General features: G+C 28.3%; 29 protein-coding genes, 2 tRNA genes and 4 pseudogenes (1 of these 35 cut by a window edge). 18 read left to right on the top strand and 17 right to left on the bottom strand.

All coding sequences use genetic code 11. The features are described 5' to 3' along the window. Nucleotides 1–1,050: 1,050 nt before the first annotated feature. The 8 genes from folA to A35E_RS03205 form a co-directional block, all read right to left on the bottom strand. A complete protein-coding gene (folA, locus tag A35E_RS01165) occupies nucleotides 1,051–1,539 on the bottom strand; it encodes a type 3 dihydrofolate reductase (protein ID WP_014888849.1) in 489 nt (162 codons plus the stop codon). 1,218 nt (nucleotides 1,540–2,757) lie between these two features. Further along, complete coding sequence (gene rplS / locus A35E_RS01160; protein WP_014888848.1) at nucleotides 2,758–3,105, bottom strand: 50S ribosomal protein L19; 348 nt, start codon at nucleotides 3,103–3,105, stop codon at nucleotides 2,758–2,760. Between the two features lie 75 nt (nucleotides 3,106–3,180). Further along, entirely contained in the window at nucleotides 3,181–3,924 is a 744-nt protein-coding gene (gene trmD, locus A35E_RS01155; RefSeq protein WP_014888847.1) for a tRNA (guanosine(37)-N1)-methyltransferase TrmD, read from the bottom strand. Nucleotides 3,925–3,956: 32 nt separating this feature from the next. Continuing rightward, nucleotides 3,957–4,505 carry a ribosome maturation factor RimM gene (gene rimM / locus A35E_RS01150; RefSeq protein WP_014888846.1) on the bottom strand — a complete coding sequence of 183 codons (549 nt, stop codon included), beginning with the start codon at nucleotides 4,503–4,505 and terminating at the stop codon, nucleotides 3,957–3,959. A gap of 19 nt (nucleotides 4,506–4,524) precedes the next feature. Continuing rightward, nucleotides 4,525–4,773: a 30S ribosomal protein S16 gene (rpsP, locus tag A35E_RS01145; protein WP_014888845.1), complete on the bottom strand. Its 249-nt coding sequence runs from the start codon at nucleotides 4,771–4,773 to the stop codon at nucleotides 4,525–4,527. A 113-nt stretch (nucleotides 4,774–4,886) separates the two neighbouring features. Beyond that, nucleotides 4,887–6,233, bottom strand: a complete 1,347-nt coding sequence (ffh, locus tag A35E_RS01140) for a signal recognition particle protein (protein WP_014888844.1) — start codon at nucleotides 6,231–6,233, stop codon at nucleotides 4,887–4,889. Nucleotides 6,234–7,793: 1,560 nt separating this feature from the next. Next, nucleotides 7,794–8,516, bottom strand: coding sequence for an NAD(P)H-flavin reductase (fre, locus tag A35E_RS01135; RefSeq protein ID WP_014888843.1), 723 nt, complete (start codon nucleotides 8,514–8,516; stop codon nucleotides 7,794–7,796). A 900-nt stretch (nucleotides 8,517–9,416) separates the two neighbouring features. After that, on the bottom strand, nucleotides 9,417–9,590 hold the full coding sequence (locus A35E_RS03205; protein ID WP_014888842.1) for a hypothetical protein: 174 nt from the start codon (nucleotides 9,588–9,590) through the stop codon (nucleotides 9,417–9,419). 2,150 nt (nucleotides 9,591–11,740) lie between these two features. Here A35E_RS03205 and lapB point away from each other — a divergent pair. After that, a pseudogene (gene lapB, locus A35E_RS01130) lies at nucleotides 11,741–12,884 on the top strand (lipopolysaccharide assembly protein LapB). A gap of 543 nt (nucleotides 12,885–13,427) precedes the next feature. Here the strand turns inward: lapB and A35E_RS01125 are convergent. Further along, nucleotides 13,428–13,500, bottom strand: a tRNA-Lys gene (locus A35E_RS01125). 1,984 nt (nucleotides 13,501–15,484) lie between these two features. On the opposite strand from A35E_RS01125, the gene tsaE reads away from it, so the two are divergent. The 12 genes and pseudogenes from tsaE (at nucleotide 15,485) to nadE (ending at nucleotide 34,500) form a co-directional block, all read left to right on the top strand. Further along, nucleotides 15,485–15,973 (top strand): tRNA (adenosine(37)-N6)-threonylcarbamoyltransferase complex ATPase subunit type 1 TsaE, encoded by a 489-nt coding sequence (gene tsaE / locus A35E_RS01120; RefSeq protein ID WP_014888838.1) that lies wholly within the window; start codon nucleotides 15,485–15,487, stop codon nucleotides 15,971–15,973. Next, nucleotides 15,970–17,538, top strand: coding sequence for an N-acetylmuramoyl-L-alanine amidase (locus A35E_RS01115; protein WP_014888837.1), 1,569 nt, complete (start codon nucleotides 15,970–15,972; stop codon nucleotides 17,536–17,538). The genes tsaE and A35E_RS01115 overlap by 4 nt, the downstream gene beginning before the upstream one ends. Nucleotides 17,539–17,673: 135 nt before the next feature. After that, a complete protein-coding gene (gene mutL, locus A35E_RS02990; protein WP_014888836.1) occupies nucleotides 17,674–19,944 on the top strand; it encodes a DNA mismatch repair endonuclease MutL in 2,271 nt (756 codons plus the stop codon). Further along, the gene (gene miaA, locus A35E_RS01105; RefSeq protein ID WP_014888835.1) at nucleotides 19,937–20,881 is read left to right on the top strand and encodes a tRNA (adenosine(37)-N6)-dimethylallyltransferase MiaA; all 945 of its coding nucleotides are present in this window, start codon (nucleotides 19,937–19,939) and stop codon (nucleotides 20,879–20,881) included. The genes mutL and miaA overlap by 8 nt, the downstream gene beginning before the upstream one ends. 115 nt (nucleotides 20,882–20,996) lie before the next feature. Next, nucleotides 20,997–21,302: an RNA chaperone Hfq gene (gene hfq / locus A35E_RS01100; protein WP_014888834.1), complete on the top strand. Its 306-nt coding sequence runs from the start codon at nucleotides 20,997–20,999 to the stop codon at nucleotides 21,300–21,302. A gap of 1,639 nt (nucleotides 21,303–22,941) precedes the next feature. Next, a pseudogene (locus A35E_RS03330) lies at nucleotides 22,942–23,052 on the top strand (hypothetical protein); the annotation flags it as partial. A 123-nt stretch (nucleotides 23,053–23,175) separates the two neighbouring features. Next, nucleotides 23,176–23,977, top strand: a pseudogene (gene hflK, locus A35E_RS03325) (FtsH protease activity modulator HflK); the annotation flags it as partial. A 214-nt stretch (nucleotides 23,978–24,191) separates the two neighbouring features. Beyond that, a complete protein-coding gene (gene hflC / locus A35E_RS01090; protein WP_014888832.1) occupies nucleotides 24,192–25,211 on the top strand; it encodes a protease modulator HflC in 1,020 nt (339 codons plus the stop codon). 1,672 nt (nucleotides 25,212–26,883) lie between these two features. After that, nucleotides 26,884–28,182, top strand: coding sequence for an adenylosuccinate synthase (locus tag A35E_RS01085; protein WP_044105100.1), 1,299 nt, complete (start codon nucleotides 26,884–26,886; stop codon nucleotides 28,180–28,182). A 1,311-nt stretch (nucleotides 28,183–29,493) separates the two neighbouring features. Beyond that, nucleotides 29,494–31,809: a ribonuclease R gene (rnr, locus tag A35E_RS01080; RefSeq protein ID WP_014888830.1), complete on the top strand. Its 2,316-nt coding sequence runs from the start codon at nucleotides 29,494–29,496 to the stop codon at nucleotides 31,807–31,809. A gap of 1,044 nt (nucleotides 31,810–32,853) precedes the next feature. Continuing rightward, on the top strand, nucleotides 32,854–33,603 hold the full coding sequence (gene rlmB / locus A35E_RS01075; RefSeq protein ID WP_014888829.1) for a 23S rRNA (guanosine(2251)-2'-O)-methyltransferase RlmB: 750 nt from the start codon (nucleotides 32,854–32,856) through the stop codon (nucleotides 33,601–33,603). A gap of 72 nt (nucleotides 33,604–33,675) precedes the next feature. Next, nucleotides 33,676–34,500: an ammonia-dependent NAD(+) synthetase gene (gene nadE, locus A35E_RS01070; RefSeq protein ID WP_014888828.1), complete on the top strand. Its 825-nt coding sequence runs from the start codon at nucleotides 33,676–33,678 to the stop codon at nucleotides 34,498–34,500. Between the two features lie 2,207 nt (nucleotides 34,501–36,707). Here nadE and A35E_RS03200 read toward each other — a convergent pair. Continuing rightward, the gene (locus tag A35E_RS03200) at nucleotides 36,708–36,851 is read right to left on the bottom strand and encodes a hypothetical protein (RefSeq protein ID WP_160142533.1); all 144 of its coding nucleotides are present in this window, start codon (nucleotides 36,849–36,851) and stop codon (nucleotides 36,708–36,710) included. A gap of 116 nt (nucleotides 36,852–36,967) precedes the next feature. Here A35E_RS03200 and A35E_RS03045 point away from each other — a divergent pair. After that, nucleotides 36,968–37,314 (top strand): annotated as a pseudogene (locus tag A35E_RS03045) (DUF413 domain-containing protein). A 1,704-nt stretch (nucleotides 37,315–39,018) separates the two neighbouring features. On the opposite strand, the gene cls reads toward A35E_RS03045, so the two are convergent. The 7 genes from cls to lptF all read right to left on the bottom strand — a co-directional run bounded on the left by cls (nucleotide 39,019) and on the right by lptF (nucleotide 51,826). Further along, a complete protein-coding gene (gene cls / locus A35E_RS01065; protein ID WP_014888827.1) occupies nucleotides 39,019–40,479 on the bottom strand; it encodes a cardiolipin synthase in 1,461 nt (486 codons plus the stop codon). Between the two features lie 1,523 nt (nucleotides 40,480–42,002). Then, nucleotides 42,003–42,866, bottom strand: coding sequence for a YicC/YloC family endoribonuclease (locus A35E_RS01060; protein WP_044105097.1), 864 nt, complete (start codon nucleotides 42,864–42,866; stop codon nucleotides 42,003–42,005). A 2,222-nt stretch (nucleotides 42,867–45,088) separates the two neighbouring features. Beyond that, a complete protein-coding gene (ptsI, locus tag A35E_RS01055; protein ID WP_014888825.1) occupies nucleotides 45,089–46,816 on the bottom strand; it encodes a phosphoenolpyruvate-protein phosphotransferase PtsI in 1,728 nt (575 codons plus the stop codon). Between the two features lie 54 nt (nucleotides 46,817–46,870). Continuing rightward, on the bottom strand, nucleotides 46,871–47,128 hold the full coding sequence (gene ptsH / locus A35E_RS01050; RefSeq protein WP_014888824.1) for a phosphocarrier protein Hpr: 258 nt from the start codon (nucleotides 47,126–47,128) through the stop codon (nucleotides 46,871–46,873). 1,644 nt (nucleotides 47,129–48,772) lie between these two features. Further along, nucleotides 48,773–48,845: transfer RNA gene (locus tag A35E_RS01045), tRNA-Phe, on the bottom strand. Nucleotides 48,846–49,651: 806 nt separating this feature from the next. Further along, nucleotides 49,652–50,725: an LPS export ABC transporter permease LptG gene (gene lptG / locus A35E_RS01040; protein WP_014888823.1), complete on the bottom strand. Its 1,074-nt coding sequence runs from the start codon at nucleotides 50,723–50,725 to the stop codon at nucleotides 49,652–49,654. 18 nt (nucleotides 50,726–50,743) lie between these two features. Further along, nucleotides 50,744–51,826, bottom strand: coding sequence for an LPS export ABC transporter permease LptF (gene lptF / locus A35E_RS01035; RefSeq protein WP_014888822.1), 1,083 nt, complete (start codon nucleotides 51,824–51,826; stop codon nucleotides 50,744–50,746). A 2,314-nt stretch (nucleotides 51,827–54,140) separates the two neighbouring features. Here lptF and sufA point away from each other — a divergent pair. The 4 genes from sufA to sufD all read left to right on the top strand — a co-directional run. Beyond that, a complete protein-coding gene (gene sufA / locus A35E_RS01030) occupies nucleotides 54,141–54,515 on the top strand; it encodes a Fe-S cluster assembly scaffold SufA (protein ID WP_014888821.1) in 375 nt (124 codons plus the stop codon). Nucleotides 54,516–54,528: 13 nt separating this feature from the next. Next, nucleotides 54,529–56,037 carry a Fe-S cluster assembly protein SufB gene (sufB, locus tag A35E_RS01025; protein WP_014888820.1) on the top strand — a complete coding sequence of 503 codons (1,509 nt, stop codon included), beginning with the start codon at nucleotides 54,529–54,531 and terminating at the stop codon, nucleotides 56,035–56,037. A gap of 63 nt (nucleotides 56,038–56,100) precedes the next feature. Beyond that, complete coding sequence (sufC, locus tag A35E_RS01020) at nucleotides 56,101–56,841, top strand: Fe-S cluster assembly ATPase SufC (protein ID WP_014888819.1); 741 nt, start codon at nucleotides 56,101–56,103, stop codon at nucleotides 56,839–56,841. Then, on the top strand, nucleotides 56,822–57,671 hold the 5' portion of the coding sequence (sufD, locus tag A35E_RS01015) for a Fe-S cluster assembly protein SufD (RefSeq protein ID WP_014888818.1). 437 nt of this gene lie beyond the right edge of the window; 850 of the gene's 1,287 nt are visible here — the first part of the coding sequence; it begins with the start codon at nucleotides 56,822–56,824; its stop codon lies beyond the right edge, outside the window. Before sufC ends, sufD begins: the two co-directional genes overlap by 20 nt.

Genomic DNA, 57,671 nt, shown 5'->3' with positions numbered 1-57,671 from the left:
AAATTTAAAAATATCTAAACAAGGAAAATAGAAGTTATTTATAAAAAAATCTATCGATTTTCAAATAAAATTACCTCAAAATATACAGAGCCAAATATATATTTCATCTAAAATTTATCGGATATGAATATTGATAATTATGATTTTTTTCTACTTAAATCGCCTGAAAACCCATTTTTAAAATAGCCACCATAAAAATAAATATTTTTTTGATTATATCACATTAAATCAATTTAAAATATTTTGTAATTTAACATGGAAATATTAATTTCTCATTACTATTACTTATAAAATACTTTATGTTAAATAGATTGGATATTAATTGTATTAATAAATTGAATTTATAAAAAAATAACTATATCTTTTTTAAAAAACATAGATCAAAAAAAGTTATATAGACCTATCAAACATATTACATGAATACAAAATAAGCGCATCCTGATAGAAAAAACTTCTACATCTACCCTTATTTATTTAAATAAATTCATTTAGCATTAAGCGAGAAGTAAAGATCTCAATAGATGTAAGGTAGAATATCCGCATCTTACACTTCTTATTTTTACAGTTTTAATAATACGTACATCTAAATATCAAAATTAACAACATGCTTATTAGAACTTTTTATTATTAGTTAAATTATTATATAGAAATACAGTTGTTAAAGAGCACATATATTTATTTTTTTATAAAATTAGATATTAATCTCTTAAATTACTTTTACTATATCGTAATCACGATTACATATCATATTATATATGAATACTTTTTACAAAACTGTTACATCTTGTTTGAATTATTTTTTTTATAATTATAATAAACATTTCTAAATCTATAGTTGTTTAAAACAAGGAATTATTAAAATTTAACATTTACTTTAAATAAAAAATTTATAATTTTATTATATTTTACAAGTATTAACAATGTTTTAGAATAAAACTGCTATCTACTCAATAAAAAATTATGCTCTTTTTTAAAATTAAAATAACAAAATTATCTGTTTAAGATTTTTACCTATTTTAATATAAAAATAACGGTAGAACACAGTTATGATTAAAGATCTCGCTCTAAAATTTCAAAACAATAATTATAAATGTTTTTAGAATCTTTTTTATGGTATGAAATAAAAGTAGAAAACCATGAACCATGAATTTCATAATCAGGAAACCAAGTATCACCCTCTAAAGAAGCATCTATATAAGTCAAATAAAGACGAGTAGCCCAATTAAGAAACGTTTCATAAACCTTACCCCCACCGATCACCATCACTGCATCAACCTTACCTGCTTCTAACAATGCTTGTTCTGGAAAAGAAGCCCAAGTTACCGAACTATTATTATCTGGTTGATCACTTAAGACTATATTTTTTCTTTCTGGAAGAACGCTCCCAATAGATTCAAAAGTTTTTCTCCCCATAATCACCGGCTTATTAAGCGTTCTACATCTAAACCAAGCTAAATCCGCTGAAAGATTAAAAGGTATAGTATTTTTTACTCCAATAACACGATCTCGTGCTAGCGCAGCAATCAAACCAACAATCATTAAATACCTCATATCAAACTATAATATCCATTATACTCAAAACATTCCTTAAAAGCGCGCTCTCTGTTATTGCGACATAAAAATACTAAAAAAACAAATTTAAAATAATATCAATATTTAACTAAAATAAGTTAACAACAAAATACATTAATAAATTCAAACAAATCTTGAAACAGATTCGAGTAACTCCAGTCAGGATCTTAATTAAGATCAGTATTTTTTTATAAAATAAAAGAGACCCTTATTATCGATTTTTATAAAAAAATAATAAAGTTTTATGTAGACTTCAATCGAACCTATGCAATAATATTAGTATTAGAAACTAATTAATAAATAAACGAGTTTAACAATCTAAAAAATTTATTGAATAAAAATAAATCTCGAATCATATATAAATAAATATAAAGTATTTTATCCAAAAAAAAAATAAAAAGTATAATGTAATTATTAATAAACGACGGAAAATAATATAAAAATGTATGCCATCAGCATTATAAAAGATAAGTCTATATTGTCTAATTAACTTTAACTAATCATGTGAACGCCAGGCTCCTATTTAATTTAACAAATTATTTTCATCAATATTTAGACAAGATTATTAGTAACATTAAAGGCAATCTTGATTTGTCTTGTTTATAATCCAGTAAAAAGAAAAGGATTTCCTACTCTTTATTAATGAGAGCGTAATATTAATTAGATATTAATCGTTTAATTATAAAAAAAATCTATCACAACATACATACTCTATCTAAATTAAGTACAATTTATTCAGAGTGACATATTGCTTTACAAAAAAAAGTTAAGCATATTGAATTAAATTTATATTTAACAGGAATTTACCCATTAAGATAAGAACATTATACTAATTTTTTTTAAAACTACTCTATTTATAAAATATAACTTCACATAAATTAAAATCTATTGATGACACCACATTATTATAAAGATCATCTCCAAAAAAAAGATGACCTTTATTCGAAAATAAAACCTTACCACTTAAAAGATAATTGAATTTAATTTCGCAATTTTTCTAAAGATCAGTATATAAAAACCCTATTGCTATAACGCTTACTAACAATAAATAATATATTATGTCAAGTTGTTAATATAAAAAAATGATTAAATAACTTGTTTAAAAATAGGGTTAAGAAAACAAGCCTAACCCTTTTAAAGGAGTGTGGATTAAGAAATGGTTATTATAAAAAATGTCTAAAACTCTTAATTAAGACGCTCTTTAATGCGTGCCGCTTTTCCAGTACGTTCACGTAGGTAGTACAATTTCGCCTGACGAACCGCACCACAACGTTTTATCTTAATACTCTCAACGAGCGGAGAGTGTGTCTGAAACACCCGCTCTACACCTTCACCGTTAGACATCTTACGAAGAGTAAATGCAGAATTTAATCCACGATTACGAATAGCGATAACTACCCCCTCAAATGCCTGAAGACGTTTTTTGTTACCTTCAACAACCCATACCTTAACTTCTACAGAATCACCTGGGCGAAAACCCGGGATGTTTATTTTCATCTGCTCTTTCTCAATCTGTTGAATTATTCTACTCATAATTTTATTTATTATCCGAGGTAAACTATCAGTTCAAGTTAACATTTATTAACTAATTCTATTTAATCACTATAATTATTCATTCTGATACTCCCCCTGAAACTCAGTTAATAAGGTTATTTGCTCTTTCGTTAATATTAGACTTTTAAGCAATTCTGGCCTTCTTAACCAAGTACGCCCTAAAGATTGTTTCATACGCCAAAAACGAATCTTTTTATGATCGCCGGATAGAAGAATTCTAGGAACCTCAATGTTGGAAAAAACACCGGGTCGAGTATAGTGTGGACAATCTAATAATCCTTTACTAAACGAATCTTCCGATGAAGAATCGTTATTACCTAATACTCCTGAAATTAGTCGAGATATTGAATCAATTAAAACCATTGCTGCCAACTCACCACCACTAAGAATATAATCACCAATCGACCATTCTTCGTTAATCTCTGTAGTAATTAAACGCTCATCAATACCTTTATAACGTCCGCAAACCAAAATCATTTTCGAATTAGAAGCTAACTTAGCTACACCTTCCTGGTCGAGTTTACGTCCTTGAGGAGACAAATAAATTACCTTTATTCCTTTCCCTGCTATATTTTTTGCTTCATGAATCGCATCTCGTAATGGCTGAAACATCATAATCATACCAGAACCACCCCCATAAGGGTGATCATCTACCACACGATACTTATTTAGAGCAAAATCCCGTGGATTCCAAAACTCTAAAACTAACAAACTATTTTTTACTGCGCGACCAGTTATTCCGTAATCGGTAATAGCACGGAACATCTCAGGGAACAAACTGATAATCCCAATCCACATTCTAACCCTCCTATGTCTATAACATTTATAGATTAAACATTAAAATTCCATTCAACATTAATAATTTTCTTGTTAAGATCAATACTCTTAATTACCTTATTAGGTAGGAATGGAATTAATTGCTTCTGCATACTAAAAACATCTTTTAAGTTATCTTGTACTACTAAAACATCATTCGATCCTGTTTCTATGATAGAAACCACCTTACCTAATTGATTTCCGAGTAAATTTATAACTTGACAACCAAGAAGATCATTCCAGTAATATTCACCTTTATCTAAAACAGGTAGATTCGAAGAATCAATGATAATTTTATAGTTAGTTAACATTCTAGCCGCATCTCTATCATCAATGTTTTTAACTTTAACTATAAAGCCTTGATTATGATGTTTCCAGTTTTCTAAATTCATCACGTGACAAAAATTTGATTTTTGAAGAATCCAAGGTTGATAATCAAAGATACTTATGTCTTTTTCGGTAAAAGAAAAGACTCGAATCCACCCATTAATTCCATAAGCTGACCCTGTTTTTCCTATGGTGACTTGCTTAGGTGGGGACGATACATAAAGTTTCTTACTCATTTATTCCCACCAACAAAAATTACACTCTTTTCTTTGACTCTTTAATTAAAGTTGCAACACGTTTAGAAATATTTGCACCTTGCATAAGCCAATACTGAAGTCGATTAAGCTTAAAACTTATACCTGGAGCTTGACCCATTGCGATTGGGTTAAAAAAACCAATACGTTCAATAAAACGACCATCGCGTGCATTACGACTATCGGTTACAACTATTTGATAAAATGGCCGTTTTTTTGCTCCACCGCGCGCTAAACGAATTTTTACCATAAAACCCTCATTAGTTCATAAAAAACCGGACCCTATCAGGGATGATGGGGCCCGGTTGCCGCATAAAAGGGATAAAATTTCTACTTATCTCTTCATAAATAATCAATGGAAAATTAAGGCAATCTAACACCAGATGTTATCATCTCCTTGAGATTATAAATCATTTTTTCTATACCATTTTTATTTATTCTTTTCATTATTTTCTGCATTTCATTAAAATGTTTTAATAATCGGTTAATGTCTTGAACCTGCATACCAGAACCACCAGCAATACGACGTTTACGAGACCCTTTAATAATCTCTGGACTTAAACGTTCTTTAGCTGTCATCGAATTGATAATGGCTTCCATCCTATTCAATAATTTATCATCTATCTGTAAATTAAGATTAGCCGGAAGCTTGCTCCGCATACCGTCTATACCACCTATATTTCGCATTTTTTGAAGGTATCTTAAAAAATCATTGATTTCAAAAACACCTTCTTTTATTATTTTTTTTGCACTTCTTTTTTCTTGAGAAAAATCAATTTTTTTACTTATATCATCAATTAAAGACAATACATCTCCCATACCAAGTATTCGTCCAGCTATACGATCCGGGTAAAATGGTTCCAATGCATCAATTTGCTCGCCAACACCAATGAATTTAATTGATTTACCGGTAAGATAACGAATAGAAAGCGCAGCCCCTCCTCTTGTATCACTATCTAATTTAGTAAGGATGATACCAGTTAAAGGAAGAAATTGATTAAAGGTTCTAGCAACATTAGCCGCATCCTGCCCTGTCATTGCATCAAGGACAAAGAGAGTTTCTATGGGAGAAACAGCAGAATGAATTGCAATAATTTCTGACATCATTACTTTATCTGTATGCATAAAACCAGCTGTATCTATAAGCAACACATCATAAAACTTGCGCTTTGCATGATTCAGTGCTTCCCGTACAATATTGAGGGGAATCTCATTAACAGCAGTGGATGAAAAAACAGAAATACCTACATTTGAAGCAAGAGTCTCTAGTTGTTTAATTGCAGCAGGGCGATAAACATCAGCAGATACCATCAGCACCTTCTTTTTTTTCTGATTATAAAGATACCTACCAAGCTTACCAACACTTGTTGTTTTTCCGGAACCCTGTAACCCAACTATAAGAACGACAGCCGGTGGTTGCACTGCAAGATTAAGTGAGCTATTTTGATCACCCATAGCTTTTATTAACTCAGCATGAATAATTTTTATAAATTCTTGTCCCGGAGTAAAACTTTTATTAATTTCTTTTCCTATGGAATTCTCTTTTACCCGACTAATAAAATTTTTTACAATTGGTAGTGCTACGTCTGCTTCTAAAAGCGCTTTTTGGACTTCACGTAAACTATTTTTAATATTATCTTCAGTCAAACGACCTCTACCACTGATTTTACGTAATGTTAACGATAATCGTTCCGATAAATTTTCAAACATTTTTTTTACTCAAAGTGCGTCTAAAATTAATTTTTTAAAATTCTACTCGGAAGTAGAAGATGAAAATCCAAACACAATCTATTTATAATAAATAGCAACATTATACATTAAAATATAATTTATTACCTTTTTTATTAAAAAAATAATATAGATATATATTTGTTTCTATCACTGATGACAGTATGTCTATTAAGATAGACACTGTTATTAAATGATAGATCTTAGTTAAATTTTCTGATGAATCACAATTTTCTAATGCTTTAAAAATATGCTAATGTAGAGGTTAAACTAATAAAAAGTCTATTACAGTATTTTACTATCAAAAAAATAACATCAAATCATCTATTTGATAAGTATATAAGCAAAATACTTTTATTATGCTAGTACAATATTTAGTACTAATAATAATATTATTTTCTTCTATTCTTGTGTGTGATTAAATAATATTAATTACTTAAACGTAGTATTTACATACGATATACAAGAGATAATATATTTAAGTTAATAACATAACTATGTTAGTTGAATATTTGTTTTACATTCAACAGGCTAACCTTATAACATCTTCTTTATTTCAAAAAAAACGAAATTAAAACTTTAACTGATTTAAAAAAAAGAGAAATAAATTGTGTGCGTATTAAATTTTGTAAGGGTCATAATATTCTATTTACGCAGCATAAGACCAATAAATTTTTTTTGAAAAGAATAATTTACTAAAAAATTAAACATTAAAGTCAATTAAGTATAGAAATTTAGAATTTTCTATTCTAAACAATCTAGATCATTTAAAAAAATTATTAATCCTCTTCAAAAAAAATATAATATTTACTTAACACTAAACAATTGCAGCATCTTTTCATTACTAATCGAGACAACATCTAACTTAAAAAAGTTAGCTTTTTAATCATATTAAATATTAAACTATTAATATAAGATAGCTCATTAAGAAAACAAATTAAGATATATAAAAACTGACACCAATATATTAATATCAATAAAAACGTATAATCAATAAAGCCATATAAGAAAACTATATTACCATCAAACTAATTGACTTTAAAACTAACCTCATTAGTTAAAATTAACTTAATATATTAAACATATTAAATAAAATTATTAAAAATATGGAATTATAATAAGGGTCTAATAAGAAAGAGAAAAACATAAATATCCATATTTAAATAAAAGTTTATTTATTTAATAAATATTGTAAATATAAAATTTAATTATTAAACTAATAATGTAGTCAAAATTTTTCAAAAAAAAACAAAAAAAACAATAATTATAAAATATCTCAAAAAAAAAGTAAAAAATACTTAATTAAACAATCCTATATAAGAGATTTCAACAAAAAAATAATAACTTCTACAAATTAACTAAAGTATGATATACTAATAAAATATAAAATATTAAAATAAAAATAACTTTCTATGAAAGAAATTTGAGTTGCGCGTATAAAATTTATAATATAGAACAATAATCTTATGAAGCAATTTAGATGCAATCAAAGTTACTATTCTCTAAATAACTTCTTTTTCGTGAAAAAAAACAAATGGAGTCTTAATTAAAATAAAAGTTTCTCTCTAAACTAAAAGCATCACTGAAAATACGCTCAACTACAGCCCTACACTCACTGCATAACAGTGTTTGCGCAACTCTTGCCATATTAAAATTTCCTCCAATATAAATATCGTAAGGTTTTAAATAGTTATAATCTTGTATTACTGCCATTATAACAGTACCATAACGCCCTTTCCATTGCTTATCATCACATTGTTCTACTACTGGTACCACTGATAACTTAGAATACTGTAAAGCAAGCACTTCTAGTTCATCTAACTTATAAAGATGTTCTCGCTTTTTTCCTCCCCAATATATCATTACTTTACGTGTAGGCTGCAGCGAAAGCACGGTTAGTAAAATAGAGCGTATGTAAGAAAAACCGGTACCTCCAGCAATTAATAAAATTGGTCGCTCGGTATCGTCACGTAAAAAAGCGCTCCCTCTAGGCCTCTCTATGGTGATCTCTTGTGTTTTAATAACAGCTTCCACAAGCTTACGTGCATAAAGATTTAAAGAAGAGGCATCGATATGGAGCTCGATAAAAGTCTGTTCTAGTGGTGTCGACGCCATAGAAAATGGTCTTATATCATTATGATCCATAACTACCATTAAATACTGACCGGCACGAAAATTATAAGTCGGTGCCCTAACCAACCGTATACGATAAACGGTTTTAGTAATTGCATCTACGGATAAGACCTTACAAGTCAATCTTATCATGTATTCCTCTGTTTGTTTTTTTTACATATACTCTAACGGAGACTCATATAATCATAATTAACCATCTACATCGCACTCTCTGCTATTCAGTCTATTTATTAAAGTGGTTTTTCCAATTCTCAACTTATCTTTTTTTTCAATTTTGTTTATTTTTTCTATATCTACTTTTAAGTCTGCCTGTAAAAATAGTGATGAAAACCTTCATAATCTATAGAGGTATTTTTATAAATATAATATCTCATTTAAAATACATTTTATTAATAATGGTCTAAATTAGATATTTTTAACTGAACTGCTTAATTTTATCAAAAAATAATAAATTTATTATGTAAATTAACCCAGGAAGCTCAAATCTTGATTGTCACATTCTTAAAATCGCCTATATATTGTTTATAGCATTTTCGAAACAAAACAATGAGAGTATTTTATTGCAGGTAAATAAAATTTACAATTTCCTAAAACTCTCTTTAATAAGGTTGAAAACTTCTTGCAAGTCACTTATTATTATTTTTTAGCATCTAGAACATTAATATATATATTGAGTAGAAAATGCATCCAATTATTTCCTAGCGTAGGAAATATAAAAAACTTGTCGATTTCATTTTATATATTCGATATAACTGCCATACGATCTCTTTATCGCTTTTCCTTCGGGTGCGGGATAAGACTTTTAAGATAATTTCTTTGCTGTCTAAAACAGTTTAAATAGAAGAAGATAATTGATTATCTCAACTTTATTAATAAAAGTAGCCTTGAAAAATACGTCGCCAAAAATCCCTGTAGTATTGAATCTTATAGAAGATAAAATACTTTCTATATTAGTACTAAATCTCACCGCAATTAAAAATCTTTGCTAAACTTGCTCTAGATTTACTTCTATAAATCTAACCTTTCATTTTTTTATGCAACCAAGTCGTACAATTTTATCTGATTGTATTTAAAATCTTTCTTTACTAGATAATAATCTTTTTCACATTTCATATTTTGGTTCCAGACATTTATAAAATACCAAGCACCCCACGCCACCATATCACCAAACCAATAACGCATAATAACAGAAATTGATTTTTTCATTTACTGAAAGGATCCCTCTAAAAAAAAAGAAAAAAATTTAACTTTGAGCATAAGATTGTTAGTAATTAGTGCTATAGTAATCATATTGATCATTTAGAGTACAATTAGAGATTTATTTTAACAACTCTAGAAAATACCTAAGTAAATTTATAGATTTTATTTACAACAAAGAATTTTCTTATATCGGAGAAAGCATGTTTCTCTTTTTTTTCATTCACAACTAATACGACTTGTTAAAAAATTAAAAAAAAAGAATTACATAAAAACCAACATAGTGTACAGTTTTTTATAAAAAAAACGTGCTAATGCTCTCTTAAAAGTTCTATCGATAATTATTATCATCGTAAAATTAGATTTAATAAGTAATCAATACGTTTTAACTTTCCTCTATAATTCTAAATAAAAACTCATTAAATTTATATTATAAATACGTTCAGAACTATTTTTTAATATGAACATTTTTTAGATTTGATGACTTTTTAATCATATTAGATATAAAAAAAACAACTAACATATTTTTACTAGTTACCAACTATAGTAACTATATATTTTTTGAAATATCAACTCTAGATTATTCTCTTATTTTCTACCATTACAACACTTTTAATTATTTTCACATTGCAGGTGAACAGATAGGGATTCTTTGATTCTCCCCTACCCAAACAAAATTTTAAAGAAAATATAAATACTTTATCTGTATTAAAAGGAATACTAAAACAACATTTATTTTATTTTAGACTTATTTCTTATTAACAATCAACTAATATTCAATGCTTTAGTTCAAGATGATAATGTCATTCGATATATTCAACCTCATCATTATTCTATATCCTTGCAAAAAATATTTTTTTATTTACTACACTACTTAAGTGATAAAATTTTTATGTTAAGAATCTTAATGTAAATTTACTTAACCTTCTTATATTATCCATTGAACCTATTACATAAAAATTATTAACAAATTTACATTAGTTATATGATAGGAATTAATTAACATAAATAACCTGATATATTTATCTAATATTTTCTATATCTCGCTAATCTCTTCTTTTAATATAAGCATACAAATTCTTATTATATAGACGCTTTCTTAGAAAAGAATTTAGTTTTTCGCAGACAAAATATATGCAATATCTTTTAAACTTAAAGCAGTATATATATCGGTTAAAACCATAATTTTAATAAAAATTAATTAATATGCTATATAATTTGATAAAAAAATAACTAGAATAATTTTAAAAAATATAAATTAATTGTAGAAAAGTAATAATAATTGTATTTAAGCGGACAAGGAACTAATTTTTCGCTGAAGCAATATTGCCTTTTTAAATGTATAATGTTTATTGCATCACCGCCTCTTTTTAAGAGCCTAATACTCTTAACCAACATCTTAAAAACAACATAAATATTTATTTATAAAATTCTTTCTTAAGAAGCAACTAAAAAAATATCCAAAATGAGAAAAATATCTTCAAATAGAATAACCTAAAATGTCATTTATAAGAAAATATTAAAGATTAATAATACTTAGTGATCTACCGAGAAAAGGTAAGTAAAAATATCTGAGAAAATTAATTTAACCATTGTTAATATTAAGTTACTACAAAAGCAATCTTTTAGATCATTTCGACTTAACCAAAATGAAAAACATAAATCCGCATGACCGTGATTTATAAATAGATAATTAGGTAATAACGATTAAAAAAATAAATAAAATAATATTGTTACTAACGCAAAACATATCTAGATTACATAAAAATGTTAACTACAAAACTAACTAGTTACTTTAATTAAAGTAAAATCCACAGTGCCATTTTAAATAATTAAAAAATTATATTTTGTTAATCATCTCTAATGCGTTTCTTATTCAAGTGATTTTTATGTCAATAATAATAGTTGTCAATTCTTAAAACCTCTCCTGAGTCAGATTAAGTTCATTTATACTTGTATCTAAATTGCCGATTACAACCCGCTTAATTATCAAAAATTTTTCTTTTGTGCATCACTTTAGTTAATTATACATGTATATAGCTCTAATCTAAAGTTGCAGGTAAAATAAAATGTTTAAAACAGCAACTTAGATCTCTCAGAAATAGCGCAATCTGGTTATTAACTTAAACATCTGTTATTACATTTAAGGAGTCGTCACTATGTTAGAATTACTGTTTCTCTTGCCACCCATAGCTGCGACTTATGGGTGGTATATGAGACGCAAGTGCATACAGCAGAGACCTAACCGCCTCTCCCGAGGAGGGCATATTGCAGAAATAAGTTTTTTTATTATCTAGCCAACAAAATAAGGCAGTAGACCTATTTTTATACATGTTAAAAAACAGCAATACTTTTGAAGCTCATCTAATGCTAGTTAATTTATTCCGGTCCAGAAGCGAAGTTGACCAGCTTTACGCATTCACAAAAAGTTAATTAAAAGCACTTCATTAAGTTTTTCACAACGTTTATTAGCTATCCAACAACTAGGGCGTAATTATATGGCAACAGGTTTTTATGATTGTACTGAAAATGTATTTAATCAGTTAATAAACGAACATGACTTTCGAATCAGTACATTAAGTCTACTTTTGAAAATATATCAAGCAACTAGCGAATGGTTAAAAGAAATAGAAACCGCTGAAAAATTAGTTAAACTTGGAAAAAAAAACAATACCGGGTAGAAATTGCGCATTTTTACTGTAAACTAGCACTCAGAGTTCTGGATAATAATAACATCAATTTTGCCCTATTTTTATTAAAAAAAAGGGAGCAGGTGCAAATGAAAATAGTGCAATGGTATCTATCATGCGCGCTAGAATCTATATAGAACAACAAGATTATACAAATGTAATTGATGAATTAACTAAAGTATTAGAACAGGATCGTGAAATGATTAGTAAAAAATTATTAATTGAGAACATTTCTTAAGCGCTGTATAGAAGAAAACGTTGGCTCAGCAGCGGAACTAATACTCACAGATATCATTAAAAGAAAACAAGGACCTGAAGTAGATCACGGTTACATTAATCAACAATTAAAACAACATCCAACAATGCATCTATTTCACCGACTAATGAAATTTTATCTGAGCGAAACAAAAAAAATAGTCGTGCGAAAGAAAGTTCGCAAAAACTGCGGAATATTGTGGAAGAACAAATTCATACTAAACCTCGATATCATTGCCAAAAATGCGATTTTAACCCTCAAAGCATTTATTGGCGTTGCCCATCTTGTAAATCATCGGCTTCTATTAAACCTATTCGAAGGTTAGACGATCAACAATATATCTATATACCATCGTAACCTATATGTTAATTTAACTTCACAGAACATTAATTTTTTTCAAAGTATCTATAAGTTAGATGGTTAGATAAAAAAACTAGAATTTAATCTAGGTTGATTTAATTTTATCAATAAACTCCTAACATAAAAAATAAATCTATATAAAAAATTATAATTGATAATTAATGACTATCTAAATTATCATAAAATACATATTAAAACCTTCAATGAAAAATAAATATTAAAAAATCCTGATTTTTTATAAAAATAAAAAATAATTTCAATATAATGTTTACAACATTCCCTGATGATCAAAGTCACAATGAGTTTTTATACAGTAAAATTGATTAAGATTATAGTAAAAATTACTAATTGTAATTAATAAAGATCGAGAGAAAATACTGTAAATAAAAAATTTTAATACAATTCAATTACTTGCAAAATCTTAACTTTGAATAAGATTTACATCGTTTTCTTATTGTTTATTTATATCTTATTGTTTATTTAAAAAGATAAAACTTTTATTTTATATAGTATAAAAATATTAAATTAATAATGAAATGATGGGTCGTGCAGGATTCGAACCTGCGACCAATTGATTAAAAGTCAACTGCTCTACCGACTGAGCTAACAACCCAATTACATCAATATAAAAAAAATAATTTACTATGATTTAAATATTAGATTTTGTATGTTTTAAAAATTATAACAAAACGGTATTCTAAGTCAACGAATTTCCTTATAAATTTACGCATTAATATTAAATTATTTACGAATTTGTATTGTTTCTTTTAAGGAGATTGTAAATCTTTAGATTTCTATTTTTATATCTACTCATCTAATTGATTTAAAAACACCTTAATTCTTTTTATCATATTGATTATAATCAATATTACTTTCTTGAAAAAAAATAACGACATCTTGTAGAGAACAATGCCTCGCCCTATTAACTGATAGAAATATCATAATTTACCATTGAATTCAAATGATGCATTTTCCAGGAGATTTGCGCTACTTAGACCTATTAAAATATCAAATTAATTAACATCATACAGTAGATCATAAGTTAACATAATCCTGTTTTTAGTATGAAACTAATTGACTCATATTCCATAATATTTAGTTGTAGTATTACCTTATACCTAACTTGTGTTTTTAACCTTACCTATAATTAAAAATATTGAGTTTATTTAAAAATGTATTTAAATAGCTCAGATTTAAGAGCTGTAATTTTCTTATTTCGCTTATCTAAGCGTGTACTGATTGCAAAATAATCTAACAATTATTAATTGTACCGAGATCTAAAAAATTAACAAATGTTATTAAAGGAAACCTTGATAACTTTTTATCACACCAGTTATAAAGTTTTTTGAAGTGTAAAAAATCGACTAATTAAAGTTTGCTTCTAACTGCTTGCTTAGATATTTTAAGATATTAATAACTAACTAATAAAAATATATTATCAATGAGATCACCGAAAAAAACTTAACTATAATAATCAAGATATTGATTTTTATTTACAATCTATTCTGTTGTTATCTGTAGTTTTTTAAATCTAAACTTTATAAAATTCAATTATATAAAATATGTATGCAATCTTTTTATCTCGAACTTAAAAAGACCTAAATAATGTTAAAAAATTTTATAGAATTCTGCTTAATAAAATAAATGTTTATTGCTCTTTTTGACACGCAAACACTTTTCAATTACCTATCTAAATAAAGGTTTAAACTTCATAAGTCCTCTTCAATAATATACACGTGTTCTTAATTATTTAACCTACTTCCCCAAATTGCAAATACGAAGAAAAACAGTGAAAATCAATCTAATAATACAGCGAGGTTAATTCGTTGTTAAGAAATGTAAAAAATAAAAATCATCCACAAGAACAAACAAAAAAAACCACTAACATTGTACTATGCAATTATAGATTATGACGTAATATACAAATACCGCAATATAGAAACATTTGATAAAATCATTAATATTTAGATTACTCCAACAATTTAACTTAGATAAAAGCTTATATCAGAAAAATACAATAAACGCCTATATAAAATATGCGGATAATAAATCCTCAAACGACCTTTTAACTGTCGTACCTACAATTGTTAGTGAATAAATAAATTACAAAAAAAATGACTATTCTTACCCAAGAAGCACAAATGAAATATTTTTGAATAATCGATATTATTAATACAATAACACCATTTTAAATAAACACCTAGATTACCTAATTAAACAATAAAAAAATACAGTTAGTCTTAGTTGTTTAGCTATGAAATCTATATTTTTGAGATATAATTTTTCTTTATACATATAAGGTCGTAATTTATATTAATTTACATATATGCAAGTCATGCGGAATGATTTTCGTTATGAAAATTAAATAAAAATAATCTTACTAATAGCATCAAATAGAACGGCGTCTAATAAAGACAATAAGTTTCCTTATTTTAAATCGCGCTATTTTTTAGTCTAAAAGAAACCTTTAATACTGTTAATTTTAATCTTTAAAAAAAATGTAATACCTACGGTATTATTTTTTTATTAATAATATTTTAATATAAATAAACTATTTTTTACTACTCCTTGTTACCAAAATTTATAGAAAGCATAGTATGATAAAGTATATCATATCCCTGTCAAATGAAAAGACAACTATGAGATTAGGATCTGCAGTCGCTTATTCCTGTCAAACAACCTGTTCTGGATGCGTAATTTATCTTTATGGTGATCTCGGCTCTGGAAAAACTACATTTTGTCGCGGTTTTCTTCGTGCATTAGGACATGTCGGCAATGTAAAAAGTCCAACATATACCTTAATTGAGCCGTATACTTTATTGCATTGGACAGTATACCATTGTGATTTATATCGCCTCACAACACCAGAAGAACTTGATTTTTTGGGAATACGTGATTATTTCAATCATACCGCTCTTTGGTTAATAGAGTGGCCACAACGCGGCAATAATAACTTACCAATGGCCGATATTTCGATAACACTTCAATATTATAAAAATGAACGACAAGCAGAAACTAACGCTTTAACTTCTATCGGCATGCAAATCCTAACACGTTTAGGACCCTTAAAGGAAACACTTGCATGATCTTTCAGTTTTGGAAAATGACACTTGTACTAGTTAGCTTATGTGCAGGAAAATCAATAAAAGCAGCGATGCTATCTGATATCGATATTAAAAACTGCACTAATACAGCAAAAATAACATTTACGTTTAACCAAGTACCAAGATATAATTTTACATTACTACACAATCCCGAAGCAGTGATATTAGACATCTATGCAAGTGATGCAGCACAAGACAGATTTCCTATTGAATTGAGCTGTGAGAACATTGTTAAATCTGTATACCTTAACACACCAATCAGTAAACAAAACGTCCGCTTAACCTTCGCGTTAAATCACACATCTAAAGTAAAATCTACCCATAATTATTCTAGTGGTCGTTTTGTTCTTCCTTTAAATTTAACTAAAAAACTTCCTACGACTTTACACGCTAAATCGACCCATGATAACAAAGTAATTTTTAGTCAATCTTGGCAATCAAAACCATCAAACAAGCTATTTATCAACGAAACAAACCTCGTAAGCCGATCTAATCCAAATTCCACTCCACAAATTCAACAACAAACACGGCATTGTCATTTATCAGTAGATAAAAAAGTGATAGTTGTTGCTATTGACGCCGGTCATGGAGGACAAGATCCTGGGGCAATAGGACCGAACGGCCTGCGCGAAAAAAATATAACCATGGCTATTGCTAAAAAACTAAATATACTACTTGAAAAAGACGCAATGTTTAAACCAGTATTAACACGTGATAGTGATTATTTTGTTTCTGTAAAAGGGCGCTCTGATTTTGCACGTAAAAAGGGAGCTAGTGTTCTCATATCGATTCATGCCGATGCTGCACCCAATCATAGAGCTAGCGGTGCATCAGTGTGGGTTCTCTCTACAAGACGAGCCAATAGCGAAATGGCAGCTTGGTTAGAACGGAATGAAAAACAGTCAGAGCTCCTCGGAGGCACTGGAGATTTGCTTTCTAGAACGCATCCAGATCCCTACTTAAGTCATGCTTTACTAGATCTACAATTCGGTTACTCACAACGAGTAGGATACGATATCGCGCTACAAATTTTAGCTCAACTACAACAAATAGGCCCCTTGCATAAAAAACTACCAGAACATGCCAGTCTAGGAGTTCTCCGCTCACCAGATATTCCGTCATTACTAGTAGAAACTAGCTTTATTACTAATACTCGAGAAGCACAACTACTTGGTAATAGTGCGTATCAACATAAGATTGCTAATGCTTTATATCTAGGACTACGATCGTATTTTTTAGCGCATCCGATTCAAACTTTCCCTAAAGTAAATCAGTCTTTCCAAAAATTTAGCTCTGAGAATAACGTAAAATATCATATTGTTAAAATTAATGAAACCCTGTTTTCTATTGCTCGTCACTATAAAGTGAGCATCAATTCTATCCGAAAGATTAATAAAATTAAAGAAGATACTATCTGGATAGGACAACAATTACGTATTCCAAAAAATAACATCGTTTCAGGTGCTTCATTAACTAGCATTGAAACAGATACATCTACTCTCTCAGTACAATGGGATTCTTTAATATTTGATAGGACTATAAATTGACTCTACTTGCTGTGCATTACTATATTTTCTTCTATGTAAAATATAAAATTTAACGAATAATATGATATTTTATTATTTTATTTCGAATCGGAAATTTATTCCAAGAATCGGCGAGGTTAAAAAGGTCACACTCTTATGTCAATACAGGTATTACCCCTACAACTTTCTAGCCAAATCGCTGCTGGTGAAATAGTTGAACATCCTGGGTCGGTAGTGAAGGAGCTTATTGAAAACAATCTAAACGCTGAAGCAACTCAAATTGAAATCAACATTAAAGGTGGAAGTATCAATCGGACCAACATTCGAGATAATGGAACAGGAATTAATGAAGAAAAACTCTTATTAACACTAGCTAGTGATATAACTAGCAAGATCAGTTGTTTTAAAGACCTGATCACTATTAATACTCTAGGTTTTTGCGGAAAAGCACTAGCTAGTAGCATTCGCGCCGTCTCAGGTCTAACGTTAACATCACGCACTTCTATACAAAACGGAGCATGGCAAGTATACACTAAAGATCGGGATTTAAGTATTATACCAAAACCTATTGCTCACCCAATAGGAACAACGGTAAAGGTACTAGATTCCTTTTACAACACACCTGCCAGAAAAAAATTTCTTCGTTCTGAAAAAAGCGAATTTATTCAAATTGATGAAGTTATACATTACATTGCGTTAGAACGATCTAAAGTAACTTTTATTTTGAATCATAACGGAACAACAGTTCTACAATATCGTGCTATTAACCAACCAACTCAACAACGTCGGAAACTTATTGCGCTATGCGGTTCAATATTTGTAAATCAATATATTAATGTTTTTTGGAAACATAGTTGTTTAAGTATTCACAGTTTAGCGGGTAATCCATCAGCTAGCAAACTGCCTGAAATACAGTATAGTTGTATTAATATACGTGTTATTCATAACAAATTAATCAAACTCGCCGTCCGACGAGAATATAAACATCACCTACAAGGAAAACAAAAACCAGCTTTTATATCATTTATTCAGACGGATCCTCAAAAATTAAATATTAACATCCATCCAGATAAGAAAGATGTAGGTTGTTACGAAGGAAGATTAATTTACGATGTTATCTATCAAGCAGTTAGGACTACATTTGACGCTAATATGACCCGTGAACGAATGAAAGTAATTGATCAGCGAGAATCTCCTCTGCAATACAACCTAACATCAGCAGTAAGTTTTTCCACAATCACTATCGATCAGAATCCACTTTTTTGGATAACAAAAAAAAGTATTGTTACAATAACACCAGTCTTATCGTTAGATCTCACCACCTCAAGACAACTTCTTTCTTTAAATTACAAAAATTCAAAAAGCCAATATGAAAGAAATTACACACAAATAATAAAAGATAATAACAAAGATGAAGAGTACAACGAGGATATTGTTTCAATATATCAGCATAATCAATATAGTAACTACCATTTGAAATACAATGACGAGTATTTTTTTAAGATAATTTTATCGAATCAAACAAAATTTATATATCGCAATATAATCCCGTTGTCAACTTTTATAGAAATAAAAAAACAAGAAGAACGTAATATCTCTAATCAACATAAATTAAAATATACTTTTTCTGTTAGTAAAAAAATATTTTTTTCTCATCACCTTAACCATGCTAGTAATAGTTATACTCACAATAAATTAAAGATGCAATTGGTGCTAATTAGTCATCATGCTTATCTAATAGATAAGCACTCGCTTGAAACAAATAAAAATCTAGATTTTATAAAGACCAATAAAACCAATATACATCCTATTTATAGTAATAAAAAAGTTAATACCTACGTAAAAATTAAAGAAAATATTATAAGAAATCTATCTACGTATGGTCTATTTTTAACTGTGATACCAGCTTTCTATACACTACTTAAATCCGACGAGATTTTAACGTTATTTTCTTTGAAAGTTGCAAGAAGATTCCTTGTTGAGAATCAATTGAAAACTACAAATAAAACACTACAGACTCAATCACTATTAATTCCTCTACATATAATATTATGTAAACAAGAAATCGCAACATTCATGCGAAACCAACAACCACTAATAAATTTAGGTATTACATTTCAAACAGATAATGTAAATTATATAATATTGCGTTCAGAATCCCCTCTTTTACAGCAACAAAATTTATATAAATTAATTTCTGAATTTTTTAATTATCTTAAAACTAAGATATCAATAACATATCACCAAGCCACCGTGTGGCTTGCTTATTTTATAGAAAAACAATCATTTAACTGGGATCATGTAAAAGCAATACAATTGATTTCCGAAACAGAGCAACTGTATCCCCACTTACTTAAATACCTACCACGCAATCTTTTTATAAGATTAAACTTCGAAACTGCTATTAAAGCTCTACATCATGACTAAAACTAAATTTGCTCACTGCTGGCCTAAAGCAATTTTTTTTATGGGACCAACTGCTTCAGAAAAAACTGCACTAGCGATAAAATTACGTCAGTATTTTCCGGTAGAAATTATTAGTGTTGATTCTGGACTAATCTATCGCGGGATGAATATCGGAACAACAAAACCTAGTCTTTCTGAATTGATTCAAGCTCCACATCACTTAATAGATATTCGAGATCCTAAAGAAGTTTATTCGGCGGCCGACTTTCGACATGATGCTCTTAAAGCAATGCAAGAAATCACTAAAACTGGATGTATACCATTGCTTGTCGGTGGAACTATGCTTTATTTTAAAGCCTTGCTAGAGGGGTTATCTCCTTTACCATGTGCTAATTCCGAAATACGCAAACATATTACATCCGAAGCCAAAATTGTTGGCTGGAGAACATTATATCGAAAATTACAAGATATTGATCCGATTTCCGCTAATCGTATTCATGCTAATGACCTACAGAGATTATCTCGAGCACTAGAAGTTTTTCTTATAACAGGTAAAACCTTAACAGAACTAAGAAAAAAATCTGGTCAATCATTAAAGTATCAGGTTTATCAATTCGCTATAGCATCCTCTGACCGGATTGTGCAATATCAGAAAATAAAAAAGCGCTTTTATAAAATATTATCCGATGGATTCGAAAATGAAGTAAAGACACTTTTTTCTCGTGGTGATCTTAATAAAGAAATGCCATCTATTCGTTGCGTTGGTTATCGCCAGATGTGGTCTTATTTAGCTAATGAAATCAATTATGAAGAGATGGTTTATCAAGGAATTTACGCTACGAAACAACTTTCTAAACGCCAAATGACCTGGCTACGTAGATGGAAAGACGTTCATTGGATAAATAGCGATAATTTAACTATTGCTCTTAAAAAGATATTACAAATTATTAGTAATTAAAATAAAATTTATCTGTATAATTGTTTATACTACATCTACTTTTTATAAAAACTGGTTTGTTTACGACATAAATCGTTTATTTTATAGAAAAACAAGTAAATTAAGGAAAAACATAATGGGTAAGGGGAAATCTTTACAAGATCCGTTCTTAAATGCATTACGTCGAGAACGTGTTTCAGTTTCTATTTATTTGGTTAATGGAATTAAACTACAAGGACAAATTGAATCTTTTGATCAATTTGTTATTTTGTTGAAAAATAATATCAGCCAAATGGTTTATAAACATGCTATCTCTACTGTCGTACCGTCACGTCCTATATCTCATCATCATACTAATTCGACTGACAGTGCAATCGATTATAAAAATACTCACATCCTTTCTATACAACCACCGAAACTGGCAAGCAATCAAAAAGAATAAGCTTCACATTTTATTAGAGTTTATAGTTAAAAGTTATATTATTTTTCTAGAAAAACACTTATAGTTTTTGTATATTAGATAGAATATATTTCTCGTTTAAACACTTAGTAAGATAGTAAATCACTATAAATAGTATATTTTAAAAATAGAGTTTATATCAAAAAGTCTCCATGCAGAGAAAAACTCCTCGCCCCCCTTGCGTAAAATACGAAGTAGATTTTAAAGGAAAGAGAAACTGCAATGCTACTTAAGTTAGATTATTAGCAAGGGAGGGTAAAAAATAATAAATATTCTAAAAATTAAGTAATACGCTTTACTATGACTATACCTTTTTATAAAAAACTATTTTCTTAAATATTTCGTAAAAAATTATAAACAATCAATCTACTTTCGTTGATCATTCTGTATTAACCACTAATTAAAAATTATGATACCTAGCTCAGAAATAAAAAAAATATATAGTTGTGATACTATTGTTATTCTAAACTTTGATACCTCAAAAACGTTTTAAAATAATAAATTAATCTAGCTTGATCAAAACAAAACCAAACTAAACATTTTAGTAAATGAGACTAAGATATTAAAATAAAAATTTTTTTATAGAAAGTTAAAAATAGAACTAAATAACTTACTTTTTTTTACATTAATATTAAAGATAATCATTACTCTGTTTGACAGTAATTAAAAGTAAAGACACTATTTAATCTACATATCTAAATTTTAAATCTATTTATTGGTTTCTATAATTTAGACTAAATAATATTTTTTAATACAACACTTAACCTTTTAGATGATCTAGAACACAACGAAAGTACTTACAATTAACATAAAAACACCTTCGGTGATTAAATCAGATATTTAATAATTTTCTTCATATTCAGTAAAAATGTTCAAAAAAATGGAAATTTTACCACGCAATAAACAATTATTGTCTAAACTAAATTTAAGGGAAAATACAGATATCATGCATATATTATCTTCCTAAAATTATCTCTCTATACTACTTAACGGTGTTAAGACCTTACTTAACCTAATAAATAATAGCTAACAAGATCCAAAAAAACACATTTTATAAGACCCGGTAAAATAGTTTAAACAAATAAAATCATAGATTTACAAATAAAAATAAGAACTTCTAATTTCTATTAAAAAAATACAACACACCTCTTAATAACATTGATTACTTAAGATCAGCTTGCATTGAAAATGATACTATGATGGGAGCTAAACATATACAGAAGAAAGTTATCCATTATCAATGCTTAACAAATCAAGAATCATGTTCTATTTCATAAAGTGTTGGTTAAAAACCCTCAGTCTACATAATTACTATCCAGTCAAATAGATAAAGGTTTTATTATTTTAAATCAATTCATAGAATAATCCTTCTAAGACACCTAAAAAAACTTCTGGATCTTATAAAAAGACTAATCTGATTAATGGATGCTACGCTATAAAAATAACCTTTCTATCAAAAAAGTAACTTGATAAAATTTCAATATCAATCTGGTTATAAAATTGCTCATTATTGACTAGTATCGATTATATAAAAAGTATTAGTAACATTTTCATCTGAAGTGTCCTATGAGGCATTACTATTAAACAAGGTTAATTAAAGTTAAAAAAATGGAGCTAAACAATGCCGTGGAATCAGCCTGGGAACAACGGAGATAACCGAGACCCATGGGGAAGTAGCAGTAATAATGGCGACAACTCTGCGGGAAATAAAAAAAAAGGGAGAGATATAAAACGACCTCTCTCTCTAGGAGATATCTTCGTTCAATTTATTAACAAATTATCATCAATAAGAAAAAAAAGAATAGATTCCAACCTACCAGGTAGGCACAGTTTTTATCTCAGCATGATCATCATTGCTATTATCGTTATCTGGTCAGGAAGTGGCTTTTATACAATAAAAGAAGCTGAAAGAGGAGTAGTTTTGCGTTTTGGAAAATTTAGTTATATAGTTCAACCTGGTTTAAATTGGAGACCTACTTTTGTAGACAAAGTAATCGCAGTAAACGTAGAGTCAGTACGTGAATTAGCAGCCTCTGGTGTCATGTTAACCTCTGACGAAAACGTCGTACGCGTCGAAATGAATGTTCAATATCAAGTGATTGACCCTGAACGCTACTTGTTTAGTGTTATTTATCCTGATGATAGCTTACGTCAGGCAACTGATAGTGCTTTACGCGGAGTGATCGGTAAATACACCATGGATAGAATCCTAACAGAAGGTCGCACTGTAGTGCGAAGTGATACCCAACGTGTTCTCGAAGAAACTATCCAACCTTATAATATGGGCATGACTCTATTAGATGTTAACTTTCAAGCTGCCCGCCCACCAGAAGAAGTAAAGATGGCTTTTGATGATGCTATCGCAGCCCGAGAAAATGAACAGCAATATATCCGCGAAGCGGAAGCATACTCTAATGAAGTACAGCCACGCGCTAATGGTCAAGCACAACGTATATTAGAAGAAGGTAAAGCTTATAAAGCTCGGACTATACTAGAGGCAGAAGGTGAAGTGCAGAGATTTACAAAAGTGTTACCTGAATATAAAGCAGCACCAGAAATTACTCGTGAGCGTTTATATATTGATTCTATGGAGCGCATTTTAAAGAAAAATCGAAAAGTTCTTATCAACGATAAAAACAACAAGAATCTTCTAATTTTTCCAATCGAAGACGTCGCTCGCGATAAGTCAATTAGCAATCAGAAAGATAAATCAGCAGTAAGCGATACTATGCATCTATTTCAATTAGCTGATAATAATATGAAAATAAAAAACCCCACCTCTCGAGAGGGAAACCCTAACATATCAGTTATTGATCAACGTCAAGCTAACACGCAACGTAACAATACGACACGCGAAGGGAGAGGGTAAAAATGCGTAATTGTTTATTGCTTATTATAATCATAGTATTATTCAGTCTTTTTGGATCATTATTTCTTGTAGAGGAAGGAGAGCGCGGTATTGTTTTAAGATTTTCAAAAGTCTTACGTGATAAATCTAATAATCCTGTGATATACAAACCAGGTTTACATATTAAAATACCTTTTATTGAAACTGTTAAAAATCTTGACACCCGAATTCAAACGATGGAAAATCAAGCTGATCGCTTTGTTTCATTAGAAAAGAAAGATCTAATCGTTGACTCTTATATAAAATGGCGGATTAGCGACTTCAGTCGTTATTATCTTTCTACTGGAGGTGGTGATATTTCGCAAGCAGAAATCTTGCTAAAACGGAAGTTTTCAGATCGTCTTCGTTCAGAGCTTGGAAAATTAGATGTCAAAGGAATTGTTACCGATTCTCGCAATCGTCTCATGACTGATGTTAGAAACGCGCTAAATAACGGAACTTCTGGGGAAGATGAAGACATACAAGTAATAACAGCTGATAACACAATCGCTTCTGATTCGGATAGAGTAGAGAACGACTTTCATAACTCTCAAGCGTCGATAAACTCGAACAGTATGAATGCGTTAGGAATCCAAGTTGTTGACGTACGTATAAAGCAAATCAACTTACCTACGGAAGTATCAGATGCTATATATCAACGTATGCGTGCTGAGCGTGAAGCTGTGGCGCGGCGTCATCGTTCCCAAGGTCTAGAAGCAGCGGAAAAGCTACGTGCTACAGCAGATTACCAGGTGACTCGTACATTAGCTGAAGCCAAGCGTCAAGCTTTAATTATTCGGGGTGAAGCAGATGCGGCGACTGCTAAATTATACGCCGATGCATTCAACGAAGATCCAGAATTCTATGCTTTTATAAGAAGTTTAGTAGCATATGAAAATAGTTTTTCTAATAAAAATGATATAATGGTATTAAGTACCGAAAGCGATTTCTTTCGATTTATACAATCTTCAAAAAATACCTTGGTTAACAGTTCTCAACCCTAATTCTGCCTTCTCTCTTCCAATAATGTTGATCAGGCCCGCTCTGTCGGGCTTCTTGTATTAAAATAAATACTTCTCTTTTTTTTAAACGTAAATTATCTTCAATAAAACTACATCTACTACGCAACAGGTGTTTTATATCTATAAATGTTTTATAAATTGTTATATTGTAGACTACCTTAATTATATAAATAAATTTTTTTAATTAAAAATTATATTTTTATTTAATAGAATTAAAAAATTTATTTAATTTATTATATAATATTTAAATTTTTAGTAAACAACTAAAATATATCATTAATTAAAACATTACTGAACTAACCTTTAAAAAATAAAAAAAATAACTATATAATTAAGATAACGTCTCTGATCACAAAAAACATAATATTTGTTAGATACACAAAAAAATTTAATTATGATAAATTACACCATAAAAAATACTCATTAATTTCATTAAAAAATTTGATTATAGTGTATTTTATAGCCTATAAGCGATAGCTAATGACTTTATCTTTTTATGGTGACTTATTGTCATTAACGTAGCTATTTCCATTACACACATCAAAACTTTTATCTATATATAGTCAACTATTTTTTCTGAAAATTGCTAATATAATTAATATACTTTAAAATAAAAAAATATTAAATAATATATACATTTTACTTCTAATATATATAAGAAAATACTTATTTTTTTATCTTTTACCTTTTGATGGTAATAAAACAGCAATTAACAATACATATCTAATTCATGAAAGAAAAAAAATTGCATAGAAAAATGAATTTTATTGTTCTATTCACAATAATATGCAATTTATAATTAAATTATTTTTAGTAACTAATGTCTTTCTAAAAAAATCTCTATTTAGCATATCTACAATCCTCATCTTTATATTATTACCTTATAAAAAAAATTTATTGATAGTGAAAATACAGTATTTTTTTAACCGAAACTATTTTAGTTATCAATTAAATAAGCAATTAATTGCAAAATTTTAGTTAATAACTAAATGAAAATAAACTCAACTAATCCCCTTCAATATAAAATAAAATAAGATAGAAAATTTATTTGTTCAAAAACAATCATTTCTAATAGATATAGATGATAATAAAATAGTAATTTAGGATTATAATCATATATATACTAGTTATATTAATTATCATAAAATAGTTATGTACAATAATATATTAAATAATTGTTAATTTTAATTACCATTCACTAAGTTGAACGCTATTCAATATTTTTTTTAAACCTTCTATATCTATTATGGATAAGATTATCATAAAAAAATTATAATATTATTCTTCCATATAACAAATTTATCTAAAACACTATTAAGATATAGAAAAATCTAATTTGAAGAATGCTTCATTAGTGATTATCATGAAAGAAATAAAGATATCCTCTAAACTCAATTGTTTATATAATTTTCTTATCTTTATTATCACAATAAAATTTATAATATTTTCATGAAAATAAAATAGTTAGTGTTACTTCGATGCTACTAGCAGATTGTTTATTTTTATCTATAACGTTATGATTGTAATCATTTATCTTTATTATGTTGATCTTTTCTATAAAAACTTTTATTTGATCTACAAATATAGTAACACCATTAAAGTCATATATTTAAATTATATTCATTCGCTCTTAAATCATTTGGTAAAATTCATAATGGGTAAAAATATTGTTGTTCTTGGCACTCAATGGGGTGATGAAGGTAAAGGGAAAATCGTCGATCTCTTAACAGAAAGAGCTAAATATGTTGTTCGTTATCAAGGAGGGCACAATGCTGGACATACTTTAGTGATCAATGGAAAAAAAATAGTTCTTCATATAATCCCTTCAGGAATTCTACATAAAAACGTTATAAACGTTATCGCTTCTGGCGTCGTGTTATCACCAGAAGCATTCATAAAAGAAATATATGAACTAGAATCAAAAAATATTCCAGCACGTTCGCGCATGGTAATTTCTGAATCCTGTCCGCTTATTCTTGCTCATCATGTTGCCATAGATATAGCTCGTGAAAAAGCTCTTCTTGATAAAGCTATTGGTACAACTGGTCGTGGGATCGGGCCCGCTTATGAAGATAAAATAGCTCGTCGAGCACTCCGCGTGGGTGATATTTTTAATAAAAAAAAATTTGCTGATAAGCTTAAAGAAGCTGTACACTATTATAATTTTCAATTAGTACATTATTACAATTCTAAACCAGTAAATTTTCAAAAAATTTTAAAAGATATATTAGAAGTAGCTGACATACTAACTACTATGGTTGTAGATGTTTCTGAGCTCCTAGACAGAGCTCGTAAACGTGGTGACGTAATAATGTTTGAAGGTGCACAGGGAATGTTATTAGACATCGACCATGGCACTTATCCATATGTTACTTCATCAAATACCACTGCTGGTGGAGTGGCTACTGGTTCCGGTTTTGGTCCACGTTATCTAGACTATATTTTAGGTATCTTAAAAGCCTATTCAACTCGCGTTGGCTCAGGTCCATTTCCTACTGAATTAGTGGATGATATAGGAGATTTTCTTTGTGCTAAAGGAAATGAGTTTGGAACAACCACTGGTCGCCGACGACGAGTAGGCTGGTTAGATACAGTAACGATTCGTCGCGCAATACAAATAAATTCACTATCTAGCTTATGCCTTACAAAACTTGATGTACTAGACGGTCTGGAGAAAATCAAAATATGCACTTCCTACCGCCTACCTAATGGACGTATAACAGAACATACCCCTTTATCAATAGATAATTGGAAAAATATTGAGCCAATTTATGAAACGATGCCGGGCTGGGAAAAAAATACCGTTAACCAACAGTCATTTAATAAGCTACCAGCAGAAGCGCGGTACTACATTAAACGCATCGAAGAAATTGCCGGCATACCTATAGATATAATTTCAACAGGACCTGATCGTAGCGCAACAATAACCTTACGCGATCCATTTCACGATTGATTTATGTCATGATATAGAAATTAGGATTTTCATCCTTCAATATGATATATCAATAATATATATATGTATTTTATATAAAATATATATATTTAAACTTTTTTATATTAAAAAGATAATTTTAATATAAAATGCTATTTTATATAAATAATTTTTTCAAAATTTATATACATAAAAATCAAAAAAAATTTCAAACAATTCAAACATGATATAATTTTAGATATTTTTAATAGCTAACAGTTAGTTTGTAAGAAAAATCATTATTAAATTTTCATATTATTACCATTTTAAATACATACTACTTTTATTGCTCTCCATTTAACGTTAATTAATTTTAAATTCTTATAAACTTAAATTTATATCTTATAAATATCTTAAAGATAAAAACGGTTATTTTTTTTTGATTGATTACTAAAACAACCATTTTCTCAAAGAGCGCGTTTCTTTAATAAAAATTATATTCTATAACCAATTAACTAGGTTTATGATATTACTTATATAAACAACACTTTTTAAATTAAATAAAGATAATAAATGATTTATTAATATTTATTTTTATAAATAATCTCTAATCGAGGATTATTTCCTTCTTTAAATTTTAAAGTTATCAACTTATAAAATATACAATAATAAAATCAACAAAAATAACAAACGATTTCATTTTTAATTTCATGCATTCGCTGTACAGATTACATCTATAAAAAAATCTAGTTTTTACAACTAATATAATCAGACTTTTGTTCACCTTATCAAGAATATGTAATCCTCATTAGTTGCCAGCTATATAGATTTATTGATATTAATTTTAATTGATACTATTTTTTATTTTTTTATACATGAATCATCTAGCTGTTCTAGTTGGTTGCTAATATGATTTAATAATCAAGTTAGTCAAATTATATAACGTCTAGAAAATGTACATTTTGTTGTTAACATAATAATTTTATTATTAAACAATAATAACCTTCATTGTATTGTTTAGTTTTTTTTGTGCAATCTATATTATCTCTCGAATAATCAAATGTTTGAGATATCGTCCAAGAGATCGATACAGCTTAATAAACATGTTATAAATAAGCTAATCTTTTATTAGAGACTTTTATTGGTACAAGAAACCCAAAAGTCTTGAATGATGATGATCTTATAAACGTATAATCACCTAAAATCTAGATTGTTTAAAAAAAATAGCTATCATCACCTAAATTATCTAGATTATCTCATTATTTTACATCATTTATGAAGACAACTTTCTAGCTAGATGCACTAGCTAGTTAATACCATGATAACCTATTTTTAAAATATGGAGGTGATACAATGTTACAGAATCCTTTGCTAATTCAAGAACTGAAAAAGCATACATGTTCGATTCCTAGTCGAAAAGATATTCTCGCCCATTTGACTAAACAAGACAAACCTATCCGAAAAGAAGATCTTGAACAAGAACTTGAGATTTTTGGAAAAGAACAGCTGGGAGGTTTCCACCAGCTCCTGCATGCTATGGAAAAAGATGGAGAATTAATTTTAATCCAACAACAATACTATACACTTCCAGACTATGTTAACCGTATATACGGTACAATTATTGGTCATCGAGAACACTTTGGTTTCCTGAGAGTTTTAGGTGATAAAGATGACTATTATTTATCTGCTGAACAAATGAAACTTGCTATACATGGTGATTTAGTTATGGCAGAACCCCATAACCAGGATAGGAAGGGTCGTCGAGAAGCACGCATTCTCCAAGTTCTTGTCCCAAATTCTAGTCATATTGTTGGCCGTTTTTTTATTGATGCTAATAATATATTTGTTGTGCCAGACGATAGTCGCTTAAATTTTAATATATTTATCCCTAAAGAAGAAACTCGAGGCGCTGGAGTAGGATTTATTGTGGTTGTAGAGTTAATGCAACGCCCGACGCGCCAAAATAAAGCTATAGGTAAAGTAGTAGAAGTGCTAGGGGATAACATGAGTACAAGTATAGCTGTGAATATTGCGTTACGTAACCATGCAATTCCTTATATATGGTCACCAGAAGTCAAAGAGCAACTTGCTCATTTACAAGAAGAAAATAAGGTTGCGATAATAATAAAAGATAAGTGTGAACGAGTTGACATACGCATGCTACCACTGATGACAATTGACGATGAAGATGCACGTGACCTTGATGACGCTGTGTATTGTGAAAAAGAACCAAGTGGAGGTTGGCACCTTTGGGTTGCAATTGCTGATGTAAGTTATTATGTGCGCCCTGATACACCCCTTGATCAAGATGCTATCCGGAGAACTACTTCAGTTTATTTTCCATCAGAAGTGGTTCCTATGCTTCCCGAACTATTATCTAATAATCTATGCTCCTTAAATCCAAACGTTGACAAACTATGTCTTGTATGCGAAATGATTGTTTCTACTCAAGGAGAACTCTCTTCTTATAAGTTTTATGAAGCGATAATGCACTCACATGCTCGACTGACTTATAATGAAGTATTTAATATTCTAGAGAAGAGACAACAAGGACATATCCAGCATGCATCAATTATTTCATCGATAAAACAACTACATGAAATGTATAAAACCCTTGAAAAAGCTAAAATTCAACGAGGTGGTATTTCATTTAACACTGAAGAAACTAAATTTGTTTTCAATTCAGAGCAACGAATCGCACATATTGAACCATTTAAGCGAAATCATGCTCATAAACTGATTGAAGAATGCATGATTTTAGCAAATATTTCTGCAGCTCGATTTGTTGAAAAATATAAAGAACCGGTTCTCTATCGTGTTCATGATCGACCTACCAAAGAAAATATTGCATCGTTAAAAACAGTCTTAGCAGAATTAAGCTTAAATCTTGGCGGGGGTGAAAAACCTGAGCCTAAAGATTATGCCAATATGATGACTAGGATAGCAGTTCGCTCTGATTATGAAATGTTGCATTTGATGCTACTTAGATCAATGAAACAAGCAAATTATGATCCAGACAATCGCGGTCACTTTGGCCTAGCTTTGCCAGCATATGCTCACTTTACGTCTCCGATCCGCCGTTATCCCGATCTAGCTCTACATCGTACAATTAAATACATTCTTGGAAAACAAAACGGTCAAATTCACGGTCGTTCAACACCATCTGGTGGTTGGCACTCTGAAAAAAAAGAATTATTTCAATTAGGTCAACGATGTTCACTCAATGAACGTCGAGCTGATGAAGCAACTCGTGATGTAGAAGACTGGTTAAAATGTGATTTTATGAAAAATCATGTAGGCAAGCACTTTAACGGCATTATTACAAACGTTACTAATTTTGGGTTTTTTGTTCGTCTTGATCCATTTTATATTGAGGGACTTGTTCATGTTTCATCATTAAAAAATGACTATTTTCGCTATGATAACATTAAACAAAGATTAATCGGAAATTCTAAAAAAATTATATACCGTCTTGGAGAGCCAGTAAAAGTTCTTGTTAAATCCGTGCATATGGAAGAACGAAGAATTCATTTTTCTTTAATTTCTAGTATTTATCAACTTAAAAAAAAGAAATTTAGAAACTATTGTCAACCTAAAACTCTTAAAAACACTAAAAGAAAGACTTTATATATTCACCGCAACACTAAAAAAATAGAAACATTAAAATAATTGTTATACTTAATAAAAAAAATGGATATCAAAAAAATAAAATCAAAAGTAAAAAAAATAAATAAAAACGTGGAATTCATTCCTCTTTAACACAACTAATCACGCAAATTTTCAAGATAAAAAATCTTTTAAAAATCTAGTTTTTTTTGCAAAATCAAGTTTTTTAAAATAAATTTTCTCTATTTATTATAACAAACATTATAATTTATTTAAATGTAATTAAAAAATGTTAGTGTATGTTTAAATTTTGCCATGATAATAATCAAGAAAATAATTAAAAGGCTTTTCTATTCTTTTAAAAAAACACATTAAATATCATACTTATTTGAACATAAAGTTATAAACTAAAACACTTGATATAGACAACAAATAAACCTATAAAACTTTATAACAGATAATCAATTATAACTAATTTAAAACCCATATATTCTAATTTCATAATACATATCGTAATAATCAAGCTTTTTTAGCCCTAATTTAGAAGATTTAGAGGGCTAAATTAACTTTTTATGTAAACGAGGTGATATCTTAATCATAAGACTCCACTAACAGAAAGTAACAATCTATTTTATATACAGATATAGATACTACATCTATTAAAAATATTTGCTAAATTATTTATATAATAAAATAAAAACTACTTACATGAATAGATTCTGGAATTAAATTAATATTTTAACCGCACCAATATTATAAGATATCTACTTCTCTATTAAAAGAAGCAATATTCAAAGAAAAAGTCGGGGATAAAAATATTAATAAAAACCTAAATAGATCTTATTCTACAAAAGTTTTATAACAAACCATTTAACATGTTTATATATATTATTTATATAGTTGTATCTATAAAATACACAAATATTATTTTTAATAGAAACATACTGTCCTTGATAATATGGAGATTATAAAATCTAAACTGAACAAAAAAAAATGTTTAGTAAAAAGGTTAATCACTACGTTTTCTTTAACAAGAAAATAACATTGGTTATCAAAATAATTTAAAAACGGACTTAGAATAACTATCGGATGAAGAGAAAAATTATTATGAACGAAATTATTTATGGTGTTCATTCCGTAGAAACGTTACTAATATACGCTCCACATCGTATACTAGATCTTTACTTGCTAAAAGATCATGATAACCGCCGTTTTTATAAATTAATAGAACCGTTAAGAAAAAAAGGTATTTCTATATATATAGTAAATCGGCAATTTTTAGATAAAAAAGCAAAAGGTGGCTTACATCAAGGCATCATCGCTCTTGTTCAAAAACCTCGAAAATATAAGGAAAAAGATCTTATAGATCTTCTAGAAAACAAACCTAAATTACTGCTTGTTCTTGATAACGTCACTGATCCGCATAATCTTGGTGCTTGCCTACGTACTGCAGATGCTGCTGGAGTACAAGCAGTAATCATACCTAACAATCGTACTGCACCTCTTAATCCTATCGCAAAAAAAGTCGCGAGCGGAGCTGCAGAAACCATACCTCTTATACGTGTAATTAATTTAGCACGCACTTTACGTTTGCTAAAAGCATATAATATATGGGTGGTTGGTACTACTACAGAATCAGATAAATATTTTTATCAAACTAAACTAACCCAACCACTTGCGGTGGTTATGGGTTCAGAAGGTAAAGGAATAAGACGTCTTACACAAGAACACTGCAGTGAATTAATCAGCATCCCTATGTCTGGAGCCCTTTCTTCTCTTAATGTTTCCGTTGCTGCTGGAATCTGCTTATTTGAAGTTATTAGACAACGCAATTCAATTATTATTCAGAACAGTTAATTATTATACCTTGTTGTTCTAAACAACGCTCCATATTATTGTTAATCTTTTATTTTTACTAGGAACATATAGGTGAACATACAAAAAGAAATTATAAAAAATCTCGGTGTTAAATCTACAATTAATCCAATCACTGAATTCCGAATTAGTGTAGATTTTATTAAAAGCTATTTATATAAAAATGCCTGTTTTCGCACTCTTGTGTTAGGTATTAGCGGAGGACAAGATTCAACGCTAACTGGTAAAATCTGTAAACAAGCTATTAGTGAATTACGTGTTGAAACTAATTGTATTGACTATCAATTTATTGGTGTCCGACTACCTTATGGGATACAAATAGATGAAGAAGACTGCCGCAATGCAATTGATTTTATTCAACCTGATCGAGTAATTACAGTGAATATCAAACAATCTGTTCAGGCTAGTGAATCTAGCTTGAAAGACGCAGGTATTATACTAAGCGATTATGCTAAAGGAAATGAAAAAGCTCGCGAACGAATGAAAGTACAATATAGTATTGCAGGAATACATGCAGGTCTCGTAGTAGGCACTAATCACTCTGCAGAAGCAGTGACTGGTTTTTTTACTAAATATGGTGATGGAGGTACTGACATTAATCCCATCTTCCGATTAAATAAACGGCAGGGTCGCATTATACTGCAATATCTTGGATGTCCTCAACATTTATATCTAAAAGCACCTACGGCTGATTTAGAAGATAACCGTCCTGGAGTACCTGACGAAATAGCTTTAGGTATTACCTATGACATGATAGATGACTATTTAGAAGGAAAAACTATTAACACTGCGTTCAGTAGCATCATTGAAGATTATTATCTTAATAGCAAACATAAACGTCATTTGCCAGTAACAATTTTTAATAATTTTTGGAAATAAATTACTAACAATAAAAATTTTTAGTTATATAATTAAAAGAATGATACCATGGTTATTCCAAGTATCAAAAATGACAGATATTTTAACTACTTCGCCATTCAGCATTTGCTAAATATGTTAAGTAAATTTTTATAGAAAAATGTCTTAACAAAGCATTAACAAATGAATAAACTTAACAATGTAAATTTACTTATACAAAATCTATTTTTTTCTGAATAAAACTTATTCGATGTAATATTTAAATATGTGTATGATTTTTTAATAATGAAGTATACAAAGATCATCATTGATGATATTGCCATTAATAACAAAAAAAAACTATTTTCTAGATTTTTATGACAACTATTTGTTTTATAACATTTGAACAATTGTATCCCATTATCTTCTTTTCTTGATAAAAATTTTAAAATTATATTAAAAAATATAATCATACACATGATTTATACTTATAAAAATATTAACAATAAATATCTACATCATAGATAAAAAGTAATAAAAAATGTTGAATTTTTCCTTTAAAAATACAAAATATCTACTTGTTAAAACAATATTTTTAATAAACGCTAATTAAATATTGCAACCAAAGTAAATCAATTCACGTATTTTAATTCAAAAAAAATAATTATCAAAAACACACAACTATAGTAAATATTTTATGGAAGAAAAGCTAGATTTATAAATTTTGTCATCCTTTTTTTTATCCAATAAAGTTTATAGAAACCCATTGTTTATTTCTAATAATTAACATATGAAAAATTTTCAATGTAATGCACGTTAATAACTAATATATTATGCATGTTGTTTAATAAATAAACGTGTAGATATCTTTTTAAGTATATACAAAACTTATCATATTATCTTTTTATACTAAACAAACAAGTTATTCTGTAACCAAACTTTTATTTAATAACTTAATTAAAGTTAGTGTTTTAATTAACTTCATGTCATAAAAATTAAAAAAACATTCATTCAATATTAGAAAATATTTTTTTAACATCCATGATATTTATAAATAATAAATTTACTTATCAATTCGTTCGATAAGAAAAAATTAAATAAATTGAAATAATTCATAACATGCCTAAATTGTCTACAACTAATATTTTAGATCTTTTATAGATAAAAAGATTAGGAGGAATAAGTAGTAATGCATAGTTAAAATAACTATTTTTAGTTTAAATATTTTATAGAAAAAATCTATAATGTTAGATAAAAAATCCTACATAAACCAGTTGAATATAAATTAACTTTAAATATTTATAGAAATATTTATTATAATATTAAATGCGTGATTCTGAAAAAAATTATAATAAAAACAAAGACTCTTTATAACTTATAAAGTATTTAATTTTAATCAAAAAAAATATTCTTTATACGTATGAAGCACGATTCTTAGATCTTTTTTTTGTAAATTTTTTTTATTTTTTTTTATAAAATAAATAAAATTTATCAACCAATAAAACTTAAATACATTTAAAAAACATAATTTTAAATTATAATTAATATAACCTAAAAATATTATGACACCTCTGTTTTTAAATATTTTTTTATTATATCTCTTTGATCGTTATTTTGTAGCTACACTGCGTATAGAGAACGCGTTGTTAAAGGAACAATATTATTAACTCATAAATCTACGAAAAATTTAGCCTAGCAAGTAGAAAGAAAAGAACAAGCTTCCATCATCTCTAATAGTTGACATGTCAACTAAACAAGTATTGTTATTACAATCAATATCTTTTTTAGCTATAGTTGTTTTAATAAATACAAAAATCACCCCAATTTAAGTTGAATATAAGGATATATCTCTCTACATGATACACTGCTAGTATTAATAAAAAGCATTAGCGATAAACAACAAAGATAGTAACTAGCTAACTCTTCTATTTTTTATGATTCAGTAGAAATAATTAAATCTAATTGATGTTCATGCAACCCTTTTAACAATCCCTAACATAACGAGATACGAGCTTCAACTTGTAAATCCAAGCATCTTTGATAAAGACTATGCAACCATTCATCGAGCTATGCTTCCGATAAAGACGTACTAGAACCGATAAATAAAGACGTTTGTTATGACGAGTTAGTTACTTCCTAACTCAACATGCATCCAAGTAATCATTAAATCTTCTACACAGAGAAGAAATCTTTTTTTTCAACTGATTTTAAACGAATATTGTTTCTATGATGTGTAAACAGTATTGCCCTTATTTTTTTTGTTCTAGATGGCGAATAAGAAAACTTACCACCGATTGTATTGAATAAATAGCCTCTGCTGCTCCTAAAAAATATCGAGCACGGCCGACTGCTAAAAACGTTTTTAATAATTCTATGTCTACTACAATCTCCAAAAAAAACAAATTATCATATTTAATAAATTTTTTTTACAAAATGTCAAACCTCACTATTACTCCGCGCAGTAATAGTATGATGCTTTACTTTATGTAGAAAATAGGAATGCATTAAGATGGTTGATAGTTTCTCTAGTACAACTCGTTATTTTAATAATAAATATTATCCTCGCGGATTTTCACGACATGGTCATTTTACTATTTGAGAAACTCAACTATTGGAATGTTTTGGTCATGCTTTTATAGTGATCTAGATAATAGTAAACAATATCCACTTACCGAATATAAGAAGCATTTTATAGAAGTGCGTAATAAACAACGTTTCCCTTCTAATGAACATAAAAAGGCATGATTCAAATACATTAAACATAATCGTCACCCTAAACGTTTTCATATACTTTTCGATAGTAAACCACGGGATGTGGTTAATGATTATGCTGATCCTAATGAAGGGCAAAAGTGATTAACTAACATTACTTTATAAAAATATTTTTAACAAGGTATACTTATTTAGTTTAGATAAAAATAGTGTATAAAAAAAACTTGTTTAATTAAAATAATTAATTTATATAAAAATTATGTTATTAATTTTATTAATTTTTTAAGTTTATTTTATCCATATATGTTATTATTGAATACTATAGTTGAAATAACTTTTCATTGCATAGCAAATTAATAAAATACTAGTTTATACTTTATAAAGTAAATATTCTATTTATTAACTAAGAAATAGTCTGTTCTCTTATCAAGAGATAAGATAATTTATTGCTAATAATCAATGCAACAATTTAAATAAATAATATTAAAAATAAATTTTTATCACGTATTTTAATTCATATAGCTTCAAACAAGATGATAAATTTATTTAAATTATTATATATTAATATAAATTCACTAACTATTACTAAAGACGGATTTCTATAGATAGAATTCTTCTCTATGTTTTTATAACGATTTTATTCAGTAAAACACTATAGAAATTATATAATTTATTTTATATTAAATAATATATATAAAAATATTATTGTTTTTGAATCTAATAAAAAATATTTTATATAAACGATACTGTTTTTATAGAGATATCATCTCCAAACTAGAGCTTGGTATCAAAAATAAATTTATCGATATAGAATATATATAAAATATGCACAATTAATAAACATGCATATTTTACATAAAAAATATTACCTTTCATATGAATTTCAATTACTTAATAAAATCACAAGCTTTAAATAGTAAATTACTATGCTTATAAAATAACTATTTAGTTGATATTTTTAGTAAAATTAACTTAATAAATTAATTTTATAAAAAAAGTGTTAAAGTATGCTAAACAAATAATTTGTTTTCATATATCAGTAAAATTTTTGTCTTAACAAAAACCACATTCTTAATATTTTCTTTACAATACAAAGAATTTTATTTGTTGATTTTAAAAAACTAAATTTTGTTCAATCAACAAAAAAAATAACAAGCTAAATTTATATAAAAATATTTTCATCAAAATCGTAAATTTTGTTTTTTTATAAAACGTTGAACTTTCCGTTGCGATTTATAAAAGGCAGAGAAATAATATTTAATAATAATTTTTGATATAAATATTTTTTTTGATAAAACATAACAACATCTAAAATAGTTTTTAAAAACATTTCATGTATAAAAAACATCTTTTAACTTAGAAAAATCTTTTAAAAAAAAGATCTAAATTAGATTGATTACAATGAAGCATGAATTTATGGTTTATGAAATTGACAAAATCATTATTTTTCTTAAAAAAATTTTTAAAAAAATTTTTAGATCAAGCAAACAAGCAACATTTTATACGAACATTTATTCCTAATAAAATAATTTTATAAATATATCGATTAAATATTAATGTTAATTAAACAGTTATTGCATAAATAATATTAGTTTTTTTACTATAATGTTTTTACGCGGTATCTAGGTATACAAACTATGATAGTAACTATAAAACTACTTCTGACACTTAACTACACAAACAAAACTATTGATGTATTTAAATAAAAGTTATAAAAAATACCAAACAAATAAACTATTTTATTATAAACAAAAATAAAAATCTAAATTTTTATAGAAAATCTTAAAAATATAGATTGCTAGTCTAGAAAATCAATCTAATAGAATCTTCACGTCATATTGAAAAAAGTTAAAGCAAGGGACTAAAAAAATAAAAAAGTCGCTCAATAATACGTTGCCAATAAGGACGCATAGACCATAAGTGGAGCGAAACAAGGCGCGAACAAGAAATATACTTCTCCTGTATTCGAGCCAAATCTTTTCCAAAATTTTCGTCATCAATCACGAGCATAATTTCAAAATTTAACCATAAACTTCGCATATCTAAATTTACCGTCCCAATTAAACTTAATTGGCCATCAACCAGAATACTTTTTGTATGCAAAAATCCTCCTAAAAATTGATGAATAAAAACACCAGCTTCTAGTAATTCACAAAAAAATGCACGGCTAGCCCAACCAACTAACATAGAATCATTATGACGTGGAATAATAATATGCACCTCTACACCACGCTGTGCTGCTGTACAAATAGCATGAAGTAAGTCGTCACTTGGAACCAAATAAGGTGTTGTCATTACTAACGTAGTCCGAGCCGAATAAATGGAGGTGAGCAATACTTGATGAATAAACCCCTCTGGAAAGCCAGGACCAGAAGGTATTACATGAACGACATATTCCGCATTTTCTTCAAAAGGGATAACATGTACATTTGGTGGTTTAAGGCGAATACGCTCTCCTGTTTCTATTTCCCAATCAAAGGAAAAAATTATTCCCATCGCAATCACAACTGCTCCTTCCATCCGTGCAAGGATATCTATCCATTGACCAACACCAGCATTTTTTTTAAAAAAACGCGGATCTACCATATTCATACTACCAGTATAAGCAACATGATTATCAATTAGCACCATTTTCCGATGTTGACGCAAATCCATACGGCGTAAAAAAACCCGTAGTAGATTAACATGTAATGCTTCTACAATGCGTACTCCAGCATCACGCATAAGAGATGGATAATTACTGCGAAAAAAATCCACACTACCTCTAGAATCTAGCATTAAACGACAAAAAACACCTCTCCGTGCTGCCTCTATCAAAGCCTCTGCTACTTTGTCTACCAGGCCACCCGTTTTCCAAATATAAAAAACTATCTCAATATTTTTTTTAGCTTGCTTAATATCATGAATTAATGCTAATAATGCATCGTCGCTACTAGTAAGTAAATCTATTTTCTCTCCCCTGATCCCACTCATACCCTGTCGATGTTCACACAATTGAAATAAAGATTGGGCGGATTTACTATGTTTATTGCTAAAAATATATGGATAATCTTGAAGGTTTTTCATCCATTTAGCAGTAAAATGCCAAAGCATTTTACTGCGTTCGGCACGACGCTTACCTAAATTACGTTCACCAAACAATAAATAAGCAATAACCCCCACTAAAGGAAAAATATAAATAACCAATAACCAAGCCATGGCCGATGGAACAGCACGACGTTTCATCATCACCCGCAAGGTAACCCCTGCAATCAATAACCAATATCCAAACAACAACAAGCAATTGATCACGAAATAAAGCGTTATCATAGAAACAAATATCCTGTTCAATGAACATGAGATTAAATTTACGTACCAGGGAAACGGTAAGATGCTTCTTTTAATTTTCATGCAATACGTAAAAACATTTATGCGCATAATTTTAAGAGAAGTTTTTATATAGGTTGGATTTTTAGATAATAAAAGCTTTAACATATAAAAACTGATAACTAGCACAAAATTTTTTATTATTAAAAATTTAAATTTTATGCATATTTAACAGTCTTATTTTATTAATTAATTCTATACAACTATAGCTTCTTAACTACTTGTATATAAAATGGACATATGATTCAACATACTTTAATGAAGTATTTAATCTGAAATATAGATTTGTTTATCTACTATCTAAAATAGTACATTTCTTTTAATTTCATTATTTTTTTTTCATATGCTACATGTAAAGAATGTAGTTATAGAGAAGCTAAACATTTAATTACATATTACAAATTGTCTCTTAATCACATTAATATCATTATCATCAACTTATTACATATCAAAAAAAAATAATAAAATATCCCAACCAGAATTAGTTAATGTTTCGTATATATTTCCAAAAATTCTAATTAATTAATATTAAAACAACTTAAATTCAGTCATGCCAATAAAAAAATAACTTACTGTTGCTAGTTAATCATTTAAATTATCTTTACCTATATTTTCTATCTCCTATAGCCTTTGTCTTTTACTGAAACATCTTTTATTTTCTATTTAATTCAGTTTTGAAACAATATGTTTAATATCTAAATTATTAGACATATTATATTAATACAATCAATTTTTATATAAAAATAACGTACTCTTATTCGCTATCTTTTTAGTTAATACTCTAGCATATCTTTATAAAAAATTTTTTCTCTAAGATATTTTTATAACCTAAAAACAATACTTTTTATTCTAAATATAAAATATAAAATCTGTTTTACTAAATGTACAAAATAGAGTTAACAACTTATCAATCTTTCATTTGTCGATCTTTATGAAAGAAATCAACACTTTCTTTTAAATATTTTATTCACTATCAATATAAGCTAAAACAATATAACTAGTTCTCTCAAAAACTATATAACATTTTTATATTGTTTGCTAAAAAAAATAGTTACACTAAACGTTTTAAACAATCTCGTTCTATTGAAAATTAATTATTATTAGACAACTAAAACCAAACGTATAAAAATCATCATCCATACAATCTAGGTGATAAAACAAATATTTAAAAAAAATAAAACTTATGAGACTTTCTTTTATAAATCAACAATGTTTCTATATAAATAGAAAAATATAAAAATATCTTAAGAATAATTAAAAAAATGACACTTTTAATTCGCATAATATCAATGTTAAAATATAATTATTAATTTAACAATAAATATTTTATATATATACAAATATGATTTTTTTTATTAACGAATATTGTTATTCATCACATAAAAATGTAATTACAATAAAATATTGTTTTATAGATAAAGCATAAGTTATATTTTTACACTCTATTTTTTATTTTTACTTTATCATTACTCAATAAATTGAACATACTCGCGCATTTTTTCAATTAATACTTTTAATTCAATTGCAGATTTCGTTACATTAATATTAATAGATTTCGATGCTAAAGTATTCGCTTCACGATTTAATTCTTGCATCATAAAATCTAGACGACGCCCTGCTGTATCCTCTTTAATCAAAATGTTATGGATTTCGTTAACATGTGTTTCTAATCGATCTAACTCTTCTGTGACATCGATTCGTTGCGCGCAAATTACTAATTCTTGTTCTAAACGATTAACATCTAAATATACCCTTGCTTCTTCTAATTTATTTAATATTTTTTTACGTTGCCATTTTAATACCGTTGGAATACAGTACCGAACATTAGTTATTTCAGATTTTATGCTTGACAAGCACTCTGCAATTAATTTATTAAATACGTGACCCCCGGTTTCACGTTTACTAATAAAATCCTTAAAAATGGCTTCAAATCCAGACATCAACTCAGCGCTAATTTCGTCAGAATTCTGTTTTTTAGCTACTACAACACCAGGCCAACGGAGAATAGACAATAAGTCTATATCTCCTTCCTTACTTTGTTTTTTTAACCAATGCGCAACATCTAATAAATTTTTAGCAAGTTTTTTATTAACAATAAACGGTTTGTCTATTTCCGAATTTATATCAACTCGCAAATTACACTCCATTCTTCCTCTCGTAATAAAGAGACGAATATGTTCACGGATAATTGGTTCAAAACTACAAAATTCTTCCGGCAAGCGTATACAAATTTCAAGATATCGTTGATTAATAGAACGTAATTCCCAACAAGTAGTACCAAAACTACATGGAATATCACGACAAGAATAAGCCATCATGCTGCGAATCATTGGAAACACCATTTCTTAAAAAGAATGATCTACAATTATAACTTAAACAAAGAAGGCAAGATAGGCGATCGAGCCTAAAATGCTTTACCATTATCTCACAACCTTTATTTATAAAAAAAACAAAGTATCAAAAAAAGATGCGAAATAATTATTTTATGATTTTTGAAATAATAAATGAAGAGATTAGAACTGATTGTATATAAGGAACCCCGCGATTCCTTTTATCTATATTGATACAAGCATTAGTTATTTTTCTTTTTAAGAAATCAGATTATGCTACTTTATTAAACATATCCTACTTTATATAAGTAAATATCTTAGCAATCCTTACAACATAAAGAAACAGTATCAAGGTTAACAACTAATCTGGTAGGTTTTTCAATAGGCGAATTAATAAGATTCATTAAATGATCAGATCGCGTTATTGCTTAGTCTTATTGTATAGAAATTAATAATCAAAAATAGAAACTTTTTATTCAGAAAGTCTCTTTATATAGCACTAACTACCGATCTCTATAGAAGAATTGAATAAATTTAGACAATAATCAATCTAATATAAAATATCATTAAAATAAAATATTTCTAATGATTAATTTAAATATATTGTTTATGTAGTTATTATATAAAATCTTTATTTAATTTAAATACAAGGTACTATAAAACTTTAATTATAGATTAACTCGTATTTAAAAAAATCTTGATTTAAAGTACACTTTCTTAGTACTCAAAAAAAAATACAAACTGAAGTTAAAGAAGTATTTATAGCTCTATATCATGTTAAACGCATTTCAACACTTTTAATAAAAACCAACTAATCAATCTAGTCTAAAAAGGTTTTCATATATAAGATTTTATTTCTATCAACTGTTATTTTCTTCAGTAATTTTCAATATTTTTATAACACCAACTTTTAAAAAAACAACTAATATGATTTTCTATATAAGATCAGATATTAAAAATATATAATATTATATTTGATGGATAGTCAAATTAATTATATTTTTTACAAAATGTTTATTGTTTGGTTTAATTAAAAAATTTTAAGTTTTTAACTAAACCCTCTTTTAAAGAGATAAAAATAAACATCTGAAATAATAACGCAAACTGACTCAAAAACACACTATAAGTTTTACAAATGTTTTTTTTAATAAAAAAGTAGCTGTTCTCATTTTTTTTCAAATTGAATTTTTCAATTTTAATTTATTAATTTTCTTATTTTCTAAAAAATATTTTATTAACCAATAAATACAAATGCGATAAATATAAAAACTTAAAATGTTAGAATTCTAAAAAATTCTATGTCTAATGATATATATACTGGAATTTGAATCAACATATGAAACGACCAAATATTACGCAAAATCATATTATAGCAAAAAATATAACGGTGACCAAATATAGATAAAAAATCTACATTTAACTTTTTTAAGCAAAAATATATTCAAGTTAAAAACTTCAGAACACAAGAATTAAAGTAATAAAAATTATGACATGTTTAATAAAAATAATATCGAACAATAATGACAACATGAAAATATTATAACAATTAATTTATCTACATAAAAATAAATCATTTTTATTAGTATTTTAGTTCAATGAACTTTAATCTAACTATCTTAATTAAATAAAACAAATAAAGCAATAACTAAAATTATCAATGATATCATAAATACAGCAATAATATAGCTGATGCTAAATTTAAACTCTAGTATTAACTATCTAGTTAATAACTAATTTATTGATAATTTTTCCTAAAAACCTTTTTTTAAAACTTTTTATATACAAACTGGTTAATTTATTTTTTTATCAAATACGAAATCAATGAATTAACATTATTATATACTGTATATCACACTTGATAAATGTCAGATTTTAGATGAATTGATACATGAAATACAAAAATAAATCTAAATAAGAAAATTCTTTTGATAAAATAACAAAAAATCATTTTTTTTATATTGAATTTCTTTACAAATTCACTAGTAATATTTATTCTTCTTAACAGATTGTTCATCTATCAAGAACAAGACAATATATTGTGATCTGCAAAATAACGATTTATTGCTTAATATTTTAAGCAACGTTTTCTCAGAAAATATTTAATCTTTATATTTTTAATAAATAAGAACTATTAAAATACTTTATCATGTGATGTATTTTCTACGCACTAAAACTTCACGTTCAAGGTTCTATATCAACTTGATATCAAAAGTATCATGAAATTACGAAAAACTTTTTTCTTTAATAAAGTTATTAACTAAATCCATAACTTCTTTTGCTGTTGGTTGAGCTAATGCTTTTTCTGCTAATATCTTAGCATCGCTAAATTTATTAGTCCGAATAATTTTTTTTATTTGTGGTATAGAAATAGCGCTCATACTAAACTCATCTAAACCCAAACCCAACAATAATAGTGTAGCACTTTCATCCCCAGCTAACTCCCCACATATCCCCGTCCATTTACCTACAGCATGGGAGGCATCAATAACTTGCTTTATTAATGTAAGTACTGCTGGAGACATAGGGTTATACAAATGAGCAATTTGCTCATTTCCACGATCTACCGCAAGAGTATACTGAGTCAAATCATTTGTTCCAATACTAAAAAAATCGACTTCTTTTGCCAAATGCGGCGCGATGATTGCTGCAGCTGGCGTTTCTATCATAACACCCACTTTAATTTCTTCATTAAAATTTTTACCCTCTGAACGTAATTGATCTTGTAAAAAAGATAACTCTTGCTTTAAGGTAAGAACTTCTTCTACTGAAATAATCATTGGATACATAATACATAGCTTACCAAATGCTGACGCTCGTAAAATAGCACGCAACTGAACATGCAACATTTCCTTGCGATCTAATCCAATTCGAATAGCTCTCCACCCTAAAAATGGATTTTCTTCTTTAGGAAAATTCATGTAAGGTAAATCTTTATCACCACCAACATCCATTGTACGCACAATAATAGAACCCATCGGCATAGCTTCTGCTACCGCTTTATAAGCTTGAAACTGCTCTTCTTCACTTGGTAGTGAATTTCGGTCCATAAACAAAAATTCTGTACGATATAAACCTATTCCTTCTGCACCGTTTCGTATCGCGCCTAATACATCACGAACTGTACCAATATTGGCACCAACTGAGACTTGATGCCCATCAAGAGTTAGGGCAGGAAGTCTTTTTAATTTTGCAAGTGCGCTTTTTTTAGAAAAAAATTGATTTTGTAAAATTTTTAATTTTTCAATAACAATCTTACTTGGATTAATGTAAATCTCATTATTCACGCCATCTAAAATCAAATAATCCCCATTCGCAACATGTTTAGTAATACATCCAGTTCCTACAATAGCTGGTAATTCTAATGAGCGCGCCATAATTGATGTATGAGAAGTACGTCCTCCCATATCAGTGATAAAACCTACAACTTTATTCAAATTTAACTGCGCGGTTTCTGATGGTGTCAAATCTACTGCTATTAATATACTTTCCTCGTCGATATCACTAAGTTCAATAAGAGGTATACCTAGAATATTACGTAATAAACGCTTACCAATGTCGCGCACATCTGTAGCACGTTCTCTCAAATATTCATCTTCTAATTTTTCCAATGCGCTTGCCTGGGTTTCGATAACGGAATAAACTGCTTTATCTGCACTAACAAAATCTTCCGTGATCAGGGATATGATGTCTTGTTCAAGCTCTTCATCTTTTAATAACATAAGATGACCTTCAAAGATGCCTTGTTTTTCTGAACCAAAAGTTTTAGCTGCTTTAGTTTTTATTGCTTCTAATTGCATAGTAGCTTTTTCGCGGCCAATAAAAAAACGTTTTATCTCATCTTCAATATGGTCTGAAGTAATCTTTTTTTGGTTGATAACAATATCATATTCCCTCAATAGCAGCGCTTTACCAAAGGCGATGCCAGGTGATACCAAAATTCCTGAAATCATAACCCTACCCTACTACTAATGATATACATTAATGAATAAAAATGTGCTTGTATATTATTCAAGTTCTACCATGAGTTTAACTAAATGTTCTACTGCTTTTTTTTCATCTTCCCCTTCAGCAGTAATAGTCACGAGCGTACCTTGGGTTAAACCAAGAGTCTGTAGTTTAAATAAACTTTTAGCACTAGCACTTTTACCATCTGATATTACAGTAATTTGGGAATTAAAAGATTTAGCTTCCTTGACAAATTGGACAGCAGGACGAGTATGTAATCCATTAGGAACCGTAATAATCACTTCTTGTTGGTACATTTTCTTTTCTCAACTTAATTAATTAATATTTAATTATAAAATTAAAGTTCAACCTGAAAAATTCACCATCAAATTTAACTACATAATAGATTTTTAATTAAATACATATATTTTTTCTTATATAAATATTTAAGTAGATTACTAGAAACTATAGTATATAATTAAAATGTTTCATGATATTTTTATTTAAAAACTTCTACGTTGTCATTCAGCGATATCATTTAATCAGCGTAAACTAATAATAATCTAGTTGATTAAAATTTATTTATAGAAATAATTGAGTTTTTATTTTTAAGAAATAAACTATTTAGAAAATATGGACATAAAAAAAATCTAAAGATCCTACCGTTCAAATGAAGATTTATTGCAAGTATAGAAGCATATTCTATTTTATAATAAATGGTTAATTTCTTTTAAATATTTTTTACAATTTTACTGAATTATATTAATTTGAGTTATTTATGGTATGCACCCTATTAATATTAAAATCATAGCTGCATGTCTAAACAAAAGATAATTTCATTTGTTTAAATACTATATTCATTACTACTGAAAATCTCTTATAAACTAAATAACTATTTTTTTTAAAACATACTGATAGATTTTATAATTTATTTAAAAAAACACTAATTGTTATGTGCTCAACTAAATGGATATAAAAAATAATAGTTTTACTTTTAAAGAAAACACTATGATTTTATCGAATATTTTTCGTTTTTTTTAGTTATCTAGATGTTATCGTGCTTATACATTATCCATTCGCCTCTTTAACATTCTACACATTAAAACGTTGCCGCTATTGAAGAAGCTTTTTATTGTATTATTGTACAAATGCACTAAAAATTAGTTTTAAACTCTCTAATACTATATTTTAACTTATATATAATGTAAAGATTATGAAAACACAATAACATTAATTAGCGTTCATAATAAAATTAAAAACATTTAAATGTAATATGTTTAATGTAATTAAAAACAATTTTTATTCGCACAACTAAAGGAATTCGTCAAAATAAAATATTTTTTATCAATAATCAAATGAAGTGCATAGAAATTTGCGCTTACAAATATAACTATTTTTTAGTTTCTAAACTTAATAGTATTAGTAGTTAAAAGTTTCTTAATAAAGAAGAATTTACTGAGTGAGTAAAAACAAAAATAGAGGTGACTTACATTAATTTGTTGTTTTTAATGCATAAAAACATTATAATTTCCTATATTTATGATAATATTTCTAAAATCATTATAAACTTGAACTATTTAATATAAATTCATGCTTATACTATTAAGTTAAAATTAAAGTAAATAATCAACTCATATAACTATATACATAATATAGTTACATATTTAAATTCTATCTAATTTGAAATTAGATTTTTTTATTTGTATAAATTAAAATAACATTTAACTTTAATAGGATTTTAAAAAAACAGCGATTTTTAAAATATTTTATTGCTGGTGGAAATCACCATACTATCGTATAGTGCAAATAAACATCTTTTAAATTGCAGCCTATGATTCTCTGAAATTGTTTTACTTTTTAATATATTAATTACTTAAATTTTTAATAAACTAAAAAAAATAAACTTAACTCTACAACCCTAGTCTTTTATAAAAAAACAATAATTACACTAAAATTCATGATGCCCGGACTCGGAATCGAACCAAGGACACGGGGATCTTCAATCCCCTGCTCTACCTACTGAGCTATCCGGGCTAAGGAGTATAATTAAACCCTATTAGTCTTATTTCGTCAACGCAATTATTCTATAAACATGAATAATAAACGCTAATAGTTTTCTATCTCTTCTTATGATACAATAAAAAACATAAAACTTTTAAGCAAATTAATATCATTTCCACGTGTTACAAAACTTTCCTTGCATCTTAAACAATGTTTTTGGGTTAGATACATCTAATTTCTAGATATAAAGCGTGACTTAAACTAAATTATAATAGATAAATTAATAATTGTACTACGTTAAACATAGAAAATTTCTAAAATACGTAAATTTATTCATTTGCTTATATGATCAAAGATAGCTATAGAATTATTGTCACAACATTTACATGTTAGAAATTTTTATACTTGGAAATAAATGTAATTTACTCAACTTTAACTGTTTTATTTCCAACGACTTCGTTACAAATTATTAAGGATAATAAAATTTTTATATATTATAATAAATCTACATAATAGAAAAATCCAACATTTAATACACGCCAAACAAACTAATACAAAGTTATCTGTTAACAGATCTCCATTATGACAAAAAAGTAAAATCTACTTTAAAATTCTTACACGATAACATTATTTATTTTTACTGAAATGAAATTCAGTAATAAAAATTCTAATTACCCCAACATTTGATCACATTTGATTTTTAATCAAAAAAAATGTTGACAATAAAACATTTAACAAAAATATATCTCAAAAAAAAATTTATACAACTTTAACATTAAAACAATATAATGTTATTAATTATTTCAAAATCATTAAAGTCATATTGCTAATATATTAAATTATTTATTATGTCGCAATAAAATACAAACACTAATCAAAAGAAATCCTATGATTGGCAATAATGCTCCATATATCGGTGATATCTCACAAACAAGACTAAGAAAACCAAAAATACGCTCTAAAATATAAAATAAAAAACCACAACTTATTCCAAGTACTATTTTAACTCTAATGGACGCAGTGCGCTGCAGTCCAAAAACAAAAGATAACGCCATGAGCATCATCACCATCAAAGAAAGCGGGAGAAAAATTTTTTTCCACATAATAAGCTGATAATGCTTACTTTCTTGTCCAGTTTGCTTAAGATGGTTTATATAACTGAAAAGACCTGAAATAGATAATGAATTAGGGGTTATACAAGCAACTTGTAGTTTTTTAGGTGTAAGACTAGTTTTCCATTCAAAATTTAACATCTTCCTCCTAGTGATTTCCTTATCGTTTGTTAAATCGGCTTCATTTACTTTACGTAACTTCCAACTTCCTTGACTGAACTTCGCGTGATCAGCATGTTGTAATAATTGAATCCGCCTTGTCTTATCAAAATGATAAATATGCACACCAACCAATTCGTCGCTTTTTACTATACGTTCAATACAAATAAAATCATCACCATCTTTCACCCATACACTCTTTAAATGTGCAAAGACGGAACCTTCAGATATCATCTGAGTACGATAATCATAACCAAGCTTCTGGGTTTCTGGCGCCACCCATTCAGCTATAGCCATAGCTAATAAAACTAATGGGATAGCCGTTTTCATAACAGCATAAATTATTTGTGTTCGACTAAAACCAAACGCCTGTATAACAAGCAATTCATTGCATATGACTAAAGACCCTAGGCCTAACAGAGAACCCAAAAGAGCCGCAAGTGGAAAAAAAAGTTCAATATCCTGAACAACACTAAATCCTGTAAAAAACAGTGCACCTACCACTGAATAACTTCCTTGCCCTATTTTTCGCAACTGTTCAACAAACTTAATAATACTTGATAGAGAAAGCAGAACAAAAAGAGTCATAATGATAAAATTAAATATCATTTTTCCAATATAACGTTCTAATATACTAAACATTCATTTAATTTCTTGTATTTAAAAACGTTGTCGAAATTTTCGAATGAATAAGCTATCCCATAAATTAAATGCTACTCCTAATAATAAGTAAATTGTGTTGATGATCCACATCCACATCATAGGATCAAGCTTACCTTTCGCTCCTTTTGCACGAAACAAGGTCTGTAAAAGAAAAAAAACAAGATATAATAACATTGCAGGAACGACGCTTAAAATTTGTTTTTCCCGTGGATTAATTATTGAAAATGATACCGCCATCATGGCCAAAATTAATACCGAGACTACTAGAGTTAATCGCCAATGGAATTCAGAAGAAACATTGAGTCCTGTTGAATGCCATAGCTGACACAATGACATATGTTCAGCGTCAACTCTACCTATCTTTATCGACTTACAATCAATAACTGATTGATATTGAAAAAAAGTGTTAATACAGAAATCTCCCGACAGAGCACTACCTTCATAACGAACACCCTGCTTTAAAGTTATTAATTGAGAACCATCAGACTTCTGAGTAAGATAACCACGATCTGCTATTAAAAAAAAAGGACGAACCTTTCCGTAAGGTTTGATCTGAGCTAAAAATATGTGTTGTAATTCATAATTTTTTACCTTTTGAACAAAAAGTATGACTTTTCCATTTGCTATAGATTTAAATTGTTTATCTAACATCATCACCATTCTAGGATTAGCTGCGCTTTCCGCCATCATAAGATCGTGATTGCGTGATGACCAAGGTAATAACCATATAACATTTATCGATGCAAAAAACATAGTTATTAAGCTAAGAATAAGTGTCGCACGGATTAATAAGATTTTTCCTAAACCACAAGCATACATAATCATAATTTCCGCTTCAATATGCATCCGCCTTAAGGTTATTAATAAACCTAGAAATAAACTTAGAGGTAAAATGATTTGTGCGATTGCGGGCATACCTAAAGCCAGAAAAGATAATACTAGTTTTATAGGAATCTCGCCATTTACTGTAGCGGAAAGAACTCGCACTAATTTTTGACAAAAAAAAACAAAAAGTAGAATCAGCAAGATAGCGAGCTGATTTTTGAATGTCTCCCGAACAAGATATCTAGTAATTATCATGCTGATGACACCTATAAAGAACTTACCTTGTATTTTAGGAAAAAATTGACACTTTAATATTTTAATTTAATGATTTTATATAATATAGCTATATTCTATAAAAGTAGACGGAACGTATGGTAGATAAAACACTCAAATGTATATTTACAACTTAGTTGATTACAATATAGTAACGATAAAAATTATTCTTCGCATCTTAGAAAGATAATATCAGTTAATGCAATTAAGAAAAGTAAGGGAAAGATTTTGTCTTTATCGATGATGCCGATCTTAATTAAAAAACTTTATAAAAAATATATGTTATAAGCATAACTGCTTATTTTAATTTTAAGGTCCTATCAGCAACATTTAAAGTAATTAAGATTATTCTGGTAATACAACATATAAAATGTATGATATTTTAATAATCCAGTTGATAAACTTAATATCAATTACTGTACTTCTACCGTAGAAATATAATATTTCTATCATCTAAAATTGCATAATACCCCACTTAGATGGATATTTATCAGCAATACTGTTTTAATCAAGACCGTACTCTTGTAATTAGAATAAGTTGAAATAAATTAATTAAAAATAGCTAAAATCTAAAAAAAATATACAACTTCTTGACAAAAAAAAGCCAATACATTAAATCAAAATAAAAATACTGATCTAGAAATAAGTACTAAGTTATTTTAATGAAATAAAAATGATAATTTAAAAAAATATCAAATGATTAACTAAATAAAAAAAATTAATTGAAGGTAAAAATAAATTTTTTTAAAATTAACTTATTCACAATATGATTAGAAAAAATATAAGTTAGAAAAATTAAATAGTATCATCTAATGAATAACTAAATGAAGGATAACTAACAATGTAAAATTTAAAAAAATTTTAAACTAGTACATTAATTTTAATACTTTTAATAAAATATTAAACATCAATTTAAATAATTATTGTATAAAATAAAATTTAGATTGCTATTACCTAAAAAAATACTTTCAATATGGTAACAAACCATTACCTAGATCTTATTTCCTATCAATGAATACTAAATAATTGAAGCGATAAATAATAAAATCTATTGAAAAAATATTTTTTTAAATAAAATTAAAGCATGAAATTTAAATGTCAGCATAATTAATTTGTTAACAATATATTAAATAGTTTTTTATATATTTTAAGGATCTCTTTAAACTGAAGATTAAAACTTCAGCTCGCAAATTAAATTACTTATTTGAAAGTTTCAATGATATATTTTGTATATTAAAAAATATTGATATAACATACTTTACTTATTTGTTATTAAATTTGATAGATCCAACAAATGTAGATAATTTTGTTGAGTATTTCACTTATTATCTTACACTCACAAATAATAATAGGTTGACGTGAACTGATGTGATGTTTTCGAAAAAAACATTTTATAAACATGTAAATCTTTGAATTACAAAGCGACATTTATTTGATGATGATTTATAACTAACTATTAAGTGTTTCTTGCTCTTAAGAAGAAATCTTACTATGATAAGATCATAAATTTTTATTCGCAATGATAAAAACAAGTATTTTTATTGCATTCCTTAAAAAAAACAACTTATACAAGTCGCTTATATTGTAAAACCATTATAGTCATTGTTTCTAGCTCATCGTAACAAAAAAAACAAAGAAAAAGAAAATTTAGTAGTTAAATTATCACTCGAAAGAAAACACAACACCAATTTTGTTGAAAATTTATAAATATCTTACATTAAATTTTAATTTTTAACCAAACATTCAAACAGTGTAATTTATTTCTATAACCTTTTCGTAAGATTTTCTCAGATTTAAAGCTATAGCTACTTCTACGAACCCATGACAGGTGGCATTCTTTAAATTAAAACTACATTTATCAACTGACGTTTTAACGCACAATCTAGAAGATATATGAAAAAAATAACCAAATTTTAATTATTTAGAGAAAGTATTTAAAATAACTTCAAACTTACCAACTTAATACGATAACAATTGCTTTTAATATAAATATTAACAATAACTATCTTAAGATCTTATTAAAGAAGAATATTTATTAAAATTAACTAAACACTATAAACATAAAAGTTTAAAAATACGCTTAATATAAAATTTTCATTTTATATATTATGCATAAACTTTCTTAAAAAATATCGAGATCTATCTGAGAGTGGTTACAATAAACAGTCACTAATTCATTTTTAAAAAAAATCTATCTTTCAATACAAGTAACAGTTGAAGATAAAATAAAACCCTTTAACACAAAAAAATTAAAGCCCATTAAATAGTAGGATTATAATGTCAGGAGGGAAGCCTAGTGCAAGTAGAAAATAAGGTTGACATTTTCGCTTTAAATGAAACCTTTTGGCATGGTTTAACGATAACAGATGCTGCAGCAAATCATATTCTTCAGCTAATAAAAAACGATTCTACAATGCTTGGATTAAGGCTTAGTATTAAACAATCAGGATGTGCCGGATTTAATTATCTATTAGAAAAAGCTACAAATATCAACCATAACGACTACGTCTATGAAAAAAATGGCGCTAAGCTGTACGTACCCTCACAAGCAATGCCTTTCCTTGATGGAACTGAAATAGACTACCAACAAGAAGGATTAAATCACCTATTTAAATTTCACAACCCCAAAGCTCGACATTCCTGTGGATGTGGAGAAAGCTTTGGTCTTTGAGGAATGAAGCATCATGGCAGAAAGCAATATTAATACCACCAAGTCAATTAATGCCACGAACTCCTGGTTTAAAAAAGAACATTACAAAGAAGGTTTCTTTACTAAATTAGCAACTGAAGAACTAGCGCAAGGAATTAATGAGGACGTTGTACGTGCTATATCAGCGAAACGTAATGAGCCAAAATGGATGTTAGATTTTCGTCTCAACGCCTATCATTCCTGGCTAAGAATGGAAGAACCACATTGGTTAAAAGGCGAATATAAAACACTAAACTATAACGATTATAGTTATTATTCGGCTCCATCTTGCATTACCTGCAATGATACCTCTAGTTCAAACTCTGATATGAAAAATCAAGAACAAAAAAAAGAAAAAAAAAACTACCTTACCAAAGAAGTAGAAGAAACTTTTAAACAACTCGGCGTTCCAGTGCGAGAGGGTAGCGAAGTTGCAGTGGATGCTATTTTTGACTCGGTATCAGTTTCTACTACTTATCGCAATAAACTTTCAAAAGAAGGTATCATTTTTTGCTCTTTTGGAGAGGCTATTCATGAACATCCTAAAATGGTACAACAATATTTAGGTAGTGTAGTTCCAGGAAACGATAATTTCTTTGCTGCACTGAACTCAGCAGTTGCTTCTGACGGAACATTTGTTTATGTGCCAAAAGGTGTACATTGCCCGATGGAGTTATCAACATATTTTCGCATTAACTCCGCTCAAACTGGTCAGTTTGAAAGAACCATCTTAATTGCTGATGAAGGTAGTTATGTTAGTTACATTGAGGGCTGCTCAGCACCAATTCGTAATAGCTATCAGCTACATGCAGCAGTAGTAGAAGTGATCGTTCTAAAAAACGCAGAAGTAAAATATTCAACAGTGCAAAACTGGTTTTCTGGTAGCAAAACCCAGCAGGGCGGCATTCTCAATTTTGTTACTAAACGCGCAGTTTGTGCAGATGAAAATGCTAAAATGTCTTGGATTCAATCTGAAACTGGTTCAGCTATCACCTGGAAATATCCGAGTGTAATGCTGATTGGAGATAATTCTGTAGGACAATTTTTTTCAGTTGCATTAACAAATGAATACCAACAAGCAGACACAGGAACGAAGATGATTCATGTCGGTAAAAATACCCGATCCACTATTATCTCTAAAGGGATATCAGCAGGCCAAAGTGAAAATACTTATCGCGGGCTAGTGAAAATGATGCCAACTGCAATAAACGCACGTAACTTTACTCAATGTGATTCTATGCTTATAGGTGACAAATGTGGTGCACACACATTTCCTTGCCTGGAAGTACATAACAATACAGCACAATTAGAACATGAAGCAACGACATCACGTATAGGAGAAGAACAACTATTATATTGCCGTCAACGCGGAATTAGCGAAGAAAATGCAATATCAATGATAATCAACGGCTTTTGTAAAGATATCTTCTCTAAACTACCTCTGGAATTCGCTGTAGAAGCTCAAAAATTACTCACTGTTAACCTAGAACACAGTGTTGGTTAAGCCTGTGCGTTACTGGTTCTCTATCCGGATGACTCAACGAATTGAGTCAAGGGAAATAAAAACATGTTATCAATTAAAGATTTAAATGTCACAGTAGATGAAAAAAATATTCTTAATGGACTAAATCTGGAAGTAAAACCTGGCGAGATACATGCTATTATGGGACCAAACGGTTCTGGGAAAAGTACTCTATCCTCAACTCTTGCAGGTCGAGAGGATTATAATGTACTTTCCGGACAGATTATTTTTAAAGGGCAAGATCTCCTAATGTTAAAACCAGAAGAACGCGCTGGTGAGGGGATATTTGTCGCATTTCAATATCCGGTAGAAATTCCTGGAGTCAGCAATCAGTTATTTCTTCAAACAGCAGTTAATTCAGTAAGAAAATATCGAAAACAAACACCATTAGATCGCTATGATTTTTCCGATTTTATCGATACCAAAATTAATTTATTACAAATGCCAGATAATTTGCTAATGCGCTCAGTAAATGTAGGGTTCTCCGGAGGAGAAAAGAAACGCAATGATATTTTACAGATGGCAGCGCTAGAACCTGATTTATGCATATTAGATGAAACAGATTCTGGCCTTGATATTGATTCTTTAAAGATTGTTTCTCATGGCATTAACACCCTGAACAATGGAAAACGTTCTTTTATTATCATCACACACTATCAACGCATTCTGGACTACCTACAACCCGATCACGTTCATGTCCTATATCAGGGTTGCATTATTAAATCCGGTCATTTTTCCCTCGTGAAACAGCTTGAGGAGCAAGGCTATGGTTGGCTTAAAAAATAGCAATAATGACCGAGCACTAATTCAGTGGTATCAACTGTTTATTAACCAAAGTGCTCAGCATTCCGCTGAGTCCCACTGCCATTGGAAGAAAGCAGAAGATCTTGGATTGCCAAATAAAAAAGAAGAACATTGGAAATACACCCCACTTGAACAATTATTAGCTCATACCTTTACTATTCCTAGTACTTGCATGGTATCCGAAAAGATGCGTGATGAACTCAGTTTAAAACTCCATGCTTACCGATTGGTATTTATAAATGGTTCATTTTCATCAAGGCTCAGCGATAACTACACTGGATTATGGCAAATAAATGTAAATAAAGGACCTAACCGACAAGTATTACCTGATCCTATTCAATCAGAGTTTTTTTTGCATTTAACTGAAAGCTTGAGTACAGAAACAACCCATATCCGATTACCTACAGGGAAAATAGCAAAACGCCCACTTTATCTTCTTTTTATAAGCCAGGGTAGTGATAAAGAAAACACTATAAACACGATATATTATCGCTATCACGTTGATATAGAATCTTACGCACAAGGCCAAATTATCGAACATTTTACGAGCATCAACACTCAAGGACACTTTAGCGGCGCCCGCGCTACTTGTTCGATTGGTCATCATGTAAATTTCAACCACATTAAACTGGCTTTCGAAAACCGCAATAGCTATCACTTTAGCCATAACGACATTGCTCTAGATCACAACACAACAGTGCACAGTAACATATTTATGTTCGGTGCCAGATTAAGCCAACATCAAACTAGCGCACGAACAACAGGAAAAAGATCCCACCTAACAATAAATAGCCTTCTGTTACCATCTAAAA

It is taken from the genome of secondary endosymbiont of Heteropsylla cubana (assembly GCF_000287355.1).
Taxonomy (GTDB): Bacteria; Pseudomonadota; Gammaproteobacteria; order Enterobacterales; family Enterobacteriaceae.
This window is presented reverse-complemented; position numbering and strand designations above follow the sequence as displayed.

What these genes read in the sequence shown, in the direction of transcription:
- ptsH (WP_014888824.1), bottom strand. Translation starts at nt 47,128, where the DNA reads ATGTACCAACAAGAAGTGATTATTACGGTTCCTAATGGATTACATACT.
- hfq (WP_014888834.1), top strand. Translation starts at nt 20,997, where the DNA reads ATGGGTAAGGGGAAATCTTTACAAGATCCGTTCTTAAATGCATTACGT.
- trmD (WP_014888847.1), bottom strand. Translation starts at nt 3,924, where the DNA reads ATGTGGATTGGGATTATCAGTTTGTTCCCTGAGATGTTCCGTGCTATT.
- rpsP (WP_014888845.1), bottom strand. Translation starts at nt 4,773, where the DNA reads ATGGTAAAAATTCGTTTAGCGCGCGGTGGAGCAAAAAAACGGCCATTT.
- rlmB (WP_014888829.1), top strand. Translation starts at nt 32,854, where the DNA reads ATGAACGAAATTATTTATGGTGTTCATTCCGTAGAAACGTTACTAATA.
- rplS (WP_014888848.1), bottom strand. Translation starts at nt 3,105, where the DNA reads ATGAGTAGAATAATTCAACAGATTGAGAAAGAGCAGATGAAAATAAAC.
- tsaE (WP_014888838.1), top strand. Translation starts at nt 15,485, where the DNA reads ATGATAAAGTATATCATATCCCTGTCAAATGAAAAGACAACTATGAGA.
- hflC (WP_014888832.1), top strand. Translation starts at nt 24,192, where the DNA reads ATGCGTAATTGTTTATTGCTTATTATAATCATAGTATTATTCAGTCTT.
- ffh (WP_014888844.1), bottom strand. Translation starts at nt 6,233, where the DNA reads ATGTTTGAAAATTTATCGGAACGATTATCGTTAACATTACGTAAAATC.
- cls (WP_014888827.1), bottom strand. Translation starts at nt 40,479, where the DNA reads ATGATAACGCTTTATTTCGTGATCAATTGCTTGTTGTTGTTTGGATAT.
- folA (WP_014888849.1), bottom strand. Translation starts at nt 1,539, where the DNA reads ATGATTGTTGGTTTGATTGCTGCGCTAGCACGAGATCGTGTTATTGGA.
- A35E_RS03205 (WP_014888842.1), bottom strand. Translation starts at nt 9,590, where the DNA reads ATGAAAAAATCAATTTCTGTTATTATGCGTTATTGGTTTGGTGATATG.
- fre (WP_014888843.1), bottom strand. Translation starts at nt 8,516, where the DNA reads ATGATAAGATTGACTTGTAAGGTCTTATCCGTAGATGCAATTACTAAA.
- mutL (WP_014888836.1), top strand. Translation starts at nt 17,674, where the DNA reads ATGTCAATACAGGTATTACCCCTACAACTTTCTAGCCAAATCGCTGCT.
- A35E_RS01115 (WP_014888837.1), top strand. Translation starts at nt 15,970, where the DNA reads ATGATCTTTCAGTTTTGGAAAATGACACTTGTACTAGTTAGCTTATGT.
- miaA (WP_014888835.1), top strand. Translation starts at nt 19,937, where the DNA reads ATGACTAAAACTAAATTTGCTCACTGCTGGCCTAAAGCAATTTTTTTT.
- rimM (WP_014888846.1), bottom strand. Translation starts at nt 4,505, where the DNA reads ATGAGTAAGAAACTTTATGTATCGTCCCCACCTAAGCAAGTCACCATA.
- lptF (WP_014888822.1), bottom strand. Translation starts at nt 51,826, where the DNA reads ATGATAATTACTAGATATCTTGTTCGGGAGACATTCAAAAATCAGCTC.
- sufC (WP_014888819.1), top strand. Translation starts at nt 56,101, where the DNA reads ATGTTATCAATTAAAGATTTAAATGTCACAGTAGATGAAAAAAATATT.
- sufB (WP_014888820.1), top strand. Translation starts at nt 54,529, where the DNA reads ATGGCAGAAAGCAATATTAATACCACCAAGTCAATTAATGCCACGAAC.
- A35E_RS01085 (WP_044105100.1), top strand. Translation starts at nt 26,884, where the DNA reads ATGGGTAAAAATATTGTTGTTCTTGGCACTCAATGGGGTGATGAAGGT.
- lptG (WP_014888823.1), bottom strand. Translation starts at nt 50,725, where the DNA reads ATGTTTAGTATATTAGAACGTTATATTGGAAAAATGATATTTAATTTT.
- A35E_RS01060 (WP_044105097.1), bottom strand. Translation starts at nt 42,866, where the DNA reads ATGATTCGCAGCATGATGGCTTATTCTTGTCGTGATATTCCATGTAGT.
- ptsI (WP_014888825.1), bottom strand. Translation starts at nt 46,816, where the DNA reads ATGATTTCAGGAATTTTGGTATCACCTGGCATCGCCTTTGGTAAAGCG.
- rnr (WP_014888830.1), top strand. Translation starts at nt 29,494, where the DNA reads ATGTTACAGAATCCTTTGCTAATTCAAGAACTGAAAAAGCATACATGT.